Annotated in this window: 56 protein-coding genes (1 of these 56 running past the window's edge); 44 read left to right on the top strand and 12 right to left on the bottom strand. The window is 40.1% G+C overall.

The genetic code is table 11. The annotated features are described in order from the left end of the window. Together ypjB and PQ478_RS07765 are read left to right on the top strand one after the other, a co-directional pair. Window positions 1-474: the 3' portion of a sporulation protein YpjB gene (gene ypjB / locus PQ478_RS07760; RefSeq protein WP_289236373.1), read on the top strand. The gene continues 318 nt to the left of window position 1, outside the view; only the last 474 of its 792 coding nucleotides appear in the window; its start codon lies beyond the left edge, outside the window; it ends in the stop codon at window positions 472-474. Window positions 475-605: 131 nt separating this feature from the next. Beyond that, complete coding sequence (locus tag PQ478_RS07765) at window positions 606-1,283, top strand: zinc metallopeptidase (protein WP_012958521.1); 678 nt, start codon at window positions 606-608, stop codon at window positions 1,281-1,283. A 40-nt stretch (window positions 1,284-1,323) separates the two neighbouring features. On the opposite strand, the gene PQ478_RS07770 is transcribed toward PQ478_RS07765, so the two are convergent. Next, entirely contained in the window at window positions 1,324-2,196 is an 873-nt protein-coding gene (locus PQ478_RS07770) for a YitT family protein (RefSeq protein ID WP_012958522.1), read from the bottom strand. A 157-nt stretch (window positions 2,197-2,353) separates the two neighbouring features. Here PQ478_RS07770 and PQ478_RS07775 point away from each other — a divergent pair, with 157 nt between their 5' ends. From PQ478_RS07775 to PQ478_RS07840, 14 genes are all read left to right on the top strand, one after another. After that, window positions 2,354-2,725 carry a nucleotide pyrophosphohydrolase gene (locus PQ478_RS07775; RefSeq protein WP_012958523.1) on the top strand — a complete coding sequence of 124 codons (372 nt, stop codon included), beginning with the start codon at window positions 2,354-2,356 and terminating at the stop codon, window positions 2,723-2,725. A 63-nt stretch (window positions 2,726-2,788) separates the two neighbouring features. Beyond that, window positions 2,789-3,601 carry a 4-hydroxy-tetrahydrodipicolinate reductase gene (gene dapB / locus PQ478_RS07780; protein ID WP_289236374.1) on the top strand — a complete coding sequence of 271 codons (813 nt, stop codon included), beginning with the start codon at window positions 2,789-2,791 and terminating at the stop codon, window positions 3,599-3,601. A 12-nt stretch (window positions 3,602-3,613) separates the two neighbouring features. Continuing rightward, window positions 3,614-4,030: a methylglyoxal synthase gene (gene mgsA, locus PQ478_RS07785; RefSeq protein WP_012958525.1), complete on the top strand. Its 417-nt coding sequence runs from the start codon at window positions 3,614-3,616 to the stop codon at window positions 4,028-4,030. Beyond that, window positions 4,023-4,727 (top strand): bacillithiol biosynthesis deacetylase BshB1, encoded by a 705-nt coding sequence (gene bshB1 / locus PQ478_RS07790; protein ID WP_012958526.1) that lies wholly within the window; start codon window positions 4,023-4,025, stop codon window positions 4,725-4,727. Before mgsA ends, bshB1 begins: the two co-directional genes overlap by 8 nt. Window positions 4,728-4,777: 50 nt before the next feature. After that, window positions 4,778-5,923 carry an N-acetyl-alpha-D-glucosaminyl L-malate synthase BshA gene (bshA, locus tag PQ478_RS07795; protein WP_012958527.1) on the top strand — a complete coding sequence of 382 codons (1,146 nt, stop codon included), beginning with the start codon at window positions 4,778-4,780 and terminating at the stop codon, window positions 5,921-5,923. Further along, window positions 5,910-7,079: a CCA tRNA nucleotidyltransferase gene (locus PQ478_RS07800; RefSeq protein WP_289236375.1), complete on the top strand. Its 1,170-nt coding sequence runs from the start codon at window positions 5,910-5,912 to the stop codon at window positions 7,077-7,079. Before bshA ends, PQ478_RS07800 begins: the two co-directional genes overlap by 14 nt. A gap of 6 nt (window positions 7,080-7,085) precedes the next feature. Next, entirely contained in the window at window positions 7,086-8,075 is a 990-nt protein-coding gene (locus tag PQ478_RS07805; RefSeq protein ID WP_289236376.1) for a biotin--[acetyl-CoA-carboxylase] ligase, read from the top strand. 263 nt (window positions 8,076-8,338) lie between these two features. Then, the gene (gene panB, locus PQ478_RS07810; RefSeq protein ID WP_289236951.1) at window positions 8,339-9,175 is read left to right on the top strand and encodes a 3-methyl-2-oxobutanoate hydroxymethyltransferase; all 837 of its coding nucleotides are present in this window, start codon (window positions 8,339-8,341) and stop codon (window positions 9,173-9,175) included. Continuing rightward, window positions 9,172-10,023 carry a pantoate--beta-alanine ligase gene (panC, locus tag PQ478_RS07815; RefSeq protein WP_289236377.1) on the top strand — a complete coding sequence of 284 codons (852 nt, stop codon included), beginning with the start codon at window positions 9,172-9,174 and terminating at the stop codon, window positions 10,021-10,023. The genes panB and panC overlap by 4 nt, the downstream gene beginning before the upstream one ends. A 3-nt stretch (window positions 10,024-10,026) precedes the next feature. Beyond that, entirely contained in the window at window positions 10,027-10,410 is a 384-nt protein-coding gene (gene panD / locus PQ478_RS07820; protein ID WP_012958533.1) for an aspartate 1-decarboxylase, read from the top strand. Window positions 10,411-10,479: 69 nt separating this feature from the next. Next, window positions 10,480-11,478 (top strand): tetratricopeptide repeat protein, encoded by a 999-nt coding sequence (locus PQ478_RS07825; RefSeq protein WP_289236378.1) that lies wholly within the window; start codon window positions 10,480-10,482, stop codon window positions 11,476-11,478. Window positions 11,479-11,582: 104 nt separating this feature from the next. Beyond that, window positions 11,583-14,405: an ATP-dependent DNA helicase DinG gene (gene dinG / locus PQ478_RS07830; protein ID WP_289236379.1), complete on the top strand. Its 2,823-nt coding sequence runs from the start codon at window positions 11,583-11,585 to the stop codon at window positions 14,403-14,405. A 170-nt stretch (window positions 14,406-14,575) separates the two neighbouring features. After that, window positions 14,576-15,421 carry a ComEC/Rec2 family competence protein gene (locus PQ478_RS07835; RefSeq protein WP_012958536.1) on the top strand — a complete coding sequence of 282 codons (846 nt, stop codon included), beginning with the start codon at window positions 14,576-14,578 and terminating at the stop codon, window positions 15,419-15,421. 48 nt (window positions 15,422-15,469) lie between these two features. Continuing rightward, on the top strand, window positions 15,470-16,783 hold the full coding sequence (locus PQ478_RS07840) for an amidohydrolase (RefSeq protein ID WP_012958537.1): 1,314 nt from the start codon (window positions 15,470-15,472) through the stop codon (window positions 16,781-16,783). Window positions 16,784-16,859: 76 nt separating this feature from the next. Here the strand turns inward: PQ478_RS07840 and PQ478_RS07845 are convergent, their stop codons facing one another. Continuing rightward, a complete protein-coding gene (locus PQ478_RS07845; RefSeq protein ID WP_012958538.1) occupies window positions 16,860-17,024 on the bottom strand; it encodes a hypothetical protein in 165 nt (54 codons plus the stop codon). Between the two features lie 123 nt (window positions 17,025-17,147). Between PQ478_RS07845 and PQ478_RS07850 the strand changes: the two genes are divergently transcribed. From PQ478_RS07850 to PQ478_RS07885, 8 genes are all read left to right on the top strand, one after another. Beyond that, window positions 17,148-17,318, top strand: coding sequence for a YpmA family protein (locus PQ478_RS07850; RefSeq protein WP_289236380.1), 171 nt, complete (start codon window positions 17,148-17,150; stop codon window positions 17,316-17,318). Between the two features lie 28 nt (window positions 17,319-17,346). Further along, a complete protein-coding gene (locus tag PQ478_RS07855) occupies window positions 17,347-17,835 on the top strand; it encodes a cell wall elongation regulator TseB-like domain-containing protein (RefSeq protein ID WP_012958540.1) in 489 nt (162 codons plus the stop codon). Window positions 17,836-17,954: 119 nt separating this feature from the next. Continuing rightward, complete coding sequence (locus PQ478_RS07860; protein ID WP_012958541.1) at window positions 17,955-19,139, top strand: pyridoxal phosphate-dependent aminotransferase; 1,185 nt, start codon at window positions 17,955-17,957, stop codon at window positions 19,137-19,139. A 163-nt stretch (window positions 19,140-19,302) separates the two neighbouring features. Next, window positions 19,303-20,595 (top strand): asparagine--tRNA ligase, encoded by a 1,293-nt coding sequence (gene asnS / locus PQ478_RS07865; RefSeq protein ID WP_289236952.1) that lies wholly within the window; start codon window positions 19,303-19,305, stop codon window positions 20,593-20,595. A gap of 172 nt (window positions 20,596-20,767) precedes the next feature. After that, window positions 20,768-21,469, top strand: a complete 702-nt coding sequence (locus PQ478_RS07870) for a DnaD domain-containing protein (protein ID WP_289236381.1) — start codon at window positions 20,768-20,770, stop codon at window positions 21,467-21,469. Between the two features lie 32 nt (window positions 21,470-21,501). Beyond that, window positions 21,502-22,158 (top strand): endonuclease III, encoded by a 657-nt coding sequence (gene nth, locus PQ478_RS07875; protein WP_012958544.1) that lies wholly within the window; start codon window positions 21,502-21,504, stop codon window positions 22,156-22,158. After that, window positions 22,158-22,658 carry a YpoC family protein gene (locus PQ478_RS07880; RefSeq protein WP_289236382.1) on the top strand — a complete coding sequence of 167 codons (501 nt, stop codon included), beginning with the start codon at window positions 22,158-22,160 and terminating at the stop codon, window positions 22,656-22,658. The genes nth and PQ478_RS07880 overlap by 1 nt, the downstream gene beginning before the upstream one ends. Before the next feature lie 76 nt (window positions 22,659-22,734). Continuing rightward, window positions 22,735-26,301, top strand: a complete 3,567-nt coding sequence (locus PQ478_RS07885) for a dynamin family protein (protein ID WP_289236383.1) — start codon at window positions 22,735-22,737, stop codon at window positions 26,299-26,301. A 418-nt stretch (window positions 26,302-26,719) separates the two neighbouring features. Here PQ478_RS07885 and PQ478_RS07890 read toward each other — a convergent pair whose 3' ends face one another. Together PQ478_RS07890 and recU are read right to left on the bottom strand one after the other, a co-directional pair. Continuing rightward, window positions 26,720-29,386, bottom strand: a complete 2,667-nt coding sequence (locus PQ478_RS07890; protein ID WP_289236384.1) for a PBP1A family penicillin-binding protein — start codon at window positions 29,384-29,386, stop codon at window positions 26,720-26,722. Window positions 29,387-29,480: 94 nt separating this feature from the next. Then, the gene (recU, locus tag PQ478_RS07895) at window positions 29,481-30,086 is read right to left on the bottom strand and encodes a Holliday junction resolvase RecU (protein WP_289236953.1); all 606 of its coding nucleotides are present in this window, start codon (window positions 30,084-30,086) and stop codon (window positions 29,481-29,483) included. A gap of 205 nt (window positions 30,087-30,291) precedes the next feature. Between recU and PQ478_RS07900 the strand changes: the two genes are divergently transcribed. After that, window positions 30,292-31,245 (top strand): DUF2515 domain-containing protein, encoded by a 954-nt coding sequence (locus PQ478_RS07900; protein WP_289236385.1) that lies wholly within the window; start codon window positions 30,292-30,294, stop codon window positions 31,243-31,245. 38 nt (window positions 31,246-31,283) lie between these two features. Here PQ478_RS07900 and PQ478_RS07905 read toward each other — a convergent pair whose 3' ends face one another. Next, window positions 31,284-31,409, bottom strand: a complete 126-nt coding sequence (locus PQ478_RS07905) for a hypothetical protein (RefSeq protein WP_012958551.1) — start codon at window positions 31,407-31,409, stop codon at window positions 31,284-31,286. A gap of 218 nt (window positions 31,410-31,627) precedes the next feature. Between PQ478_RS07905 and racA the strand changes: the two genes are divergently transcribed. From racA to PQ478_RS07920, 3 genes are read left to right on the top strand one after another with little or no spacing between them, the layout of a single operon-like run. Next, window positions 31,628-32,188, top strand: a complete 561-nt coding sequence (gene racA / locus PQ478_RS07910) for a chromosome-anchoring protein RacA (protein ID WP_289236386.1) — start codon at window positions 31,628-31,630, stop codon at window positions 32,186-32,188. 42 nt (window positions 32,189-32,230) lie between these two features. Beyond that, a complete protein-coding gene (locus PQ478_RS07915) occupies window positions 32,231-32,623 on the top strand; it encodes a YppE family protein (RefSeq protein WP_289236387.1) in 393 nt (130 codons plus the stop codon). A 25-nt stretch (window positions 32,624-32,648) separates the two neighbouring features. After that, on the top strand, window positions 32,649-33,497 hold the full coding sequence (locus PQ478_RS07920; protein ID WP_289236388.1) for a sulfurtransferase: 849 nt from the start codon (window positions 32,649-32,651) through the stop codon (window positions 33,495-33,497). Window positions 33,498-33,512: 15 nt separating this feature from the next. Here PQ478_RS07920 and PQ478_RS07925 read toward each other — a convergent pair whose 3' ends face one another. Next, complete coding sequence (locus PQ478_RS07925; protein ID WP_012958555.1) at window positions 33,513-34,124, bottom strand: trimeric intracellular cation channel family protein; 612 nt, start codon at window positions 34,122-34,124, stop codon at window positions 33,513-33,515. 133 nt (window positions 34,125-34,257) lie between these two features. Continuing rightward, window positions 34,258-34,461 (bottom strand): hypothetical protein, encoded by a 204-nt coding sequence (locus PQ478_RS07930; protein WP_012958556.1) that lies wholly within the window; start codon window positions 34,459-34,461, stop codon window positions 34,258-34,260. A gap of 375 nt (window positions 34,462-34,836) precedes the next feature. Between PQ478_RS07930 and ilvA the strand changes: the two genes are divergently transcribed. The 8 genes from ilvA to PQ478_RS07970 all read left to right on the top strand — a co-directional run bounded on the left by ilvA (window position 34,837) and on the right by PQ478_RS07970 (window position 40,875). Further along, entirely contained in the window at window positions 34,837-36,084 is a 1,248-nt protein-coding gene (gene ilvA, locus PQ478_RS07935) for a threonine ammonia-lyase IlvA (RefSeq protein WP_022627206.1), read from the top strand. 79 nt (window positions 36,085-36,163) lie between these two features. Continuing rightward, window positions 36,164-37,072: a chemotaxis protein gene (locus tag PQ478_RS07940; RefSeq protein WP_289236389.1), complete on the top strand. Its 909-nt coding sequence runs from the start codon at window positions 36,164-36,166 to the stop codon at window positions 37,070-37,072. A 303-nt stretch (window positions 37,073-37,375) separates the two neighbouring features. Next, window positions 37,376-38,008, top strand: a complete 633-nt coding sequence (locus PQ478_RS07945; protein ID WP_175585126.1) for a YitT family protein — start codon at window positions 37,376-37,378, stop codon at window positions 38,006-38,008. Window positions 38,009-38,107: 99 nt separating this feature from the next. Further along, window positions 38,108-39,025, top strand: coding sequence for a ribonuclease Z (gene rnz / locus PQ478_RS07950; protein ID WP_289236390.1), 918 nt, complete (start codon window positions 38,108-38,110; stop codon window positions 39,023-39,025). A gap of 63 nt (window positions 39,026-39,088) precedes the next feature. Then, the gene (locus tag PQ478_RS07955) at window positions 39,089-39,352 is read left to right on the top strand and encodes a YtzC family protein (RefSeq protein WP_083633406.1); all 264 of its coding nucleotides are present in this window, start codon (window positions 39,089-39,091) and stop codon (window positions 39,350-39,352) included. Window positions 39,353-39,514: 162 nt separating this feature from the next. Then, window positions 39,515-39,874, top strand: a complete 360-nt coding sequence (locus PQ478_RS07960; RefSeq protein WP_289236391.1) for a thioredoxin family protein — start codon at window positions 39,515-39,517, stop codon at window positions 39,872-39,874. Between the two features lie 5 nt (window positions 39,875-39,879). Further along, the gene (locus tag PQ478_RS07965) at window positions 39,880-40,317 is read left to right on the top strand and encodes a BrxA/BrxB family bacilliredoxin (RefSeq protein WP_289236392.1); all 438 of its coding nucleotides are present in this window, start codon (window positions 39,880-39,882) and stop codon (window positions 40,315-40,317) included. Between the two features lie 138 nt (window positions 40,318-40,455). Beyond that, window positions 40,456-40,875, top strand: a complete 420-nt coding sequence (locus PQ478_RS07970) for a peroxiredoxin family protein (protein ID WP_289236393.1) — start codon at window positions 40,456-40,458, stop codon at window positions 40,873-40,875. 11 nt (window positions 40,876-40,886) lie between these two features. On the opposite strand, the gene PQ478_RS07975 is transcribed toward PQ478_RS07970, so the two are convergent. Continuing rightward, window positions 40,887-41,609 carry a metallophosphoesterase family protein gene (locus PQ478_RS07975; protein ID WP_289236394.1) on the bottom strand — a complete coding sequence of 241 codons (723 nt, stop codon included), beginning with the start codon at window positions 41,607-41,609 and terminating at the stop codon, window positions 40,887-40,889. A 167-nt stretch (window positions 41,610-41,776) separates the two neighbouring features. Between PQ478_RS07975 and PQ478_RS07980 the strand changes: the two genes are divergently transcribed. Genes PQ478_RS07980 through PQ478_RS07995 form a run of 4 tightly spaced genes read left to right on the top strand, consistent with a single transcriptional unit; the run spans window position 41,777 to window position 45,184 of the window. Then, window positions 41,777-42,913 carry a conserved virulence factor C family protein gene (locus tag PQ478_RS07980; protein WP_289236395.1) on the top strand — a complete coding sequence of 379 codons (1,137 nt, stop codon included), beginning with the start codon at window positions 41,777-41,779 and terminating at the stop codon, window positions 42,911-42,913. 6 nt (window positions 42,914-42,919) lie between these two features. Continuing rightward, the gene (locus tag PQ478_RS07985; RefSeq protein WP_012958567.1) at window positions 42,920-43,129 is read left to right on the top strand and encodes a hypothetical protein; all 210 of its coding nucleotides are present in this window, start codon (window positions 42,920-42,922) and stop codon (window positions 43,127-43,129) included. A 50-nt stretch (window positions 43,130-43,179) separates the two neighbouring features. Further along, complete coding sequence (locus tag PQ478_RS07990) at window positions 43,180-43,656, top strand: PH domain-containing protein (RefSeq protein ID WP_289236396.1); 477 nt, start codon at window positions 43,180-43,182, stop codon at window positions 43,654-43,656. Beyond that, window positions 43,646-45,184, top strand: a complete 1,539-nt coding sequence (locus PQ478_RS07995) for a PH domain-containing protein (protein ID WP_289236397.1) — start codon at window positions 43,646-43,648, stop codon at window positions 45,182-45,184. The genes PQ478_RS07990 and PQ478_RS07995 overlap by 11 nt, the downstream gene beginning before the upstream one ends. Before the next feature lie 4 nt (window positions 45,185-45,188). Here the strand turns inward: PQ478_RS07995 and PQ478_RS08000 are convergent, their stop codons facing one another. The 4 genes from PQ478_RS08000 to PQ478_RS08015 all read right to left on the bottom strand — a co-directional run bounded on the left by PQ478_RS08000 (window position 45,189) and on the right by PQ478_RS08015 (window position 49,260). Then, complete coding sequence (locus PQ478_RS08000; protein WP_289236398.1) at window positions 45,189-46,172, bottom strand: DUF2777 domain-containing protein; 984 nt, start codon at window positions 46,170-46,172, stop codon at window positions 45,189-45,191. A gap of 42 nt (window positions 46,173-46,214) precedes the next feature. Then, entirely contained in the window at window positions 46,215-47,153 is a 939-nt protein-coding gene (locus PQ478_RS08005; protein ID WP_289236399.1) for an MBL fold metallo-hydrolase, read from the bottom strand. A gap of 135 nt (window positions 47,154-47,288) precedes the next feature. Further along, window positions 47,289-48,200, bottom strand: a complete 912-nt coding sequence (locus PQ478_RS08010; RefSeq protein ID WP_022627219.1) for a hypothetical protein — start codon at window positions 48,198-48,200, stop codon at window positions 47,289-47,291. Between the two features lie 37 nt (window positions 48,201-48,237). Further along, window positions 48,238-49,260 carry a toxic anion resistance protein gene (locus PQ478_RS08015; RefSeq protein ID WP_012958573.1) on the bottom strand — a complete coding sequence of 341 codons (1,023 nt, stop codon included), beginning with the start codon at window positions 49,258-49,260 and terminating at the stop codon, window positions 48,238-48,240. 250 nt (window positions 49,261-49,510) lie between these two features. Here PQ478_RS08015 and PQ478_RS08020 point away from each other — a divergent pair, with 250 nt between their 5' ends. From PQ478_RS08020 to PQ478_RS08035, 4 genes are all read left to right on the top strand, one after another. After that, window positions 49,511-50,293: an NRDE family protein gene (locus PQ478_RS08020; RefSeq protein ID WP_289236400.1), complete on the top strand. Its 783-nt coding sequence runs from the start codon at window positions 49,511-49,513 to the stop codon at window positions 50,291-50,293. Window positions 50,294-50,610: 317 nt separating this feature from the next. Continuing rightward, window positions 50,611-55,203 (top strand): glutamate synthase large subunit, encoded by a 4,593-nt coding sequence (gene gltB / locus PQ478_RS08025; protein ID WP_289236401.1) that lies wholly within the window; start codon window positions 50,611-50,613, stop codon window positions 55,201-55,203. Between the two features lie 141 nt (window positions 55,204-55,344). Continuing rightward, window positions 55,345-56,832, top strand: coding sequence for a glutamate synthase subunit beta (locus PQ478_RS08030; protein WP_075682245.1), 1,488 nt, complete (start codon window positions 55,345-55,347; stop codon window positions 56,830-56,832). 164 nt (window positions 56,833-56,996) lie between these two features. Next, a complete protein-coding gene (locus tag PQ478_RS08035; protein WP_289236402.1) occupies window positions 56,997-57,647 on the top strand; it encodes a YpjP family protein in 651 nt (216 codons plus the stop codon). Window positions 57,648-57,671 lie beyond the last annotated feature (24 nt).

Consider the following 57,671-nt stretch of genomic DNA (forward strand, 5'->3'; position numbering starts at 1 on the left):
ACGGTTACGACATTCAGGCTTGCTGTAGATGCGCTCTCAAGTGAGCATCATCCATTATGGCTTCAGTCTGAAGAAACGCTTCTAAATCAGTTAGCTCTCATTAAACAAGAGCATCAAAATGGACAGCCAGAGGCGATGCAGCATCGAATGAACACGTTCTTAAGGCATTATCAAATGATTCGCCCGGCATTAATGATTGATCTTGAACCGCATTTGCTGCAGCAAGTTGAATCTCAAGTTACGTACTTAGATAACCTTCGAGTTGATGGCTTAAACAGTGATAAGTTAACGGCACATATTGAAATGATGGAAGCAGATTTTGCGAAAGTATTTGAACGGGTAAAAGAAGACAGTGCCGATCCTTCCTTGCTATGGGTTATGATCACGATCGGCGGTATGATTGTGTTGTCCCTTTCGTATGTTGGAGTAAAGAAATACCGTGCGGAGAAGGGCAAAGTTCGAATGAAAGAATAATGTGTCAAAGCTGTGAAAATAATTTAAATTCGTTTCCCGCAAGCGGTTCGGATGGGTATTTTGTTTGACTTTGTTTGATGTTTTACTTAGACTTAATGGTAACTAGACTAACGCAGAGGTGAGACATACGAATGGGTTTTCTGATTTATTTTATTTTACTTCTGATCATTCCAATTTGGGCGCAGATGAAAGTAAAGAGTGCTTACAAAAAGTACTCTAAAGTTCAATCGTCTTCCGGGATGACTGGAGCACAGGTAGCAAGAAAAATTTTAGACGATAATGGTTTGTATGATGTCCGTATCGAAGAAGTACGAGGTCAACTGACAGACCATTACGATCCTCGTTCAAAGGTCGTACGCTTATCTAGCGAGAACTATCATGGCAATTCCGTTGCAGGAGCTGCCGTTGCTGCCCATGAGGTAGGTCATGCGATGCAGGATGCAGAGGATTATGCTTTCTTGCGTTTCCGTCATGCATTAGTTCCGATTGCTGGATTTGGATCAAACATTTCATTTTTCTTAATCCTAGCAGGTATCCTAATGGGTGCATCTAACCTGTTGCTGCTCGGGATCATCTTCATGGCTGCTGCTGTTTTATTCCAAGTGGTTACATTGCCAGTTGAATTTAACGCATCAAGCCGTGCGATGGAACAAGTGGTATCAGTTGGCGTGATTCGTAATGACGAAGAGCGCGAAACACGTAAAGTGTTAAATGCTGCTGCATTAACGTATGTAGCTGGTGCACTTGTTGCCCTTCTTGAGCTTGCTCGTTTTATTTTAATGTACATTGGAATGAACAACGACGATTAATAAAGGAAACCTCCGGGATTTAAAATATCCCGGAGGTTTTTTATATGCCGATTGGTTTTTTATTCTCATCTAAGGTGAAGCCTTCACCAATCACATCCTGGACGTCATTTACCGTTACAAAGGCATGCGGGTCAATTTTCTCTACTAAGGTTTTGAGACGAATTAATTCATTTCGTCCGACAACGCAGTAGAGTACTTCGCGCTCCGTTCTAGTAAAACTTCCCTGTCCTTTTAGTAACGTCGCCCCGCGGTCCATTTCCTTCATAATGGCATCCGCAATCTCGCTTGTTGAATCAGAAATAATAAAGCATGCTTTAGCAGAATATGCTCCTTGCTGGATGAAATCGATCACTTTCGCTGCCACAAATACAGCAAGCAGTGTGTACATAGCTTCTCGGTAATTTAAATAAATGAGAGAAGAGGCAATAACGACAGCATCGAACATAAACATTGTTTTCCCCATACTCCAGCCTAAATACTTAAACCCGAGCTTTGCGATAATATCAACTCCGCCTGTAGTCCCGCCGTATCTGAACACAATTCCAAGCCCGACTCCAATAAAAACACCTGCAAATAAAGCAGCGAGTGTCATATCATCATGCAGGGGAATATAAACAACAGTATATCGTTGAAAAATCTCTAAAAAGATCGAGACTCCGACGGTTCCGATGATTGTATAAATGAACGTCGTCTTACCTAGAATCTTCCACCCGATAAAAAAGAGCGGAATATTGAGCAGCAAATTAGAGATCGCCGGATTGAAAGCAAAAATAAAGTACAAAATTAAGGTGATCCCCGTAAATCCGCCATCTGCCAAGTTATTTTCCATATTAAAATAAACAAGTCCAAAAGATAAGATCGCACTTCCAAGTAAAATAAGGAGCACATTTTTAAATTTAACACGATAAGGCAATTAAAATCCTCCCTTCAGCTTTCTTCCTATATTTTGATGAAATCAATGCATGATTATTATATAGAAGCGAACAAAGAAGAGCAATGAAGCGAATAAGATTTGTCAAATCGTTCTAGATTCGCTAACATGGATAGTGGAAGACTGTGAGGTGGGAAAAATGGACAGAGAACAACGCCTGGAGGCTGGTCAAACAGACCGTAACTCTCATAAATCGATGAAAGACATGCAAGAAGAAGTTGATCAATTTATCGGACAGTTTAAAGAAGGCTACTTCAGCCCGCTTGCCATGCTTGCACGGATGACAGAAGAAGTAGGTGAGCTCTCCCGTGAGGTCAATCATTATTACGGTGAGAAACCCAAAAAATCAGATGAAGAAGAAAAAACAATGGAACAAGAAATGGGTGACATTTTATTTGTGCTCATTTGTTTTGCAAATTCCTTACATATTGATTTAGAAGAAGCGTTTCATTTAGTGATGGATAAGTTCGAAAGCCGGGATAAAGACCGCTGGACAAAGATAGACGATTAAAGCTGAAACCAAAACCAACAAAATGACAACCTATTAAATAGAAAAAACGGAGTGGATAAAAAGATGAATAACACATACGAAAATGTAAATATTGTGATTGCAGGACCGAGAGGAAACATGGGACGTGAAGCCGTTCGCATGGTGACTGATACAGATCATTTTACGTTAAAGGCCGTTGTCGATTCTAAGCATGACGGGATGAGAGTGGCTGATCTAGATGGTATGCCGGCCTTAGATATTCCGGTTTATACAGATATGGACCGCTGTTTTAGCGAGCATGAGGTGGATGTGTTAATTGATTTAACATCACCGGCATTTGGTCGTAAGCATATGGAAATCGCTTTTAATCACGGTGTTAGACCAGTTGTTGGGACAACAGGATTTTCTGATGAGGATATTGAAACACTTAGAACCATCGCAGAGAACAAAAACTTAGGTGCGATCATTGCTCCTAACTTTGCAATTGGTGCAATTCTAATGATGAAATTTTCACAAATGGCAGCTAAATTCCTTCCCGATGTTGAAATTATCGAACGTCATCACGACCGTAAATTGGATGCGCCGTCTGGTACAGCGATTAAAACGGCACAATTGATTTCTGAGGTGCGAGAAGCAAAAGTACAAGGGCACCCTGATGAACACGAGGAACTAAAAGGCGCACGCGGGGCTGATTTTGAAGGCATGAAAATTCATAGTGTCCGCCTTCCTGGCCTAGTTGCCCACCAAGAGGTGATTTTTGGAGGAGAAGGGCAGACCTTAACCATTCGTCATGACTCTATGAACAGAGCATCCTTTATGCCAGGTGTCAGACTAGCAGTTGAAACCGTTCTATCGATTGATACGCTAGTGTATGGCCTTGAAAACATTATCGAATAAGGAGTGAGGAAGATGAGGATTGCTTTAATTGCCCATGATAAAAAGAAAGATCAAATGGTACAGTTTGCGATTGCTTTTGAACAAATTTTATCTAAGCATGAACTTTACGGGACAGGTACAACTGGCACACGAATTATGGAAGCAACAGACTTATCTGTCACTCGTTTTAAATCTGGACCGCTTGGCGGCGATCAACAGATTGGTGCTCTTGTCGCTGAGAATAAATTTGATTTAATCGTCTTCTTCCGTGATCCTTTGACTGCACAGCCTCACGAACCAGATGTTTCTGCGCTAGTGCGATTATGTGATGTACAAAATGTTCCGCTGGCAACGAATCTTGGTACGGCAGAAGTGTTGATAAAAGGGTTAGAGCGCGGGGACCTGAAGTGGAGAGAAGTGTTCCACCAAAAGGGATCAGATCATGAGTAAGTTAGATCTATTAGCATTCGGAGCGCATCCTGATGACGTTGAAATCGGGATGGCCGGCACCATCGCTCTATATGCAAAACAAGGCTTTAAAATCGGGATCTGCAATTTGACAAGAGCGGAACTATCATCAAATGGCACTCCCGCCATTAGGCAAGAGGAAGCAGAGAGAGCGGCAGCTATTCTTGGTGTTTCAGAACGGTATCAGCTTGATTTGCCAGATAGAGGGCTTTCTTTTTATACGAGCGATCAGCTTAGGGAAGTGGTATCTCTCATAAGAAGAACAAAACCAAGGCTTGTCTTTGCACCTTATCCTATCGATCGGCACCCTGATCACGGCATGGCGAAAACGCTGATTCAAGAAGCGTTATTTAACAGCGGAATCAGAAACTATAAGTGTGCAGAAGGTCACCTGGCTCATAAAGTAGAAGAGTTTCACCTCTATATGATTAATGCGTACGTGAAACCGGATTTTATCATTGATGTATCTTCTGTCATAAAAGAAAAGCAAGAAGCGTTATCAGCTTATAGAAGTCAGTTTGAAAAAGGAACTGATTCAGTAGATACTCCTTTAACAAATGGATACATAACAAGAGTAGCTGCACGTGAACAGTTATATGGCAGTGAAGCCGGTGTGGAGTATGCAGAAGGCTTTAAAACAACGAAACCTCTGCTTGTCAAACAATTACTTGACGGATAATGAGTAAACTAGATTGAGTAAACAGAGATTAAACAAACGGAGAAAAAAATATGAAACTAAAAATAGGAATCAGCTGTTACCCTACCGTAGGGGGGTCAGGCGTCATTGCGACTGAGCTTGGCAAGTTGCTTGCCGAAAGAGGACATGAAGTTCATTTTATTACGTCTAGTGTTCCTTTTCGCTTAGATCGAGTGTATCCGAATATTTACTATCATGAAGTCGAAGTGAACCAGTATTCTGTTTTTCAATACCCTCCTTACGACCTCACTCTAGCAAGTAAGATGGCTGAAGTAGCTAAACGACAAAAACTTGATTTGATTCATGTTCATTATGCGGTTCCCCACGCGATCTGCGCGATTTTAGCAAGACAAATGAGCGATCATGATTTTAAGATTGTGACGACACTTCATGGAACGGATATAACCGTCTTAGGGTACGATCCATCTTTGCGTGAATTGATTCGTTTTGGGATTGAACAATCAGATCGAGTAACAGCGGTATCAAATGATTTAGCCAAACAAACACATGAATTAGTCCATACGTCTAAACCGATTGACACCGTTTATAATTTTATTGATGAAAGAGTATACAGAAAGTCAGATGTCAGCGGGCTTCGTTCTCATTACGGAATAACGGATGAGGAGAAAGTATTAATCCACATTTCTAATTTTCGCGGAGTGAAGCGCGTTTGTGATGTGGTGAGAAGCTTTTCTCTGATTCAAAAAGAAGTACCTTCAAAGCTCATGCTGATCGGAAATGGTCCCGAACTAACGGTTGCGCGTGAACTTGTTAGAGATCTTGATTTAGAAGATCGTGTGTTGTTTTTAGGGAACCAAAAGCATATCGCCGAATTATTATCGATGAGTGATCTTAAATTATTACTAAGTGAAAAAGAAAGCTTCGGATTAGTCGCACTTGAAGCAATGGCCTGCGGGGTACCTGTCATCGGTACAAACATTGGCGGTATTCCTGAAGTTATCACAGACGGGGAGAACGGCTATCTATGTGAAGTTGGAAATGTTGAGTGCGTAGCGCAGGCAGCCATTCATCTATTAAAAGATGATAAGCTCCATGCACGTTTAGCTAGAGGTGCCGAAGAGACTGTACGTACAACGTTTCACTCGCACGGTATTGTCGAGCAGTATGAGGCGATTTATCGTGAGGTATTGGAGCAGGATATTGATGAAGACAGTTGAAGTAGAACGCCATAATCAGAAAATGATTGATGGGGCGGAGCCTGTCCTCTCTCAATTACACGAGCGGGGGTTTCTGGCTTATATAGTTGGAGGAGCCGTTCGTGATTTGTTATGCAAAAGGCCGATAACGGATATTGATATTGTCACTGAAGCTACTCCAGAAGAGATAAGTACGGTATTTTCCAAAACATTTTCAATGAACAATCAGCACCAAACCGTGATTGTTCGTCACTCAGGCTGCTTGTTTGAAGTGACTACCCAAAGAGGGAAAAGCATAGAAGAGGATCTCTTGATGAGGGATTTTACAATCAATAGCATAGCACTTGATAAGAAAGGGCAGTTATTCGATCCATTAGATGGACAATCTGATATTAAAAATCAGGTTATTCGCTCACATAATCCTGCAGCAAGAATGTCTGAGGATCCTCTTCGGATGCTAAGAGCCTATCGTTTTTCAAGTGATTTAGGGTTTAAGGTTGCAGAGAACCTTGGTGAGATCATTAGGTATCAAGCAGAAACGTTAAGCCGAGTAGCAATGGAGCGGATTTCTAAGGAATTTTATAAGCTCGTTTCTGGTCCATTTAAACATACAGCACTTAAAGAACTTGCATCATCAGGACTCTACAAACATTGCGGTCTTCCTCAATTAGATAAAAAAGCGATCAGTTTTTTAAGAGAACTTCCTGTTTTAATGAATGAAAAAGAAGAAGTAGTCTGGACCTTCATTTGCTTGAGCATGGGTCTAACGAGCGAAGGTCATTTGAAGGGGTTCTTATTTTCCAATCAATTAACAAAAGATGTACGAAACCGTCTGGCTGCTTTTTCTTATAGAAACAATCATTCATGGGAAGCTCTTTCCCTGTATCGTGCGTCGATTGAAGTTGCATTAGATGTGGAGCGTGTGAGGGAGCTTACCAATGAATCTTATATAGCTAAAGAGGAGATTTTAACTATTTGGGAGCAGCTTCCTATTAAATCGAAAAATGATTTAGCGGTTACAGGTACTGATCTGCTTCGACATTTTAAGCGTGAAGCAGGTCCATGGCTAGGCGAAGCTCTTTTGTGGGTAGAAGAACAGGTCGCAACAGGAGACCTTCCTAACGAAAAAGATACGTTGTTACAAGCAATTGTAACAAGTAATACAGGAGAGGGGTGAGCAAACATGAAAGAACAATTATTAAAAATATTTCAAGATCACCAAGGTGAATATATTTCGGGCGAGAAAATTAGTCAAGAGCTTGGTTGTTCACGTACAGCTGTTTGGAAGCATATCGAAGAACTTAGAAAAAATGGCTATCAGCTTGATTCGGCACCACGAAAAGGGTACCGGATGGTGATGAGGGCAAATGGCATTCATACTCATGAAATTAAGCAGTATTTAACGACCAAGTTTTTAGGCCGTGAGCTCACCTATTTTGATGCAACAGAGTCAACTCAGCAAATTGCACATAAATTGGCTCAAGACGGGGCCGGAGAAGGACATGTTGTTGTAGCGAATGAGCAGACAAAAGGAAAAGGTCGGTTAGGAAGGGTTTGGCATTCAAGAAGTAACACAAGCATTTCAATGAGTATGATCTTAAGGCCGCCCCTTCCGCCTCAAAAAACGCCGCAGTTAACATTGCTTGCCGCTGTCGCAGTTGTACAGGCAATCAAGAAAAATACAGGTCTGCAATGCGAAATCAAATGGCCGAATGATATTTTATTAAAGGGGAAAAAACTTGTAGGAATATTAACAGAAATGCAAGCTGATCCTGATCTTGTTCATTCAGTTATTATCGGCATTGGTCTTAATGTCAACCAAACTTCAGAAGATTTCGGGGAGGACATTGCTCATCTTGCCACTTCATTATACCTTGAAAAAGACGGTGCATCCGGTGAGCCTGTTGATCGAGCTCGTTTGATTGCAGATATCCTCTTGGAATTTGAAGAACTGTACGAAGAATATTTAGAAAATGGATTTCAATCGATTCGTCCGTTATGGGAATCTTATTCCATTAGTGTAGGCACATATATTTATGCCAGGATGATAAAAGACGTTATTTACGGCTATGCAAAAGGCATTACAGATGACGGTGTACTGCTTGTGGAGGATGAATCCGGCAAAACTCATCATATCTATTCAGCTGATATTGAAATTGATCCCTCTAAGTAACAAATTTCTGCTATACTCAACATATGGGCTGTATCTTAGGAACAGCACCTATAAAAGTGAAAGTAGAAAAAATTAGTTCTGCCTTGATCCCAAAAGGACTAGGACAGAGGGATTGATATGCAATATGTGTACATCGCTTGTTTTTCATAGCTTTGTCCGCATGTATTTCCTGTGAGCAAAATCCTTCTTCCATAAATGGGAGAAGGATTTTTTTGTGGAAATTCATTGCTTAACATCCCTCCTCTATAAAAAGGAGGAAGATGATGAAAACGACAGCAACATTTAAGAAAATGAAGCGGGAAAAAGAAAAAATAACGATGATGACGGCTTACGATGCTCCTTCTGCTAAGCATCTAGAACAAGCAGAAGTGGACATGATTTTAGTCGGAGACTCGCTTGGAATGGTGGTTTTAGGTTACGATTCAACGATTCCAGTGACTGTAGATGATATGGTTCTGCATACAAAAGCCGTAAAGCGCGGGGCAAGAAATACGTTTGTCGTCACTGATCTCCCGTATTTATCCTATCATGCAGATCTCACTGAAACGTTTGCCAATGCAAAGCGCCTAATGCAAGAAGCTGGGGCAAATGCAATTAAGCTTGAAGGGGCAGGAGAAGTGATTGAGACGATCGCTAAATTAACGACCGCTGGAGTCCCGGTTGTGGGTCATTTAGGGTTAACACCTCAATCGGTGGCTGTGATGGGTGGATACAAGGTGCAAGGAAAAGAGCTAGAAGATGCCCGTGCTCTTAGAGAGGATGCTCATGCGCTAGAAGCTGCTGGTGCGTTTGCTTTGGTCCTTGAGTGTGTACCAGATTCACTTGCAGCCCTTATTTCAGAAGAACTATCGATTCCTGTGATTGGCATAGGTGCTGGTGTTGATACAGACGGACAGGTTCTTGTGTATCATGATGTAATTGGCTATGGTTCGGCTCATGTACCGAAATTTGTGAAAACGTATGCAAATGTATCTGACGTCATCCAAGAAGCAGTGGACCGGTATGTGCATGATGTGAAGTCCAGACAGTTTCCTGAAAATAAACACCGATTTACAATGAATGAAGAAGTGCTCGCAGGATTGTATGGTGGAAGAGAATGAGAGTTGTTAAGACAATTAATGCGTTAAGAGAAGAAATAACAGCTGTCAAACGTAAGCAGCAGTCCATTGGGTTTGTTCCAACGATGGGTTATTTGCATGAAGGTCATATGAGCTTGATCGAAGAAGCTAGACGTCAACATGATATTGTCGTGCTGAGTATCTTTGTGAATCCGCTGCAGTTTGGACCGAATGAGGACTTAGAGCGTTACCCTAGAGATTTTGTCCGTGATGAAAACATAGCAAAAGAGCTCGGTGTGGATCTTTTATTTTATCCAGACACAAAGGAAATGTACCCGGCAGATCCATCAATGACCATTCACGTGACAGAAGGAGTGAATGTGTTATGCGGTAAAAGCCGTCCGGGTCATTTTGACGGGGTGACGACTGTTGTGATGAAGCTGTTCATGCTTGTTCAGCCTGATCAAGCTTATTTCGGGCAAAAGGATGCTCAGCAAGTCGCGATTATCACTAATATGGTGGATATGTTTAATATTCCGGTTGAAGTAATCCCATGCCCTACTGTCAGAGAAGAAGACGGCCTTGCTAAAAGTTCTCGAAATGTTTATTTAACAGACGAAGAGAGGCAAGAAGCCCCTCTTATCTATCAGGTGCTTACACAGGCGCGCAGTCTCATAAAAGAAGGCGAGCTGAGTCCAAGTGAGATCGTGCAATTTGTCAAAAAGGAATTAAACTCCCTACAGCATGCGAAAATGGACTATGTCGAATTGCTGACGTATCCGAAACTTATGCCTGTTACTGAAAAAGATAAGACGATCCTATTGGCCGTCGCCTATACGTTTAAACATGCACGTTTAATCGATAATATTATTGTATCAAAAGGAGAATAAACCATGTACCGTACGATGATGAAAGCAAAAATTCACCGAGCTCGTGTGACAGAATCTAATTTGAATTATGTAGGAAGCATTACCATTGATGAGGACATTATGGATGCTGTGGATATTCTTGAAAATGAAAAAGTACAAATTGTTAATAATAATAATGGAGCCAGATTTGAAACTTATGTCATTAAAGGCCCTCGCGGCAGTAAAGTCATTTGCCTGAACGGTGCCGCGGCTAGACTCGTTCAAAAAGATGATGTCGTTATTATTTTATCTTATGTGATGGTGGAAGAATCAAAAGCTGCCACACATACGCCAAGAGTGGCGATAATGGATGAGACTAATCAAATTGTTGAAATGTTAGGGACAGAACCAGCTTCTACCGTTATGTAGATCGCATATTCCCCTCCTATTCGTTGAACACTGAGCAAGAGGAGTGACAACGAGAGGAGGGGTTTTTTTATGAGTGAATTTATTCACCAGTGGGATCAGCTGTATACGGCCGCGCATAAAAACTGGCATTTATTTTCAGCTAAAGAAAAAGAAGAGCAGCTGCATTTCCTAGAAGAAGCAGCGCAGTCATTATTAGAATCATGGAGTGACATGGAGGAAAAATTAATTGACCTCAAACAAAAAAAAGAGGGTGCAGCAGAAGTTCCAAGTTATGAAAGCCGAGGAACAAGCTTTTTCACATTAGAAATGTTTGAACAAGCAAGCGCGGCATTTTTAACTGAAGAGGCAAGCGGTGAAGCGAATGATGTGAGACTGCTTTATTTAGGATACTCCTTTTTATATACAGAGGCATACACAAAGGCGATTGAAACGTTTTTGTATTTGATTCAATCAAAAGCACCTGCTGTCATTTCACATTTTGCGTATGTAGGTTTAGGGTGTCTGTACACTCAGCTTGAGGATTTTGACCAAGCTATTTACTCCTTTGAAAAAGCGAATGAACTTACAACGAGTATGGATGTTGTGTATAATTTAGGAGTATGTCATTATGTGAAGAAAGAGTATAGTCAGGCCGCTCATTATTTTAAAGAAACGATTAAAGAATTAGAAGAAGACGGTGAAGCTTATTTCTTCTTAGGGTGCTGCTTGATTGAATCGGGATATAAAAGAGAAGCTTGGAACTGTTTTTTAAGTGCCTTATGCTTACTTTACACAGATGAGGCTCTTCTTGCTTTTGCTAAAGTGAGTGAGTGGCATGGTCATCATCAAATGGCGATTCACTGTTATAAGCGTCTCGAATCGTTAGGCAGACGTACAATTGAAACAAGGCATGGGCTAGCGTGGAATTATGCTCTTATCGAGGAGTATGAACATGCGATTGAATTATTTACAGAACTTAACCAATCAGGAAATGATGATGAGTCGATCGCTCAATCAGTTCGCTGGCTGATTGCACACTGGCCGCATGCACAATCAGAGGAACTATCAACTCACTTTCAACTTAATTGAAATAATTCGATTGAATCGCCTTAATTGAAATAAAGCAAAATGAATAAACCAAAATGAAAAAACAATTAGAGATGTGAGATGTTAGGTAAGGTTAGAGGTGAAACATGAACGATCGCTTTATAGTCGTAGATGTAGAAACAACAGGTCATTCAGTAGCAAAGGGTGATCGCATCATTCAAATAGGAGCAGTGGTCATCGAAAACGGGGAAATCATAGAACGTTTTGCTTCTTTTGTTAATCCAGAAGTGGAGATTCCTCCTTTTATCGAGGAATTAACAGGTATTAATCAAGCGATGGTTGAACATGCACCAACGTTTAAGGAATTGGCTGTAGAGCTGCTTCCTTTATTTGAAAATGTTGGATTTGTGGCGCATAATGTTCCGTTTGATTTATCCTTTTTAAAAAATCAATTTGAATTAATTGGTGAGAAGTTCCCAAAAATGAAATGCTACGACACAGTGGAACTGTCTCGAATGTTGTTGCCTAAAGAAGAAAGTTATAAGCTCGGACATTTAGCGTTCAGCTTAGGGCTTTCGCATGATCGTCCTCATCAAGCCGATAGTGATGCGGAAGTAACAGCAGAAATTTTTCTATATTTATTAAATAAACTAAAAGGTCTTCCTCTCTTAACCCTTGAGCAGCTCATTCCTATTGTCAGGTATTTTAGAAGCAGCTTAGAGCCGATGATTTCAGCTTTTATTCAAGAGAAGGTCATGTTGGGCGTGAATGATGCGCAAGAGTTTGACTGCTATCGTCAGCTTGCCCTAAAAAAGCAGCCTGAGCATGATAATGAACCAGCACCTGAATCATTTAAAGGCACGTTTAGTGAATTTAGGTCTGAACTTTTTTCTGCGGATAAAGGACTTAAAGAAGCTTTTACAAAATATGAAACAAGAGAAGGTCAAGTAAGGATGATGGACAAGGTTGACCATGCGTTTCATCATAATGAGCATGTGTTAATTGAAGCAGGAACGGGAACAGGAAAATCCCTTGCTTATTTACTGCCGGCTGTATTGTATGCACATGAGACAGATCAGGCGGTCGTCATCTCGACCCAAACCATCCCGCTTCAAGATCAGCTGCTCATGCGTGATTTGCCGCTGCTTGAGCGCCTACTTCCATTTCCAGTAGACGTAGCTTTACTAAAAGGGCGCAGTCACTACCTTTGTTTACGTAAGTTTGAGCAGTCTCTTAGAACGATCTCTGATGATACGTATGATGTCAGGCTGATGAAGGCTCAAATTCTTGTTTGGCTGACTGAGACGGATTACGGGGATGTAGAGGAGCTTAACTTATCATCTGGCGGCAGAGGATTTTGGTTTGAAGTGCAAAGCGATGCGAAGTCTGACTTAGGAAAGTTCAGTCCGTGGTTTTCGCGATGCTTCTATCACCGGGCTAGAAGAAGAGCGAGAGAGGCTCACCTTGTTATTACCAATCATGCTCTGCTCTTAACTGACCTTGTTCATGACCAAGCTTTACTGCCAAGTTATTCCCATGCGGTTATAGATGAAGCCCATCATTTAGTAGAAGCTGCAAGCGAACATTTAGGGATGAAAGCAGATTATGTGACCTTTTCTTATTTACTTCAGCGAATAGGACTCGATCACGACCATGGCATTCAACCGCATCTAAGCCGAATTTTAGAGGAATACGGAATAAGCAGCAAACAAATTCATGATGAATTAATAATTTCACTTACCGCAATTAAAGATGAAATAGATGAATTGTTTCGAATGCTGAATGACTATGTAACATATAAAAGAAAGACTGGCGCCTCAGATATAGGGCGTATAAGTTACAGATATAGGAGCTTTGATGAATCTGGAAGCTCATGGAATGCCATTTTAGAATGTACGATGCGTGTTCATATGTTCGCTAAAGATATCCGAATTCGTTTTGATACATTAATAAAGCAATTTCTTGATATAAAGGATCAGATAAGCTATGTTGACCATGGGCTAGTGACCGATTCGGAACGACTAGTAGATGCATTAATGGAAGAAGAGCAGTACTTGTACGAGTTATTACTCGAAGCAGACCCGGAATTTGTTTATTGGATTGAAATAGAACCTAGAGGAGCTAGGAATGCTACATTTATTTACAGTAAACCAATCCAAGTAGCCGACAGACTGGCAGATCAGTTTTTTGCAAAGAAAAAAAGCGTTGTACTAACATCGGCTACCTTATCAATAAACGGATCGTTTGATTATCAGCTCGAACAGCTTGGATTAGAAGATTTCGGTGCGAAAGTGTATACGATTGAATCGCCTTTTTCTTATAAAGATCAAGCGAGACTGTTGATTCCAAAAGATATGCCTGCAATTAAAGAGGTAGGAGAAAAGCAATTTGCAATGGATGCAGCAATCAAAGTATGGCGGATTGCTGAGAGAAAGCGGGGTAAAATGCTTGTTTTATTTACCTCCTATGAGATGTTAAAGATGGTGTATGACTATATTAAAGATTTAAGTGAGTATGAACCGATGCCTTTAATTGGTCAGGGGATCACCAGCGGATCTCGCGCTAAACTGATTAAAAGCTTCAAACAGGCTGAGGAAGCCATTCTTTTTGGGACGAGCAGTTTCTGGGAAGGGATTGACTTACCGGGAGATGAACTAACAAGTCTTGTGATCGTTCGCCTGCCGTTCTCGCCGCCTGATCAACCTTTGCTGCAAGCACAGCTTGAACGGGCAAAAGAAGCGGGGAAAAGCCCTTTTATGGATGTATCTTTGCCGCAAGCTATTATTCGATTTAAACAAGGGTTCGGCCGTTTAATTCGTACGAAAGAAGACAAAGGAAGCGTATTTGTACTAGACCGCCGAATTTCAACGACAAGATATGGAAGTCAATTTATTAAATCACTGCCTGATGTTCCAGTAGACGAGCATAAACTCGAAGTGTTACTCGATCGTTACGAAGATTTCTTATAGCGCCTGCACACAGGTAATACATCGGCTTTTGAGCATTTTTACACAGTTTAAGTCAATTGAACAAGCAACTTATATCTTCTCCCTGACCTTCGCATACTATTCAGGCGGAGTTTAGTTACAGCCATTTAATTTTGTCGTTTTTAGTATACTGATGGTGGAGGTAGATCAAGGTGCATAAATGGAAAGTGCTTATAGCTGCAATAATCTTGGTAGTGGTTTTTGGGTCAAGTCCGTTGTTCATTAGGGCTTCTTCTGATATAGATATTCGAACCATTCTTAAAGAGGAAGAAGATGACGTGTCGATTTTATTCTTTGATCTTCCAGAAGGGGAATCGGCGCTTTTTCATACGAATGATGAATTTACTGTGTTAATAGGGACGGGCAGTGAAGCGTCATTTGATGAACTGTCCGAGAGATTAACGCGTTTAGGCATTACAGTCATTAACCAGCTTATATTGCCCAAGTTAGAGGATACATATATGGGCGGAGTGAGCAGGCTGCTTGATGAGAGGAAGGTAGAACAAATCATCGTTCCTGATCAAGGGTTAAAATGGTTCTCTGAGTCTTATCAAGAGTATAAAATTGATATCATCAGCTGGGAGGAAGAAGGACTATATCAGCCTCATCCAGCCTTACAATTTTCTGTCATGAAAAGTACGAGCTCTATGATGCCTGCTTTAAACTTAGATGTAGATATTGGCTGCGGGCACCGATTATTTTTAGCGAATGAAGCCTCCCTTGAATTAGAAAAAGAATGGATGACTAAAGACTTATCAACGGTGAATGTGTTAAAGGTAGCCGAGTATGGGACGGAGAAAGGGACGGGGGAAGATTTCCTTGTCTCATCAGATCCTGAGGTAGCGGTTATTTTTAATTTGCATGATCATACCGTTAGTGCCAGTGTTCGTGAGAGACTGCAGGAAACCTGGATCGACACATACGAGACAAAACAGCATGGCACAATTCTAATCAAAGTAAATGAAACTGATTATGAGCTGTTAACAATACGCTTTTAAAAAAATAATCGTAAGACATTTCCAGTGAAAAGGAAGGTGGGTGAGATCATGTCGATTTTAATACATACTGTTTCGATTAGAACCGACGAGAAAAGTTCTAATTGGATTGAAGATGGCTATATCATCATAAATGAGGGAGTATTTAAGAAAATTGCAGACGGTAAACCGAGTGAAAAAGAATTAACTGAGGCAGGTGAAGTGATTAACGGCCGCGGTAAGTGGGTGTGTCCGGGGTTAGTCAATACCCACGGGCATGCCGGAATGTCCCTTTTGCGGGGATATTCAGATGACCTGCCGCTTGATCAGTGGCTAAAAGAAAAAATGTGGCCTTTTGAGGGGAAGCTGGACCTGGAGGCAACAAAAGCAGCACGTGGCTTAGCAATGGTTGAGATGATTCGATCCGGAACAACGACATTTCTTGAGATGTATCACTTATTTATGCATGAATTTGCCCAAGATATAACCGATGCAGGCATGCGCGCAACATTAATGCGCTCAATGATTGGTTTGTGTTCTAAAGAGGAACAGAAAGAAAAGCTTTTAGAGGCAGTTGAATTTGCAAAGACGTGGCACAAAGGAGCAGATTCTCGCATCCAAACGATGCTTGCTCCTCATGCTCCCTACACCTGCCCGCCGGAATTTATCGAAATGATTGTTGAAGAAGCTATAAAGCTGGATCTCCCAATACATATGCATTTGGCAGAGACGAGAAAAGAGGTCCGAGAACATATTCAACAGTATCATCATCACCCGCTTGAACACTTAGAGAAGCTGGGCTTCTTAAATGAGGCTAGATGGTTATTTGCCCACGGCGTACATCTAAACGAGGAACATATCGACCTATTAGCCGAATATAAAGCCGGTATCAGCCACAACCCGATTTCTAATTTGAAGCTGGGGTCAGGTGTAGCACCTATTGCAGAAATGCTGCAAAAAGGGGTGGAAATAGGGATTGGCACCGATAGTGTTGCTTCAAATAACACACTTGATATGATCGAAGAAATGAGAATGGCTGCATTTATTCATAAAGGAATTGCCGAGGATCCAATTTTAATACCTGCTGAGGTGGCGATTAAGATGGCGACTAAAAACGGGGCACAATTATTGGAGCATGATAAGACAGGCGAAATTAAAACAGGATATAAAGCTGATTTTATGATCATCGATTCACATGGAGCCCACATGCAGCCTGCGTCTAACCGTGATTCGCATATCGTGTATGCAGCAAAAAGCTCAGATATCACGGATGTATACGTGGATGGCTTGCCTTTAATGAGAAACAAAGAGCTGCTAACGTTAGATGAAGAAAAGATTAAATTTGAAGCGAATGAGCATTATCAAAGGGTTAGATCATACATTTAAAATCCTGCACTATTTGAGCGCAGGATCGTGAGGTGTGAACTAGATAAAATTGTATTTTTGTTTTCTAGCTTTCGTGTTATTCTTTGGTTGTCTGCTTTTTTTCGAAAAAGGCAGGGAATTCAGTTTGACGAATCGAAATGGGAAACAGCTGATGCCAATCAAGTCCGCTGCGTCCAACAAAAGAAATGCTTTCCTTTTGCTTTTGAAATGAAGAGGCGGTCTTTGATGGTTGGTGCATCATCTATGCGCCCCCTTTCTTTAGCTTACTTATAGTATGGCAAAACAGAACGTGCTTATGACTAGTAAAAGTTGAGCAAAAAGGATGTCATTTGAGAAAAAGGATTTAAAAATTGGAGGAGAAAGAATGGGTAAAAAAATGGAAGTATTATCCACGGTCAGAGTGCAAAAAGCGAGTGATTTATACAAAATTGTCGATTCTCTCAATCGCACGCTGAAAGAACAGGATTTAATGTTTGGTTTATCATTAGATGATAAAAATGAAGAGCAAATGGTGTTCACAATTTATAGAACGTAGGCAAGCTTAATGAAATAGGTGAATGTTAATGAAAAAGATTATATTTACGGGACTGGTTGTAGGCTTTTTAGCTCTTGTTGGTACAAGTGCATATGCCTATCACATTATCCGCGCACCGCTCGTTGAAAGCTATAATGAAGCGAAAGATTTGGCGCTCTCTAATCAGCATCTTCAAACAGTTGAAGGAGCCCACTACTACCATGGTACAGAAGCATATTATGTTTTGACCGGTACTAATGATGACAATGACGAAATGATCGTTTTTGTTGGTGATGACCTAGAAACTGTTCATGAGCTGAAACGAGCGGATGGAATTTCTTATGATCAAGCGATGGAGATTGCCCAACGCGAATTACCAGATAGGAAAATTGAGAAAATTCGTCTCGGCTATACACGAGGGGTTCCTGTGTATGAAGTGATGTACAATGACCAAAATGCTCGAACAGGGTATTATTATCTAACGTTTGAAGACGGGTCCTTTCTAAAAAGATACAGCATTCGAAATATAAATAGATAATATATTAAAGATAAATAAATTTCTTTAATCGTTTGTCTTTTCTGAATCTACACTTGATTCAACTGAGTGTACACACTATAGTTATATATAGTCATGATAAGGGAGTTGACATTAAGAACATGAAATTAGCACAAAGAGTTTCTGCATTAACACCATCGACAACACTAGCCATTACTGCAAAAGCAAAAGAACTAAAAGAACAAGGACATGATGTCATTGGTCTAGGAGCGGGTGAGCCTGACTTTAATACGCCACAGTACATAATCGATGCAGCGGTTCGCTCCATGGAAGAAGGGCACACAAAATATACGCCATCAGGCGGTCTGCCTGCTTTAAAAAAAGCTGTTATTGAAAAGTTTAAAGAAGACCAAGGCTTAGATTATGCACCGAGTGAAATTATTGTAGGAACTGGTGCTAAACATATTCTTTACACGTTGTTCCAGGCACTTTTAGACGAAGCGGATGAAGTTATTATTCCTACACCTTATTGGGTGAGCTATCCTGAACAAGTGAAGCTTGCAGGCGGTGAACCAGTCTATGTAGAGGGACTTGAAAGTAATGATTTTAAAATAACGGCAGAGCAGTTAGAAGCAGTTATTACACCGAAAACAAAAGCGGTTATTATTAACTCTCCATCAAACCCAACAGGCTCTCTTTATTCAAAAGAGGAATTAAAGCAGCTTGGAGATGTTTGCTTAAAGCATGACATTCTAATTGTATCTGATGAAATTTATGAGAAGCTTGTTTATGGTGAAGTAACTCATACATCGATTGCTGAAGTTTCTGATGAGTTGAAGAGACAAACGGTTGTTGTAAATGGGGTTTCTAAATCACATTCTATGACAGGGTGGAGAATTGGCTATGCAGCAGGTCCTGCAGAACTTATTAAAGCGATGACGAACCTAGCAAGCCATAGCACATCAAACCCGACAACAAGTGCACAGTACGGTGCGATTGCGGCTTACACAGAAGATGATGGATCTGTAGAAGTGATGCGTTCTGCTTTTGAAGACCGTCTTAACAAAGTGTATGAAAAGCTTGTTGCCATCCCTGGAGTGTCTTGTGTTAAACCTAAAGGAGCATTTTACCTGTTTCCAAATGTAAGCGAGGCGGCTAAGTTAAATGGGTATGACGATGTCGATAAGTGGGTAGAAGCCTTATTAGCAGAAGAAAAAGTAGCATTAGTTCCTGGTTCTGGCTTTGGAGCACCACATAATGTCCGCTTATCGTATGCGACCTCACTTGAAGCTTTAGAAGAAGCATTAATTCGTATTGAGCGATTTGTTCGTGCAAAAACAAAATAAACCCAGCTCTTCATTCGGCCCTCTTGTATTCAAAGCAAGAGGGCTTAGCTTTTTTTACATGAAATGGAGCTTACGGTCGCTTAGTCGTTGACTTCAAATTTCTAAGAAGGGTATAATGAGCATTGATGTCTCAATAGCATTTGTTAGTGATGGAGGGAATAATGTGAAAACAACAATCGCCAAGGTTGGAAATTATGTCGAGCAAGAAGTAACAATCGGTGCTTGGCTTGCTAATAAACGTTCAAGCGGTAAGATAGCTTTTTTACAACTGCGTGATGGAACTGGTTTTATTCAAGGTGTTGTCGTCAAAGCGGAAGTAGGCGAAGAAGCATTTCAAGCTGCTAAGAACTTAACGCAGGAAAGCTCATTATATGTAACGGGAACGGTACGTGCTGATGATCGTGCTCCGTCTGGTTATGAATTAACAGTCACGAAAGTAGAAGTGATTCACGAAGCTACTGATTACCCAATTACGCCAAAAGAGCATGGCACAGAATTTTTAATGGACCACCGCCATCTATGGCTTCGTTCAAAGCGCCAGCATGCAGTAATGAAGGTGCGTAATGAAATTATTCGTGCTACATATGAATTCTTCAATCAAAATGATTTTGCAAAAGTCGATCCGCCGATTTTAACAGGAAGCGCTCCTGAGGGTACAACGGAATTGTTTGCAACGAAATATTTTGATGAAGATGCTTATTTATCTCAAAGCGGTCAATTATATATGGAAGCTGCCGCTATGGCACTTGGACGTGTCTTTTCATTTGGCCCGACATTCCGAGCTGAAAAATCAAAAACACGTCGTCATCTGATTGAATTTTGGATGATTGAGCCTGAGATGGCATTTGTTGAATTTGATGAAAGTCTTGAAATTCAAGAACAATATGTTTCATACTTAGCTAAGTCAGTACTGGAAAACTGCCAGCTTGAGCTTAAGACATTAGGACGAGATACAGAAAAACTTGAAAAAGTACAAGCTCCTTTCCCGCGTATCTCTTATGATGATGCGATTACGTTCTTACATGAAAAAGGATTTGATGATATTAAATGGGGAGATGACTTTGGCGCACCGCATGAAACGGCCATTGCAGAATATTATGATAAGCCAGTGTTCATCACGCATTACCCTACATCGTTGAAACCTTTCTACATGCAGCCAGATGCGAATCGCGAGGATGTCGTTTTATGTGCAGACTTGATCGCTCCTGAAGGATACGGTGAAATTATCGGAGGATCAGAGCGTATTCACTCATATGAATTACTAGAACAGCGTATTAACGAGCACAACTTGTCACTTGATACGTATCAATGGTATTTAGATTTACGTAAATACGGTTCCGTTCCACATTCAGGATTTGGTCTTGGATTAGAGCGTACAGTAGCGTGGCTCTCTGGAGTAGAACACGTTCGTGAGTCGATTCCATTCCCGCGTTTGTTAAATCGTTTGTATCCTTAATGGGCAAAACCAAAAAAAGTCTCTTTAGGTGGTTACCTAAATAGAGGCTTTTTTTGGTTTTATGCGCTTAACTATTTTCCATGGCGAGTTCTTAGCACTCTAGAAGATCAGGAATGATTAGGCAACGACGGAGCAGGTAATGCGTGTTATAATAATGGGCAGAGGTGTTTTTATGAATCAGAATTTTTTACTGCAATGGATGAAGCAAAAGCAGGTCATTATTCCTGCCTTGCTTATTGAGCATTATTCAAAGCTTGGTATAAATGAGCAAGAATTTGCTGGAATTATTCACGTACAAGCTTTTATTGAACAAGGAGAACCTTTTCCAACTCCCGATCGACTAAGCGAGCGTATGAGTCTGACAACGGCTGAATGCGCCAAGCTGATGGGCGGACTTGTTAAGAAAGGGTTTTTATCATTAGATAAGCATTGGGATAACGAAGGGATCTTATTTGAATTTTATTCATTAGAGCCTTTATACGAAAAGTTATGCACATTCCTTCAATCAAAAGAAATTGAGGGTCAAGAAAAAAGAGAAGAAGAAACAGCAGGTAACCTATATCAAGTTTTTGAAAAAGAATTCTGCCGGCCATTATCACCTATTGAAGCGGAAACGTTATCGATGTGGATTGACCAAGACCAGCATTCCTCAGAACTAATAATCGGGGCTCTCAGAGAAGCGGTCATATCAGGGAAGCTGAATTTTAGGTATATTGATCGGATTTTATTTGAATGGAAACGAAACGGAGTCAAAACGGTGGCTCAAGCAAGAGCTCACGGAGAAAAGTTCAGAGCGCACCAAAAACCGAAGAAAACGGAAAAAGAACGTGTAAGAGCAGACGCGTACCCAAGCTTTAATTGGCTAGAAAAATAGATCTAAATAACAAATAAGGTAGGAATAGAATCGTGTTATCAAAAAAGCAAACAATAGAAGTGTTAGATATTATTGCAGAAATGTATCCAGATGCAGAATGTGAATTAACCCATTCTAATCCGTTTGAATTGTTAATTGCGGTTGTACTATCAGCTCAATGTACAGATGCTCTTGTTAATAAAGTGACACCAGGTTTATTTGCTAAATATAAGCAGCCTGAAGATTATATTGCTGCTCCTCTTGAAGAACTTGAAGAAGATATTCGCAGAATCGGTTTATTTAGAAGTAAAGCAAAAAATATAAAAAAATTATCACAATCACTAGTTGAACAATATAATGGAGAAGTACCAAAAGATAGAGATGAACTAGTGAAGCTGGCAGGCGTGGGCCGTAAAACTGCGAATGTCGTTACATCTGTCGCATTTGGAGTTCCTGCTATTGCAGTAGATACTCATGTAGAAAGAGTATCAAAACGGCTAGGAATATGCAGATGGAAAGATAATGTCAATGTAGTAGAACAGACGTTAATGAAGAAAATCCCAATCGAATTATGGTCTGATTCACATCACAGACTTATTTTCTTTGGTCGTTATCATTGTAAGGCTCAATCACCTAAATGTGAAACCTGTCCGTTACTAGACAGGTGCCGAGAAGGGAAAAAGAGAATGAAAGCAAAAGGACTGCTCTAATGAAGTACTCACTTCCTGCCGATTTTAGGTGCGAGCCGTTTTATAATGGTTCTCAAAGTATAGTCATCTGTTCGGATGATAAACCATTTGAGCGAAGGCTCTTAACGAGTTATTTTTACTATGACATTACAGAAGAAGAGAGACCGTGGGAAAATCCCGCTTCCTTTTTACTCCAGATGTTTGTATTATGGAGAGAAAGAGAAGCGGAGTTACGATCTTTTTTTCAAAAGCGAGACGGAAAAAACGGCAGAACGCTAATGATCGCGATGACTGCAGTGTTTATAGATGCCTTATTTTGGCTCAACAAAAAGAAGGTTGGTCAGCTTCAAGATATTGAAGCTGCAGCAGCTCGGTTAAAGCATAAACCCGTTAATATTGAAGAAAGGCTTCGCTTTATATTAATCAAACCAGATAGTTATCACAGCTTTACTCAACTGCGAGCATTAATGAATGAGCTTGAAAAACTAACTGCACGAAGTAAAGCCATGGGGGAATGGTAACCCCGTGGCCATGTGTGCAACAAACCTTCAGAATACATAAAAAAGTAAGGGATTACATGGAGTGGGGGAGAAATGGATGAGAGTAGATGTCAGCCAACGCGTATTAACGGAGCCTGAAATTCAACGACAAGCAATGATCAAAGATAAAGAGGTTGATGAACGATTTGAGGTCGCATTTTGCGGGCATTTTTCTGCCGGAAAATCAACAATCTTAAATCAACTATTAGGTGCTGAAGTGCTGCCTACAAGTCCAATCCCAACCAGTGCTAATATTATCGGCATTAAAAACGGGGAGCTTGGACTTTTAGTTGAACGGATGGATGATACCGAAAAAGAGTGGACGGGCGAAATTCCATGGGAAAGTGTCAGAGAATGGGGGATGAATGGATCTGATATCCGCCATATGACTATTTTCGCACCGCTTCCTTTTATGCACCCTCAAAGCGTCGTTTATGATACGCCGGGGGTGGATTCTACAGATCCAACTCATCAAGCCGTTACAATGGAAGCCCTGTACACAACAGACTTGATCGTCTATGTGATGGACTATAATCATATTCAATCCGAAACCAACTTATATTTTTTAAAGCAGTTAACAGATGAAAACAAACCGCTTTACATTGTGATCAATCAAGTGGATAAACATGATGAGTCAGAGTTGTCTTTCGATTCGTTTAAGCAGTCGGTGTTAGACGGGTTTAAAGAATGGGGCATCGAGCCTCTCGATTTATATTTTACGAGCATGAAAGTACATGATCATCCATTAAATCAATTCACTGAATTTAAACAAAAAATTAAAGCGATCTTGCACTACAGTCATGAGTTAATTCCAGCTTCAAAAAAGCGATTAAACGAAAGCTTTTATTTGAGTGTAGCTTCTAGAATAGAAGATGAGAAGCAAGAAAAAATGGAAGAGGTTATTGAGGAGCTTTCTGAAAATGGCTTTGATAAAGAAGATTTAGGACGGAAGCAATCTATTCAAGAAGAATTAAAAGAAAATGTTCAGGCCGAAAAAATGATCCGTGAAACGTTTGAAGACGAGTGGGCAAAACTGACAAAAGATGTCACCTTGTTTCCTTACGAAACAACTGAGCTATGCCGTGAATGGATTGAGTCGATGCAGCCTCAATTTAAAGTTGGCTTGTTTTTCGCTAAGAAGAAAACAGAAGAAGAAAGAGAGCTTCGTTTAAAGAAATTAATCGAAAGCACGCAAGATAAGGTAAAAGGGCAGCTCGAGTTTCATGTGCATCGTCTTTTCGAAAAGTATGACCGTACTCATTTATCAAATAAAGAAGCGTTTGAAGATGCAATTCGTCAGGTGCATGTAAACGTGGAACCAGAGCACTTTGAAAAAGCACTTAAAACGGGTCCTCATGACCGTGAGTATGTGTTTACGTTTACCAAAGATCGTACCGCTTATTTTGTAAAGGAGTTAAAAAGACTTGCTGAAGCAGTGATTGAAACCTATATCTCGGGGCTAAGAAGTCATTGGGAAGGTGAAAGGCTGCAATTAGAAGCAGAATTAACTCGCTTTAAAGAAATTGAAACATTTACAACCAAACTAGACGATATTGAAGCAGAATTTAACATGGAAAAAGAAGAGTACTTTGAGCTTGCAGCCTCATACTCCGATCAAGGTCACTATGAAAGTCAGCTTGAGGCAATGAGTGAACGTGAGGTTCCGCAAGATGTAGACCAATCAGTCTTTCACCATGTCTCCTTACCTGAAGAAAGTGTCATTGAAACAAACTGGGATGAGGATGCTAGTGAGAAAAGAGCTCGTTTTGATGAGGAAGAAGCGAACAGCTGGCTAACAAAGCTTACTACGATTACACAATCGCATGAAGCACCTGAAATAGTGGATCGTGAAAAGCGAAAGCTCTTAGATCGAGTGAAAAGATATCACAACCGTTCCTTCATCATCTCATTATTTGGAGCATTTAGTGCGGGTAAATCAAGCTTTGCTAATGCTTTATTAGGCGATGCCATATTACCGGTTTCCCCGCATCCTACAACAGCTACTGTTACCACCGTTAAGCAGTCAAACAGTGAACATAAAAACTTGAGTGCAAGCGTCGAGATAAAAACGCCCGAGCAGCTGAATCAAGAGATTAAATCGGTAGCGAAGCAGTTAGATGAATCACTGACGCTTGACAGCTTAGTAAAATGGCGTCCTAAAGATACACAACAAACAACAAGCTGGCAAAGAACATATGTCTCTTATTTATTAACATTAAAAGAAAGCTTAAAAAAGACTGAGTGGACGCTAGGAGAGACGTTATCTGTTTCCCATGAGCAGCTCACGCAATACGTGGCAGATGAAAAGTATGCCTGTTTGATTCACCATGTGACAATATACTATGACTGCCCGTTGACAAAAGAGGGGATCGTTTTAGTCGATACGCCTGGAGTAAACTCCATTCACGGTCGTCATACAAATGTAGCTTTTACTCAATTAAGAGAGTCTGATGCGATTTTTTATGTTACGTATTATAATCATGCGTTCTCGAAGTCAGATCAGCATTTCCTTACACAAATGGCTAAAGTCAATGATCGCTTCAGTACGGATAAATTGTATTTTATTTTAAATGCAGCAGACCTTGCGAGCAGTCCGGCAGAGTTAAACGGAGTTAGAAAACACATTCATGATCAGCTTGTAAATATTGGCATTGATAAGCCTCGACTATATCCTTTATCAAGTAAGAAAGGGTTAGAGGCGAAACGCAGCACCTCTTCTCCTGATGAAATGTTTGAACGGTTTGAGAAGGCATTTTATACAGAGACGATTCAAGAATTAAAGCAGTTAAGCTTCTCATTAATTCAAGAAGAAACAAGGACTTATACAGAGCAGTTAAATGAAACGCTGAATTATATGAATGCGAGCAAGGAAGAGCGTCTAGCTAAACAAAATAAGAAAAAAGCGCAAGTCACTAAGTGGAAGAAGCATGTTGAGGACGTTGAACCGATCTCAGCAAAAAGAAGAACGACCCAAGAAATTAACGAGCTATTCCTATATCTGCGTGAACGCGTTCAATATGTATTAAATGATCAATACACAGATGCGGTTAATGTAGTTACTGTTACTGGAAAATCCAAAAAAGCTCAACACCAAAGCCTTGCTGCAGCCATTAAAGAGTGGAGAAACTCAGGTGAATACTTCTTAGTACAAGAATTAGGAGCAACGATATTGCGAGTAGAAACCTCTATGAAGCAGGCTCTAATTACGTGGATGAGAGAGACTGAGGAGTCCATTAGAAATGAATTTACGCATTTTATGTTAGATGCTGAAGAGTTGAATGTCCAATTTGATCATCAAAGAGAACATCATATTTTCACTATAAACCCTAATGACTATCTTTCATTTTTATCTTCGTTAAAGAGCTTTTTTGAAGAAGGGGGAAGTCGTAAGCTAAAAGACCAGCTCGTATCTGACGGTACAGAAATGGCTAAAGCGTATTTGAGTCAGCTAGAAAAAGAAGTAGACAGTGAAGCAGTAGATCTTTTTGATACTCTTGAAGCAGAGATGAAAAAACAAATTTTAGACAGTCTTGACCGTGAGTATGAACGCTTAACTGTTGATATGTCAGAGCAAGAAAAGCAAGTGATTGAGACAGAGTGGAAAGAGCTGGAGGCTATCGTTTGATTGTGAATAGCTATTCGTTACCATTATCTCAAGAGAGTAATCTTGTAAAGGTACGTTAAATCGATCGGCATAAGTAGGATGTTTGCCGCTCCTGAAAATATACTTCGCTTTCCGCAGGAAGCTGCTGAGCCTCCTCGTGCTATTGCACTGTGGGGTCTCAGCCCTGCTTTACATCCTGCAGGGGTCTACGTATATTTCATCCGCTAGTTATTGCTTTGGCTTTCTTTTTGTGGAGTGATTTAGTAATGATTCACCTCATTTAAAGAACAATAAAAATTTTACCCCTGAACAGCACCGCACACTCTTGTGTGGTGCTGTTCTTTTTATATCCGTATATCTGTAATAACTCATTAAAGAAGGGATCTAATCATAAGAAAGGACACCCAACCATTGAGTGGTGGGTGTCCTTTTCTGTTGCTTATTCGTCTTCTTCTTCTCTTGTCGAACTGCTGTTTGTTTCAACTTCTTCATCATCACCTGGTTCTTCAGGAGCAGGTGGGGTTTCTTCGTTACCGGAACCATCGTTGTTATTCCCATTTCCATTGCCGTTTCCGTTCCCATTATTGCCATTGTTTCCATTGTTATTTCCGTTATTGTTTCCTTCGTCTCCCTGATTGTTTTCTTCTTCATTTTCATCATCAGGATTTAGAGGTTCTTCAGTTTCTTCTTCTTCAATCGGTTCTTCTTCTAATTCTTCTTCCTCTTCAGCGCCAGTAATTGTCACTTCAGCACTTGCAGGATCACTGCGTAAGCTTGAATTATCGTTAGATACAGCAGTTACTGTGAATCGGTACGTAGCACCTGGTTCTACATCTGATAAAATAAATTGCATATCAGATCCTTGTGCGACCGTTTGCGGGCTTGAACCGTTCACACTGAGCTGCAGATCAAATGTAACTGCATCACGTTGATTGCTCGGATAATCCCAGCTGACAATGACTTGATTTGAGCCTTCATCATAGCCTGCAGTCATATTTGTTGGTGCTTGCAAGCGAATGAACTCCTCTGATACACGAGTCGGCTCATTTCCTCGAACAAATAGTTCTTCTACAATTTCACTCCGTGGAGTAAATTCACTAGGTAGAAGTCCTGTTGAACGCTCAACTCCAATCCGCACCACTGAGTTTGGTTGAGTGAAGTCTGGTGTTTCTATGTTACTAGAAACCTCTTCCATTACCGCTTTAAAAATACGCTGAGCTAAGCGGCGGTCTTCTTGGGATTGAAGATAATTTCCTTCATCATATTTTGTAAAACCAGCCCATACGGCTGCGGTATAGTTCGTTGTGTAGCCTGAGAACCATACATCAGGTACCCCGTCACGAGGGATGTTGAACTTAGTACGAGTGTCTTGTGCAAAGTTTGTTGTTCCAGTTTTACCTGCCATTGGAAGGCCAGGGATATTTGCTGTTGTACCTGTCCCATCAGTTACGGCCGTTTTCAACATATCTGTAACCATATATGCTGTGTAATCACTCATCGCTGAAGTCGGCTCAGGAGATGTATTGATCTCTCGTCCGTCAGGGAAGACAATTTTACGCACTGTATGCGGCTTATTGTATGTCCCATTATTACCGAACGCTGCATAAGCTCCTGCAAGATCCATCGTAGAAAACCCAGTATTAAAACCGCCAAGTCCATATGATTCAGGCATTGGCTCTTGATCAATTGGAATTCCTAGGCCTTGAGCAAAATTAGCTGCACGATCCACTCCAACTTCCTGCAACGCTTTAACTGCTGGAACGTTTCGTGAGCGAGCCAGCGCACGGCGCATAGACATGGCACCTTCGTATGTACCGCCAAAGTTACCGAATTCTGTTCCATTACTGTACGTGTGCGCCTCATCTACTAGAACTTTTGCAGTAGACCATTGCAGGTATTCAATAGCCGGGCCGTAATCTAGGATCGGTTTAATTGTAGAACCGGGCTGTCTCTCAATTTCAGTAGCATAGTTTAAGCCGCGCTGAATGCCTGTATCTTCCAATCCGCTTCCTATAGCTCGAATTTCACCAGTTTTTGTATCAAGCAGCGTAATCCCTGCTTGGAAAAAATCATTATCAGGATAATTTGCAATAAAGTCGTTTGTTTGAAGTACCCGTTCTACATGCTCTTGTGCTTCAACATCTAAGGTTGTGTAAACTCGTAATCCTGAATGGTATAAATCGTGAATAGAAATCCCATCCATAGCTTCAATTTCAGAAACGATCTGATTGTAGAAGGCTTCATATGGATAGGCTTCACGCTTTCCCGAAGGATTTAATTGGTCTTCAATTGGAATAGCTTTAGCTTGAGCTGCTTCTTCACTTGTTACTTTGCCGTGCTGCTCCATTAAAGAAATTACTAAGTTTCTGCGGCTTTCTGCAGCTTCAGGGTTTTGAGTGGGATCATAGAAGCTTGGACGTCTTGGGATCCCTGCTAATAATGCAGCATCTGCTAAAGTTAAATCTTGAATCGATTTATTGAAGTAGCTTTGAGATGCAGCTTCAACACCCCAGCCTCCAGAGCCGAGATAGATTTGGTTCATGTACATTTCAAGAATTTGATCTTTTGAATATTTTTGTTCAAGTTTAACAGCTAAATACTGTTCTTGGACTTTTCGTGTTAATTGCTTCTGCTCATTTAAGAATAAATTCTTAACAAGCTGCTGGGTAATGGTACTAGCTCCCTCAGCTCCGAAACCATCTGTTACGTTGGCGGCTAAGGCTCCAAACATACGTCTGACATCGATACCAAAATGATCATAGAAGCGAATATCTTCAACGGCAATAAAGGCATCTTCTAGTACTTGCGGTGCATCTTGAATACTAATATTGATTCTTCGTTCTGAGGAATCAAGCTGGGAAACAAATTCATCATTTTTATCATGGATGATTAATGCTTGAGATAACTGCAAACGTTCTTCATCAAGCGGCGGGGCCCCTTGAATCATCACAAAGGCGGTTATTCCTCCGCCAAGAATCGCTAGAATCCCTAGCGTCATAATCGCAATTACAATTTTTTTAAACAAACCTTTTCTAGGCTTTTTATCTTTTTTCTTTGTTTGACGTGCTTGACGACGGCCAGCTCGTGTGTTTTGTTCTTCTGACATCGCAATCTTCCTTTCTATGCATGTTAACCTTCTGCATGTTAACCTTATGCAACTTAACTCTTTTCACTTAAACCAGTTTTGCACTTGCTGCTTTTTACGAGAAGTAAACTTCATCAACGATTGGCAGGTAATCAATTCGTGGATGATATCCTATTTTAATCAAATGTCCATATCTTTCAACATCGGACTTTCGTATTGATTTTCTTGAATCAGCCATTTGTTCATAAAATTTAATTAAATGCGTGGCATCTAATAAATACACTTCGTCTGTAGTTGAAAAGCGTAATAGTATAAAACAGATGCCTTGTTGTGTTAATACTTCTTTCATATGTTTCACTTGGTGATCGTGAAAATTTTTCAAAGGAAATGACGTTTTGTTTTTTGTTTCCTTTGCTTCAAAATCAATATATCTACCTTTGTATACGCCGTTATAGTCAGTAGTAGAGGCTTGCTTAAAATATGCTTCCTTTATGACAGCAGCACTTCTTTTTGGATAATCTACCTTTACGATCTGAACGGGAGTAGGTTTCTTATGAATGACAGCTTTACCTGTCTCTAGATACCATTCATTTGTTGTATTTATATCCTCCTCTAAAGTCATCCCGCGATTACTATAGGTTATTTCGTTCGTTTTCTTTGGCAGCTTCCTGCTCTTTGGCGAAGTCTCAAATCGTTTTCCATTTGGATACCTGATTGTCATCTTCATCACAACCTTTGTTCATCATCATGTAAGAACATGCATGGAATCAAAAATATGGTAAAAGCTAGTAGGGAGATTCCATCACACAATCTTACCATATCTTATAATGAACTGGGTAGATAGTAATTTTGGATGTTATGTGACAAATAAAATGTACGATATCAAGATGATAAGATCCTATGAAATCGAAAGCAGGATAAAATATATGACTATATCTACGAATGAACTTCAATTAATAAAGAAGTCTGTTGAAAAACATAACAGAGATAATATTAGCCGAACAAAAGCATATGAACGCTTTTATGAGAGAAACCCAGAGATCAGATGGGCAATGCTTGCGGGAATTGTTTCTAGAAACGCCGGCTGGAATATGACGGATTTATCGAGTAAATGGTTTCAAGGTATTCTTGACAAAAACTCTCGTGCTACTATTTTTGCCATGTACGAGCGAGCAAATTGGATCATTTTCCAAGACGCTTACCCACAACTTCTACTATATGAATGGGCGAAGAAAAAACAACTACCCGTTTTTGAACAATTAAAGACATTTCACGTATCCGAATTTATGAGACAGGAATGGGAAATATTTTGGGAAGCAAGGGATGAAGTGAGGTTATGTACTTCCTTAATTATTAATGAACAACAATTGTTAGAGTTAGAAGTAATGAGCAGCGGGCTTTTTCAAAAAAATGTGTTCCATACATTGCGCTATCAACTGGAGGAACATGCGCATTTCAGCTATGTTCTTCTGCCCACGATGAACGGATCCATTTATGGTCAGTATGTCCGGAATTTTACTCATGTTAATCAACGAATTGAACTGGGAAAAAGGTTGGCGATGATTTTATTTCACCCTGTAGTTCATAAAGATATCTTACAATTTACGCGAAAAGTTGAACATACTGGTTTAAGAAGAGACTATGAGCGAATATGTGAGATCACATCCCCTAATACAAGCCCTATGCTGCGCGTTTTACATCCGGTCTATCATCATAAGCCTCCTAAAGGACTGGATTGGTTTTCCTCCCGGAAGCCGCTTTCTCCTTTATTTAAGCGGGTAAAAGAAACAAGGCCTGAGGAAATCAGGGAATGGGTCCATACGAAGAGGGTAGAACTTTATTGGATTTATAAGTGGGGGCAACTATTTATGCATAAATAAAAACCGAGTTCGCTTATAGGAACTCGGCTTTTTCTTGCTTACTCGGCAGGACGATTAGGTCCTCCTAATTTTTTATCTCCAGTATAACCAGAATCTTTTTGGTGTTCTCTTTTTGGTGCTTGGTCTTTTTGGTTCAGTTTTTTATTCGTGTTATTTTGCTGCATGCTAATCCCTCCTTAAAAATAGTATGCCTATGATAAATAATTAGATGTACACCCCGTATAAAGTTTTACACGTATCGTCAAAATTAGACGTTTCTAAACTCGATGTGTATTTTTTTAACCTTCTTTGCCGAATGGATTCTAGTTTTGTCATCATGCAGGTTTAGAGAAGATAAAGAACGAATTTTCAACTTAGAACTTTAAACGGGAGGGGACGTCTTATGGAAATGACGATGAAAACAAAAGAGGTTTCAGAGCAGTTAGGGGTAAATCCGACAACCATTCAACGCTGGATGAAGTTCTTTAATATTCACTGTGAGACAAATGAACATGGTCACTACTTTTTTACTGATGAACAGCTTGTTGTATTAAAAACAATCCAAGCACAGCTTCAAGAAGGCAAAAAAATGAAAGAAGTGGACTTAAGTGAATACTCATCGATCATTTCTAAGAGTCCATCAACGGATACAAAGATCCAAAAGCAAACTAAAGCAGTAAACGTCCATGCTGGGGTATATGAAGAAAAGCTTGAAAATGTGCTGAAACGAGTAGAGGACCTTGAAGCTGAACTTTCTAAAAAAGCAGATGAAGTGGTAAGTTATCAATTATTAAAGCACCGTTCGGAAATTGAAAATATGATGAAAATGCTTCAAAAGCTGGAGGCTAGGATTGATAAAATGGAGGAAAAAGTAACACCAGACGAGGAAGTGGAATTACCGGTTGCAGCTGGGGCAGAACCGAAAAGAAAGTGGAGGTCGTTTAAGCAGATGTTTTCCTTTTAACCCTTATCGTCATTTGCTATGATAAGGGAGAGGTGAGGAAGAATGCTTTCCAAAGAAGAATTAGATTTAAAAACATACAACGAAGAACTTCTTCGTCTAAATGAAGAAGCAGAATCTTATTATATAAATCAGGTTCGAAAAGAAGGATATGAACCTGATTTTTTTGGTGTGGTAAAACCATTTGCTGATCGCGTTAAAGAAACAAGCGAAAATTGGAAGCCGCTTGCAGAAGCGTTTGTGTTGAAAACAAAGCCTAAGCATTTATATCCGATCCAAATCACTCACACGTTTGATAATTTAGAAGTGGTGGCGATTAAATCCTTTTATCCAAAAACAGGGTTGAAAAAGCAAATTGAAACCTTTAAATCGGTTGCGTTTGTCCTCAATCAGTTAAATCAATTGCTCGATGAAGAACAGGATACAACCCATCATTAAAAAGACGGTAAGGAGCTGGATACAGATGAATCAAAACCTGCCATTTATTAAAACAGCTAAAGAGGTCAAAAGCTTAATAGAGGATGGGGCTTCGCTCCGTTTAATTGATTGCAGAACAAAGCTTGGTGACCCAAGTGATGGCCGCCGAAGGTATGAAGAAAGTCATCTTCCTAATGCGGCTTACGTGGATCTTGAAGGGGATCTGACTGGCGAGAAAGGAGAGCATGGCGGCAGACATCCATTGCCAACGCCTGAAGCACTAGGGGAGATGTTCAGCCACTTAGGAATTGACAAAGAAACAATGGTCGTTGCGTATGATGATGAGGGCGGTGCATTTGCTTCTAGACTGTGGTGGATGTTATCTTATGTCGGCCATGAAAACGTCTATATATTAAATGGCGGATTTAAAGAGTGGACGGAGCACGGCTTTCCTGTTACAAAAGAAAAACCTGTTTTCACAAAGAAGGACTTTTCTGTAAATGTACAGCCGCATATGACGATTTCAAAAGAAGAAGTAGCCGCATCGCTTAATGAGGCTATTCTGATTGACTCTAGGGAGCTTGCAAGGTATCAAGGGATTTCAGAGCCTGTTGATAAGAAAGCGGGCCGGATTCCAGGAGCGGTTCATGGCTTCTGGAAGGAAAACTTAGATGAATCTGGAATGTGGAAAGATGAACATCGTTTAAGAGAACGTTTTGCTGATCTGCATTTTGATGAAGAAATTATCGTCTACTGTGGTTCTGGCGTCACGGCTTGCCCGAATATTCTAGCTCTAAAGGGCTTAGGTTATCAAAATGTAAAACTGTACCCAGGCAGCTGGAGTGATTGGATTACCTATCCGGATGCCCCGATAGAAAAAGAACCGCAATCATAAATTGCGGTTCTTTTTTTAGTTTGCTGGCTGTTCAATTTTGCGGTGTGGAAGCTGCCACTGATAATGGACGGACAACATTCTAAGTACAACCATTACAATAAATACCAGCCACAGCCCGATTGTTCCTGTTACTAAATTAAGACCGATCGCGAGACCCGCAATCAATGTCCAGCCAATATAAATTTCTTTTCGCAAGAATAATGGTTTTCTGCCTGCTAATACATCTCTAATCATGCCGCCCCCTGTTCCTGTGAGCGCTGCAGCAACAAGAACGGCACTTAGCGGATGTCCCATTTCTGTGGCATACATGGCCCCTTGAATGGCAAAAGCAGCAAGACCCATCGCATCAAACAGGATACCGAATTTCAGCCATCTGTTAATCCAAAGGGAAGGGAAAATAAAGGCAACAGTCATAACAATAATAGCAATTGTGAATAAAGTTCCTTGATCCCAAAGTGCTGACACAGGCACCCCGATAAGCAGGTTTCGAATTGCACCGCCGCCAAAAGCGGTGACAAGGCCGAGGATATATACACCCATTAAGTCGTAATCTTCCTCCATTGCGACAATGACGCCACTCAGTGCAAAGGCGACGGTCCCAATAACATTTAACACATCAAACGTCATAGTAATGCCCCCATAATAAAGCTCCTTTGTGTGAATTCTCGGTGTAGTATGCATGTCTTTATTGCATCACATAAATCAAGGGTTTGGTTCATTACCGAACCAAACCCTTAAATCAAACTTTCGTGCGTTCTTATTAGCCGTTATCACGGAATGATAGAAAGATCATGAAAGCAAGAGTTACAATTGAAAGTGCAGTTAGCGCCCCAGTGATTAAACCAGATGGTTCAGCATGTGCAGCATCTTCTGCAGCACCGCCGCCTGCTGCTAAAATAGCTTGCGCTCCCATGAATAATGATGTTAATAAGATCGTTGTCATTAGTGCTAGTTTTTTAAACATATTCGACCCTCCTCTAATAGATAAACCATAGTAGAAACACATATATCGATCTATGTATGACAAATAGGTCATACTCGTTCGTCCACTTTATTATAGTGGCGCTCTAAAAAATAATCAACAAGCAATCGCTTACCAAAGCTGTATGCAAAGGATGAATGTTACTGAGGGTGCTGAAAGAAATAGAAAGATGATTGTTCGCTGCATATAGGGGTTCGCAAAAATAAGAGCATATGGTAAGATGATGAAGATATTAATGTATGTATGTGCGTTTTAAAGAGTTATTTAAATGTTATAGAATGTATTATATAAACACAATCTTTTAGAGGAATTAAGCTATACCTTAGCAAAACGAAAGCAAACGAGGGGATTACACACATGGGAACCTTACACATTGAAGATATCATCATTGCCAATCAACGATTAAAGGATGTCGTTACACACACGCCGCTTCAAAAAAATCAAGTGTTATCTGAACGTTATCAATGTAATGTCTATTTGAAACGTGAAGACTTGCAAGTTGTTCGTTCATTTAAAATCCGAGGTGCTTTCCACCAAATATCAAGCTTGCCAGTAGAAGAATTAAACAATGGGGTCGTATGTGCGAGTGCTGGTAATCATGCTCAAGGTGTTGCTTATTCTTGCCATACCCTAAAGATCACTGGCAAGATCTTTATGCCTTCAACTACACCTAGGCAGAAAGTAGATCAAGTGAAATTCTTTGGTAAGGAATATGTGGAAGTCATTTTAATTGGTGATACATTTGACGATTCTTTTAATGAAGCAATGAAATATTGCGAAGAGCATCAAATGGCATTTATTCACCCCTTTGACCAAGAAAAAATTGTAGCCGGTCAAGGAACAGTGGGTATGGAAATTATGAATGATATTGAAGAAAATATAGACTACTTATTTTCATCTATTGGCGGCGGCGGATTAATCAGCGGAACTGGAACATATATTAAGAGTATTTCACCACGCACAAAGATCATCGGATGTGAGCCTTCAGGCGCACCGGCGATGAAAGAATCGATCGAACAAGGAAAAGTTATTGAACTTGAAAAGATTGATAAATTTGTGGACGGTGCCGCTGTAAAAAAAGTAGGTGATCTTCCATTTGAGATTTGTCAAAAGATCCTTGATGATATCGTGTTAGTACCTGAAGGGAAAATTTGTACAACCATCCTGGAGTTGTACAACCAGAATGCGATTGTCGCAGAACCTGCAGGGGCTATGCCGATCTCTGCCCTCGACTTCTATAAAGATGAAATTAAAGGAAAAACGGTTGTTTGTGTAGTTAGTGGAGGTAACAACGATATTGGACGTATGCAGGAAATGAGGGAACGTTCGTTGATCTATGAAGGGCTGCAACATTATTTTATTGTTCAATTCCCGCAGCGTGCCGGGGCATTAAGAGAATTTATCTCAGATGTGCTTGGGCCGGATGATGATATTACACGTTTTGAGTATACAAAGAAAAATAATAAGGCAAATGGACCTGTCCTGATTGGAATCGAACTTAAATGTGATGAAGATTACGATCACTTAATAGATCGATTGGAGAAAAAAGGATTCGGTTATCATGAAATCAACAAAAATGAAAGTTTATTCAACTTATTAATTTGATGTCCTTTTATAAATAGCTCGTTCTCATTGCGAACGAGCTTTCTTTTAATCTAAAACTAGTTCAAAAGGTGTGAGTATAATGGCGTTAAATCAAGAGGGGATTTTGCTTGATTCGGGAACAAATGAGCTTGAAGTCATAGTGTTTAATGTTGGAAATGGTACGTATGGGATAAATGTGATGAAAGTTCGTGAGATTGTTCAGACGCAAACCGTAACCCATATTCCTAATAGTCATCCGCATATTGAAGGAATGATTCGTCTGCGTGATGAGGTGTTAACAGTTGTTAACTTAAAAGAAGTATTAGGGTGTGTGAGCGAGGGAGACGACAGTCAAGATAAGTTTATCGTTTCTGAGTTAAATAAAATGAAAGTTGCTTTCCGTGTCAGCGGCGTTTCGAGAATTCATCGTATTTCTTGGGAACAAATTGAAAAGCCGACTGAATTATCTCAAGGGCTCCAAAGTGCAACAACAGGGGTCATTAAACTTGACGGACAAATGATTCTGCTTCTTGACTTTGAGAAAATTGTAGTAGATATTAATCCATCAAAAGGAATCAATGTGGAACAAGTTAGAAAGCTCGGGAGAAGAGAGCGCAGTCATAAAAAAATTGTCGTAGCGGAAGATTCAGCTATGTTGCGTAAGCTGCTTCATCAGACCTTAGCTGAGGCGGGGTATGAACAAGTAACTTTCTTTGAAAATGGGAAAGAGGCGCTTGATTACCTTGAATATCTTCAAACGTCAGATGAGCATACGGTTGAAGAAGAGGTACAGCTTGTTATAACAGATCTTGAGATGCCGAAAATGGATGGACTCCATTTAACAAGACGGATAAAAGAAGATGATGATTTTAAACGAATCCCCGTTATTATCTTTTCCTCTTTAATTACTGATGACTTATATCATAAGGGGATTGCAGTTGGTGCAGACAGACAGGTTAGTAAACCTGAAATCGTAAAATTAATAGAAGAGATTGATCTTTTAGTATAGAACAAAACCTCCCCTAATGTAGTGGGAGGTTTCTTCGTGTAGTTATAAAAATGTATAAAAAATGTATAGAGAAAAAGACAAAGACGTATGTACAACTAATAAATAAGGATATCTGATAATTCTGATGAATAAAAATTCAATGAGATACATTGACGGTTTCCTCAAATTGGATTAAGGTTAAATAAGATAATAGAGATGATTACAACATTATACATAGAGATGGATTTGATGATAAGAATAAATAGAGAGAAATAAAATTCATTCTAGAAAAGAGAGAAAGTGTGGATAGGAGAGTGTTTGGTAGTGGAGAGGTATAAAGGCATAGGCCTTGTTTTGGCAGGGCTGTTATTGACTTCTTTTGGGCTGCGTTTTTTAGCTATGCATGATTTGACGTTTGGCGGTACGGCAGGACTTGCTACAGTGTTAACATATATGAGCCCGTGGAGCTGGGGTTTATTATTTTTCTTAGTGAATTTGCCTTTCTTTATCATTTCGTGGACGAAGCTAGGTAAATGGTTTACTTTATCAAGTTTACTTTCCATTACTGCTATTTCAGTGATCAGAGATTTCCTTGATGTGATGCCTTTTTTCAATGTTCCTTTATGGCTTGCAACTGCATTAGCTGGGATTTTCATTGGGATAGGTGTAACACTTGTCTTGAATAATGGGTCATCTCTTGGGGGTATTCATATTTTAGCTCTGTATATGGATCAAAAATGGGGAATTAATCGAGGGGTTACAATTTTTGTTAGTGATTTCTTAATTATTTTATTTGCTGCCTTGTTAGTAGGCTTCCAACAAGCCTTGTTATCTGTTCTTGTGATTTTTGTGGCAAGTACCATTATCGGGCGTTACAAGAAGTCCCCGATTCCAAAAGAAGCAGAAAATGGCGAAGACGCTTATGTATCTATGCCTGCTAAAAGCATTCATGAATAATTAGGTAACGAACAATCCTTCAGGGTTGTTCGTTTTTTAGTGAATTAGTTAAAGAGAAAATGCTATACTTCAACTAATACATACTGGCGGAGGGGTACCATGGAATTTCATTTTTTAGGAACTGGTTCAGGAGTTCCAGCTATTGAGAGAAATGTAAGTGCGATGGCGATACGTTTTTTGCAGCAAAAAGGCACTCAATGGTTGTTTGACTGCGGAGAAGCGACTCAGCATCAATTATTGCATTCACCCATCACTTTAACAAAAATTGACCGGATTTTTATCACACATCTACACGGCGATCATATTTTTGGACTGCCTGGATTGATGGGTTCAAGGTCTTTTCAGGGAGCGCTGAGTCCTCTTGTCATTTATGGACCCAGAGGCTTAGCTGAGTTTATTGAGGCGTCTCTAGCTGTATCAAAAACTCATCTTCGGTATCCATATGAAGTGATTGAACTTGAAGAAGGCTTCATGTTTGAAACAGAACATCTTTCAGTGGAAGCATTGGCACTAAATCATGTGATGCCTAGCTTTGCGTTTAAGGTGACTGAAAAAGATAAACCAGGTACATTGGATATTAAGAAAATAGAAGCGTACAATATCCCAAAAGGTCCACATTATCAAACGTTAAAAGAGGGAAAAACGATTACTTTAGAAGATGGTCGCACGATCAATGGACAGGAATTTGTCGGCCCCCAAAAAAATGGCCGGGTTGTGGTGATTGCAGGAGATACAAGGCCTACTAAAGAAATGATTAAATTCAGCAGGGAAGCAGATATTTTGATTCATGAGGCAACATTTAGAGCGGATAAAGCGGATCATGCTGTTCAATTTGGTCACAGCACAACACTAGAAGCGGCCTCTCTTGCAAAAGAAGCAAAAGTTAAGACTCTGCTGCTCACTCATATCAGCTCAAGGTATACAGGTGAGGAAGAGGCGTTTCTCAAAGAGGCTAAAACGATTTTTGAAAACACGCATCTTGCTCATGATTTGATGGTGTATACGCTTAGTTCATGAATAAATTTGTAAACAAAAAGGCATAGTAACATCATTCGCTAAACCAATTTACAGGGGGAGTTAATGATGGCTAACCGTGACCAAATGGAATCATGTATGGAGAAAGCAGAATCAGTTATTGAACAAGTTCAAAAAGTGTATGATGACGCTAGACGCGTTCAACCCGGAACAGAAGAAGAGTATACAAATGCTCAAATGATGTTAGAGGAAATGAGCGGGGAGCTTGATGATGTGCTAAGAGCGGCGACTCCAGAACAGCGTGAGGCACTTAATCGTAAACAGCAGCAGATCAGACAGCTGCAAAATAATATGATCCTAAAACGCTAAAAGCTCACATACTTTCTTGGTGCCTGCTGACTATAAGCAAGAAAGGGCTGTCTTTGAAGATTCATAAAGATCTTCAAGGGCAGCTTTTTGCTTTTTGAAGCGCTTCTCTTTTTCGTGCGTAAGCTAACATTATTTGCTACAATAGAAGTGTCAGGAGTGAGCATGATGGAGAGTATTACGGAACAAGAATTAAATGAACGTCTCAAAAGTAAGGAAGAATTACAATTTGTGTTTGTGACAACCCCTCTTTGCGGAACGTGTAAATTGGCTAGGAGAATGCTTATGATCCTTGAGGAGTCTGCACCTGAATTTAAACCGCTAGAATTGAATGTCAATACCGCGGCAGGCTTTGCAAACAGGTGGAAAATTAAAAGTGTTCCCGTATTGCTCGTTTTTAAAAAAGGCTTAGGTGTAGAAAGAATCTATGCTTTTCACTCCATCGCTCATTTGTATGAAATGTTAAAACCATATGTAGGCAAAGAAAGCATACATAATCTAGGTGAAGATAAAAAGGGGAGATAGTAGTTATGTCAATGCATTATGAAGAATATATGAAGCAGGTAGTACTGCCAATGAGAAAAGAACTGACGGATGCCGGCTTTCGTGAATTAACAACAGCTGAGGAAGTAGATCAATATATGAAGGATGCTGAGGGTACAACGCTTGTTGTTATTAACTCTGTGTGCGGGTGTGCAGCAGGGCTTGCAAGACCTGCTGCGATAACATCGTTATCACACGATCACACGCCAGATCATTTGGTGACAGTATTTGCTGGGCAAGATAAAGAAGCAACTGCTACGATGCGTTCTTATTTCAGTGATATTCCGCCATCTTCTCCATCAATGGCAATTTTGAAAGGATCTGAGGTCGTTCACTTTATCCCTCGTGAGCAAATTGAAGGAGCAGCCCCTGAATCGATTATTCGAAATTTAGCTCTTGCATACAACGAACATTGCCAGTCATAAATGACAATTGTTTGTTTAGGTCAACCTAGATGTAGGTTATCCAAATAAAAAGAAGCCTCCTCACCTTAGTATAAGGCGAAGAGGCTTTCCTCGTTTTAGTAACAATCAATTTTGTACAAGTCGAAAGGAGCATCTATTATGAACTCAACAGCCCCTGATTTTACACTGCCAGCATTAAACGGTACAGACTCTGTTACATTAAGTGCATTAAAGGGGAAAGTTGTCCTACTAACTTTCTTTACAACTTGGTGCCCTGATTCGAAAAGAGACATTTTAGAAAAACAGGCGCTTTTTCAATCGATGAATCGAGACGATGTCAAAATGATTTTTGTTCATGTAACAGGACGAGATTCATCTGTTGATCTAAGTAAGTGGCAAGAAGAGATGCAGCTTACTCTGCCTGTTTATATGGATCTTGGTACAAAAACGTATGATGCTTACCGTTGTATGGGGGTTCCAACGACGGTGTTGATCGATAAAGACCAGTCCATTAAAGGCCTCTACAATGATAAAGCTCGTATGATAGACATTATAAAAGGCCTAGGCGGCCTTTTATAATGTGGGGCTAATTATGGTTTTACCCCGTAAAAGACTACCCGGCCCATCGTTTCAATATTAGGATAACCGCCTTGATGATAAAGCTCTACGACATGCTCTCTGTTATAAGGAACTCTGTGAATCTGCATCGTGTGACGTCCTTCTTCAAGGTCAGCAATGATATAAGATGCGAGAGGATGGCCGTCAAATGGTAATCCGACGCTCCCTGAGTTAATAACATTTTTGCCGTGGAAAGAACGAACAAACGGTAAATGGATATGGCCATATGCATAGACGTCTGCTTCATCCTTTTGCATTAATTGGTGCTCAATTTTAGTTGTTTCATCTGGATATACATTTTCAAATAAGCTAGTAGGTGTAGCATGAAACGCATGAATTAATTGATCTTGACCGCGGTCTACAATCATTTCACTAGGAAGTTCGCTTAGATACGTTAGGTCCTCATCATTTAATCGTTTCAATGTCCAGTCGCGTTCTTTATTTAGGCCATCAAGTGCTTCTTTTGGCACTTCACCTTCATTAAAGCCGCGCACAAGCCACTCATCTGCATTTCCCTTTACAACGGATGCATCAAGTGAACGAATTAAATTAAGGCATCTTTTAGGTTCAGGTCCTCTAAAAGAGAGGTCTCCTAAAACAACAATGTGATCGACATCTTTTTTGTTTAAATCGGTAATAACTGCTTCTAGTGCTGTTGCATTGCCATGAATATCTGAAAGAAAAGCAAATCGCATGATGAAACCTCCTTTTTATAGTAGTATAACAGAGGTTTGTTCCTATTTAACATAACAATTTGGTAAATCTGAAGATTCATTCACTAAATTGAGACAAAGGGTCTATCGGTGGAATCCCTTATCAAGCTGTGATAAGATCAAAAAAAAGGTACACAGGAGGTATGAGCATGCATATTTTATCAATTGAACCAACTCCAAGTCCTAATACGATGAAATTAACATTAAGCGAAAGCTTAGGACAAGGGTCACGTAATAGTTATAACGAAAAAAACAAGGGCGAGGCACCTGAATACATACAAGAATTATTTAACATAGAAGGAGTTAAAAGTGTGTATCATGTAGCTGATTTCCTAGCCATTGACCGCCATCCTAAGGTGGATTGGAAAGTCATTCTTCCAAAGGTTCGCGAAGTGTTTGGGGAAGATGCAGATGAGACACGTCAACAGGAAAACAAAGCGCAAGATACATTTGGTGAAGTGTATGTAAGTCTTCAAGTATTCAAAGGCATTCCGATGCAGGTGAAACTGTCTAACGGAGAAGAAGAAAAGCGGGCAGGACTGCCTGATCGTTTTAATGAAGCAATCAGCAAAGCTCAAAAACCTGAGGACAATGTAGTGATGGAGCGAAAATGGGTGGATCAAGGTATCCGCTACGGTGAACTTGATGATGTAGCTAAAGAAGTAGTAGATGAGGTTTCAGCGGCTTATTCAGACTCTCGCTTAAATGGGCTGGTTCTTATTGCAAATGGTGAGGCAGGAAAGAATACAGAGCAGGCAGAAAGCAGATTTATTAAAGTGACAAAAGAAATGCTTGAAGCTTCAGATTGGCGAGAGCGTTATGCGGCTCTTGAGAGAATGGATCCAAAAGAAGAGGATCTTCCTGTGTTAGAGCTTGCCTTACGTGATGAGAAAGCATCGATCAGACGATTGGCTACTGTTTATTTAGGAATGATTGAAAAGCCGGTTGTCCTTCCATTATTGTATCAAGCTTTAGAGGATTCTTCAGTCACTGTTCGTCGTACAGCTGGTGATTGTTTGAGTGATATTGGTGATGCTGATGCAGCTGGGGCGATGGAGAAGGCCTTAAAAGATAAAAATAAGTTAGTCCGCTGGCGTGCTGCAATGTTTTTATATGAAGTGGGTGACGAGTCCAGCCTTCCTGCATTAAAGGAAGCTGCTGATGATCCTGAATTTGAAGTGGCGATGCAGGTGAAAATGGCAATTGAACGAATTGAAGGCGGAGAAGAAGCAAAAGGTTCTGTATGGAAGCAGATGACTGATTCAATTTCTAGTGAAAGGGAGTAGCGGCTGATGAATAAAGAAGAGATCATACAGGAACTTGAAAAAAGAGAAATGGAAGATATTCTTGAACTGATTGAAGATGCGGAAAAGGGTTATTTAGAGGAGCTTGAAATTGTTCCTTCTGTTGGACTTCTTTATGATAGAGAGTTAAACGAGGCCATTATCTCTTTATTGAAAGAGCAAGGGGTAGAGATTATTTACGTCACTGAAGAAGAGTAAGCATAAAGAGTTGAAAGTTACGAGGAGTAACCTTTTAAGGAGGAGTGAACGTGCGCGCTGCACCATCAACCTTTTTACCTGAAAAAGCACGTTCTGTATGGAGGCTGCAAGCATTCTTTGAAAGTCTGCTTGTAGCTTTATTTCCGATTGCATATGGTGTGCTGATTTATTTTTTTGATTTTCCACTATGGATTTTATTCAGCTTAATCGGGTTTTATCTTATCTTTGTCCTAATAACTGTATTTATTTTACCTCCTATTCGCTGGAGGCGCTTTACGTATGATGTATTAGAGGGTGAGGTAGATATACAATTTGGAGTATTGATTGTTAGGAGACAGTTAATCCCAATGACACGGGTTCAGCATGTTGATACCGAGCAAGGTCCTCTGCTTAGAAGATATAAAATGGCGGATGTTACGATTACAACTGCAGCAACAAGTCATCGAATTCCTACTCTGTCAGTTGAAGTGGCAGATGAATTAAGAGACAGAATCGCTAGACTTGCGGCGGTGGCTTATGATGAGTGAATTTAAACGGCTTCATCCAGCGAGTATCATTTTGATGTTCTTACAAGGGTTAAAGGGCATTATTTTACCAGTCATTATTACGTTATTCTTTAGCAGCTCACAAGGGGAGTCTTTTATACGGTTTGAATATATCTGGCTTGTTTTCATTGTCATTTTATTCATATCGAGCATCCTCTCTTATATCAGCTTTAGATATAAGCTTGAAGATGGAGAGTTATTTGTACAAAAAGGCATCTTTATTAAGAAAAAGAGATACATACAACAAAAAAGAGTTCAAAGTATCGATATCACAGCGGGACTGCTTCAGCGGATATTTGGACTGGTCAAAGTAAATGTAGAAACAGCAGGGAGCGGCGGTGAACCTGAAGTTCAATTAAATGCCATTAAAAAACAGGAAGCATCGCTAATTAGTGAAGCATTAAAAGCTGGTAAGCAGAACTTGAAACCATCTGATGCAGGTATAGCAGATCATGATTCAAACGATCGTCATGAGCCCGATGCATTAAATGGCAGTGAGTTTAATCCAGACAGTAATGAGCGGTTAGATGAATCATCGCAAGAGCTAAAACCTTCTGTTAAATGGAATTTATCAACTCAGCACCTGCTTATTGCAGCTCTTACTTCTAGCGGGATCGGTTTAACGATCTCAGCTGTAGGGGCGTTATTCAGTCAGGTAGAGCAGGTTATCCCTTCAACCCTCTATGAACGGACATTTGGATTTTTAGTTGGGTCTGGTATATGGTTTATCGCCGCCATTATCTTTTTCATTGTGTTTATTTCATGGATTATATCTTTTATCAATACTGTTTTAAAGTACGGTAATTTTTCGGTTGTCAAACAAAACGATGACTTAATCATCAAACGCGGCCTGATTGAAACACGGCAATTAACGATTAACACAGATCGTGTAACTGCTGTAAGGTATGTGGCAAATATCTTCCGACAGCCGTTTGGCTATACAGCCGTTTATGTTGAAAGTGCAGGTGGAGGGACAGGAGAGGAGCAAGGCTCAACGGTTCTTTTGCCCCTACTCAAGAAAAAAGACGCACAGCAAGTTTTAGAAGAACTGCTGCCTGAATATGCAGCAGAGCCAGTCTTTAAGCGGGTGCCGCAAAGAGCCTTAATTAGATATTTAGTGCAGAACACGTTTATTCCGATTGCAGCGACAGCGGCACTTTTTTACTTCTATCCCGAATTTGCCTACTACGGCCTGATAGCTGTAGCGCTCATGAGTGTGATAGGGTATGCCCAGTATCGTGATGCAGCGGCTGGTTCACTTTGTGGACAATTATATGTTCGCTATAGAAAACTAAGTCAAGTGATTGTGATATCGAAACATAGGAAAATTCAATCATTAGAGCGGCATGTGTCATTGCTTCAAGGAAGAAGAGATTTAGCTACAATAAAGTTAGCAGTGCAGTCTAGCTTTAGCTGGAAGTTATTTCGTGTGGAACATGTAGATGTCAATGATGCGGATCAACTGCTTTATTGGTATTCAAATAAAAACCAACGTGGGCGCTCTGACTGAGCGCTTACGTTGGTTTATTTGATATATTTGATACATACGTCACAACGGAGCGTTTTCCGTTATCAGAAGTAAATTCATACCGGTCAAACACATGGTCACTCGCATCTTCATTAAGTGTACGTTCGTAATGATGCTGGACAATAATTTGCCCTGTGTGTGTTCGGTAGGTTAAAAAGTTTACACCCTTAAATGATTTTTGACCGTTAGATTGCAGCAGCTGAAGCAATAAGCTGTTATGGCAATCGATTAGATCTTTATGATCTATATGATAATCTTTTAATGTCGCTTCAAATAGGTCAAGTGATGAAGGATCTAATTCGTTCTGTAAAATAAAATAAGGATCAAATTGCTTTTTGTCGATATAAATTGTTTCCCCTTCTGATGGACGATATTCCTCACCGTCATGACTCCTGAATATCCCTTCACCTACGTAATAGCCGAGCATATCTTTTTTCTTCCCTCTCCATTTAAATTCAAATGGACAGTCGGCTAAATCAAGTGTTGTCTCGTGCTCATCAATTAACAAGTACCTTGATCCGCTCTCATAGAAAACATAGGGGATGTGCTCGTGATTCTCATTGGCTGCAGAGTGTAGCAGCCTGTCGAGATTCTCATTTTTTAAGTAAACTAAAAGTTGATTTTCTTCTACCTGCAGCTCTTTTTGTTCTTTGAAAATGGCAGCTAGACGATCGGCTATGACATTTGCATGAGAATGATCATATGACTCCGGAAGTTTAGCTAAAGAGAGAGGAGCTAATTTATTCCCTGCAAATTCTACGATTTCATTTTCTTTATAAACAGGTGTAGAAATAACCTCAGAAACTGATGGTTCTCCTAGCTTAACGATATACTTTATTTTCAGTTTCCCCCGCCAAGGCTTTTTCGGCTCTGTTATTATTTCAAGTAATTCACCAATAAAGTGACCGTGCGGGTCGTCTTTTATGAGCAGGAGTTGATTCATATAACCTTTGGCTTGTATTCTATCCATGGTAAAAACCTCGCTTTGCAATAAACCTCATCGTATGTGGAATCAGGTTTGCTTTGATAAATAATCGATGATCCCCATTGAACATACTTTCAGGTCTAGGCGAATGTGTTCATAAGCTGGGTGGTCACGTTCTACGCCTTTTTTGTCTAATTCATTTTGAACGGCTTCTAAAATGGATGCAGCTAATTCATTTACACCTAAGCCATCTTTAACAGCTTCTTTTCCTTTTTGTACAAAGAGCGGCAGCCATTTTTCAATGTGTGAGTAAACCACCTCAGGGTGTGGAGCCAGACTGTAATGACCAAAATAAATTTGTTCAACACCGAACGTTTGAATTTTCTTCATTGATTGAATCGTCGCTTCTGGGTCAAATTGATTAGGGGATGTAGAAGGAAGAATCAGTTCCACACCATCCTTTGATAAAGGCTCATATCTTACACCGAGCGTATCACCTGTAAATATTCCTTTTGATTTTGACTCATAGATACTAATATGATGAGCTGCATGTCCTGGGGTATGTAAAAAAGTTAATGTACACGTATCACTTAATGGGAGAGTATCACCATCTTCAACCGTGAGCAGCTTCTCCTCTGCAATAGGAAGAATCGGATCAAATAATCGGTCAAAATCTTCTTTATACACAGCTTTAGCGCCCATGATTAAGCGAGAAGGATCATGAAGATGTCTTTTTCCTTTTGGATGCACAATCACTTTCGCATTAGGACAATGTTGAATGAGCAGGCCAGCTCCACCTGCGTGATCAAGGTGAATATGTGAAAGGATAATATATTCAACATCTTCTAGTTTTAAATCTAGCGCCCTAAATCCATCAATAATATGTTTAACTGATGGGCTTGGACCTGTTTCAATAATAGTCAGCTTATCCTCATTAAGTATGTAGCTTCCAGTCCTTTCTGGCATACTCATATCAAAGCCGTCAATAATTGAAATAGAAGGTGTTAAGGATACTGGTGCATTCATTTCATTTCCCCCTTTTTATTGAAATTAACTATTGAATTTAGCTTTACATTACATATAAGACCCTTACTAGTAGTGTAAGGGTCTTATATCGATTTAACAAGTATTAAAGCAAGGTGATACGAAGGTCTGCTTGTTCTAAGATTTACGATCTTGCTCATAGCGGAGCTTTTGAAGTCTTAGCAGGTGGTTCATATGTTCCCTTCGTTTTTCTTCCAGCTGCTCATAAAAAGTAATAAGAGTTAATTCCATTTGTGATAAAGAAACAAAGACATCTTCTTTATGGTCTAGCTGATTTTTCATTGATAGAGACAAAAAGGTATTCAAGAGGTTGGGGATATCTTCCTTAAGCATTCTTCGTACTGTATGCTTTTCTTCATAATCCAAGAGATCAAAATCTTCCTGTAATTTTTCAACTTGCTTAATAATGCGGGTTAATCGGTTTTCAATTAACGGGTCTACAGAAAATTTTTTTACTGTATCTAAATATCGAATGGCTTCTTGTCTTATAAGGCCGATATCCTGCTGTTTATTTAATGCAGGAGCTTTTAACGAATTCACTTCAGCTAATGTTAAAGCAGATGACGTCCCATTTGTATAAGCCTCGTCTAATCGGTGAATCCGATAGAATAACCCATTAAATAGAGTGGATTCCGCAACTTGTCTGACATGTGCCCGTCCATTTTTTAAATAATGAATACTCGCTTCTCGAATGACACCTACTCCATTTTTAGCCTTCATATATTTTCGGTAGCATGTGATTGTGATCCGTTTATGAATTGCAGAATTGGTGTATTTAGTATCGTTCATTTTCAAAGTGATCTGCTTGTGAGTCAATTTGATTTTAATGACAAACTCTTTATGCTTACGTTTAATGACGCGCTGCTTATTTTGACCATCTGCTTTCTCAATCATTCTCTCAATGAGTGATTCAGCTTCATGAATCAGCTTTTGACTGGCTGCATCTTTTAGCAGATGTTCCTCAACAGGACGTTTATGAGCGGGAGTCAAAAAACGAAAGAAAGGGGATTGCAGCAATGTACGACTCAATACGATCACCTCCAGATAAAAAATATCTTTTTATTCACTATTTATCTAATAATTTTGTCTGCATCTCTTTATTAAGAGTATCCATTTCTTCAATAAATTGTTTGCCGCTCGTAACAATTCGTTCATTGGACTGTTCCGTTAATTCAATCGCTTCAAACACATTGTTATATGCTTTTTTAAACGCTTCGATCGCAATAGCAGGTTCCTCTAGTGTCTTCAATGTAGCTTCTGTATTCTGTTTTAACATTTCTGCATTAGATAAAAGCATTGATTCAGTTGCTTCATTAACGTTACGAACAGCACTAATGACTTTTTGTTGATTATTTAAGGCAAGCTGAATGGAAGCCGTGACGGTAATAATATTTTTTGTCATGGTAATGGCATTGAAAATAGCTTCTTCAAGCTTATCATTATTTTCAATAATCAAATCGACTGAGGCAAGTGATTGCTGTAATACCATAACGGCTTGGGACATGTTTTTTACTCGAGAGACCACTTTTAGCTGTCCTTTTTTCAATGCATTTGGATTATCTTTCCACTTCTCAGAAGTCATTTCTTCTTCAAGCATGGCGTGCAGCCTGTTACCCGCATCAATTTGTTGATTTAAGTTTGTAATTCGCTGTTTGGCTACATCTTTTAATTGCTGCAGCATTAATGTATCTTCTTGCAGTTTGTCCTTCCCGCTAAGCAGCCCTTCAATGACTTGTTCGACTTGAGCTTCAACCGTTTGATATTTTCTAGCATATTGTTCGATCGGGCTTCTTCTTAACAGTTTATTCGTCCACTTTTTTAGCGGACTGTCTTTTAAGTAATCAGGCTCAAGCTGGCTGACCATTTCTTTTAATTGATGCAGTTGATTAGGCAGCTGATTTGATTGGTCGTTCATCATTTCTTTAACAGGACGCTTCAGTGCTTCAAGTGATTCTCCTGCCTCTTTTTGTTCTTCCTCACCTAAAGTATTTAATGAAGCAAGCAGTGAATCGATATCTTCTGATTGTCTATATTTATTAATCAGTTCCACTTCTTTATTTTGTTGTTCCTGTCTATTATCTTGAGTCATCATTGATCTCCTCCGTCGTGTGAAAAATAGAGTTTATTTATAGTACATACGATTATCCGCATCGTTAGGTTTCGGTTGATTATCCTTCTATTATGTATCAAATAATTTTGAAAGACAATGAATGTGATATGGATTATAATAAGTGCTTTAGGAAGTTAAAGGAATTAAGATTACGGCGCGTTGTCAGTTTCTAGTAGCAATTTGTCTGGTTCAAGATATACTTGAACATTTCGAAAGGTGGACTATATTAATGTGTTTAGTAGCGATCTCATATAAGCAAAATAAAGAGTTTCCATTGATAATGCTGGCAAACCGTGATGAATTTTATGACCGGCCGAGCAAACGCGTACATTTTTGGGAAGATCATCCTGACATTTATGCAGGGAGAGATGTAGAGCGCGGGGGGACTTGGCTTGGCGTAACAAAGAGTGGACGATTTGCCTGCGTAACAAATATTAGAGAACCTCTAAATGAAACGGAGGACCATGAATTTATTTCTAGGGGAGAACTAGTAAGGGGATTTCTATCATCAACGACACCCGCTAAAGAATATGTTGAAAGCATTCGACAACAAAAAGATGATTTTCAAGGCTTTAATTTGATTGCAGGTACAATTGATGAAGTATATTACTACTCAAATCGCTTACATGCCCTACAAAAGCTTACTCCAGGAAACTATTATGTAAGCAACAGCACATTAAATGTCACCTGGCCAAAAATAGATACATTAAAAACAGCCGTTGAAACTGAAATTATGAATGAAACCGCTTATCCCGCTTTAATAGATAAGGGTCTTCACATTTTGCAATCAACAATGACCTACCCTGATCATGTGCTGCCTGACACAGGAGTAGGTCTAGAGTTAGAGCGATTACTCTCGCCTGTATTTATACAAAGCGAAACGTACGGGACAAGAGTATCGACCATCGTTCTATTTGATAAAGACGGCAAACGCTTTATAGCTGAACAAGGTTATGGGGAGAATGGGGTTCAAGAAGAAAGAATTGAAAAAATTATACACAGAAACGCTTGAAAACACGTCACGACGTGTTTTCTTTTTTTGTAGAACGGGAAAAGGATTTTATACTTTTATAGTAAAGTGATAAGTAGTAAAGAACAATTGTATATTTATTCATTAAATGCACTTTATATTCATTATAATCGGAAAAATATTTGAACATTTTTTGAAAAAGAATGAAAAAAACCTTTAAAGTAAGCGTTTTCATCAAAAGATCTACCTATTTAAAATTTGCCGAAATGTCAGAAAAATGATATGATCCTGTATATTAGCTCGAATGGTTTATGGGGAGAGTTGATTGAATTTACTTTTTGGAGAAAGGTTGGGTGCTAATGCAGAACGCTAGATATCCTAAAAAACAAGGCCTATATGATCCTCAATTTGAACGTGATAATTGCGGGATCGGCTTCTTAGCACATATGAAAGGTCAAAAATCTCATCAAGTTGTAGAAGATGCCCTTCATATTCTCAGAAATTTAGAGCATCGCGGTGGTCAAGGCGATGAGGTCAATACTGGAGACGGTGCAGGAATATTGCTTCAAATTCCACATCGCTTCTTTCAAAAAGTGTGTTTAGCTGAAGGGATGACTCTTCCTAATGAAGGGTACTACGGAGTTGGGATGTTGTTTTTGCCACAAGATGAACAATTACGTGAGCAGTGTGAAAGAAACGTTGAAGAAAAGGTTCAAGAAGAGGGATTAACGTTTCTAGGCTGGCGTACAGTTCCTGTTGATGACACCATGCTTGGCAATGCGGCAAAAACAGCCATGCCATATATTCGTCAATTATTTATAAAAAGAGAAGAAAATTGTACGGATAACCTTCAATTTGAACGTAAACTATATGTAGTTAGAAAGCGCGCTGAAAAAGAACTTGCCAAGCAAATCCCAATTGATCAATCGTTCTATTTTGCAAGCCTTTCAAGTCGTACCATCGTTTATAAAGGAATGCTTACAACAGAGCAGGTAAATCAATTTTATTTAGATCTTTGTGATCATGATTTTGAAACCGCCATTGCTCTTGTTCATTCTCGTTTCTCAACAAATACATTCCCAAGCTGGGAGCGTGCTCATCCTAACCGTTATATGATTCATAATGGGGAAATCAATACTTTAAAGGGTAATGTAAACTGGATGCATGCTAGAGAGGCTATGTTTGAGTCGGATGTATTTGGAGCGGACATTAATAAGATCCGTCCGATTGTCGACCAAAGCGGAAGTGATTCTTCCATGTTCGATAATACATTGGAGTTTTTATCGCTATCTGGAAGAAGAATGTCTCATGCTGCGATGATGATGATTCCTGAACCATGGCAGAATGATCCCCATATGTCTCCTGAGAAGAAGGCGTTTTATCAATTCCACAGCACATTAATGGAGCCATGGGATGGACCTACTGCGATCTCGTTTACAGACGGTACGCAGATTGGCGCATGTCTTGATCGTAACGGGCTTCGTCCTGCTCGTTATTATGTAACCAAAGATGATTATGTGTTAATGTCCTCTGAGGTCGGGGTGTTAGATATTGATCCAGAGAATGTATTGTACAAAGAGCGTCTTCACCCAGGTCAAATGCTCTTAGTCGATACAAAAGAAGGGCGCATTATTCCTGATGAAGAAATTAAACATGAAATTGCTGCTGAATTCCCATACAGCGATTGGGTGAGTGAAAATTACATCCAACTAGAGGATGTGTTGGAAACTTCTCATGTACAAGGTTCGCAATTTTCCAATTTATTAGAGCGTCAGCTTGCTTTTGGCTACACGTATGAAGAATTATCTAAAGTGATTTCTCCTATGGTAACAGAGGGTGTTGATCCAGTTGGTTCTATGGGATACGATTCGCCTCTCGCTGTATTATCGAAGAAATCACAGCTTTTATATAACTATTTTAAGCAGCTGTTCGCACAAGTTACGAATCCAGCTATTGATGCAATCCGTGAAGAAATTGTGACTTCTTATGGTACGACCATAGGTGCAGAGCGTAACTTATTAAATCCAGAGCCAAAAAGCAGCAGACATATTCATCTGCCGTATCCAATTTTAAATAATGAAGAACTTGCTAAGCTGCGTCATAACAAATTAGAAGGGTTCAAAGCTTGTACGCTGCCGATATTATTTAAAGCAGATCATGCGCCAAATCGCTTAGAAGAAGCGCTTAATGATTTATTTGCCCAAGCTGACCAAGCAATTGAAGATGGACACACCCTTCTTATATTAAGTGACCGCAATATGGACACCGAACATGCAGCTATACCAGCATTACTTGCTGTGTCTGGTTTGCATCATCATTTAATCCGTCAAGGAACTCGTACAAAGGTGAGTATCTTGCTTGAATCTGGTGAACCACGTGAAGTTCATCATCATGCAGTGTTGCTTGGGTACGGGGCAGAAGCAATCAACCCATATCTTGTATTCGATTCGATTGATGAGCGTATTCAAGAAGGTCTGCTTGAAGGATATTCATATATTGAAGCTGTAAACCGTTATGTCTTGGCAGCAACTAAAGGGATCATGAAGGTCCTCTCAAAAATGGGGATTTCTACGATCCAAAGTTACCGAGGGGCGCAAATCTTTGAAGCTGTTGGGATTGATTCAAGCGTTATTGACCGCTATTTTACTTGGACAACATCAAGAATTGGCGGGATTACACTTGAAGTGATCGCAAAAGAAGTTTTAATGAGACATGACCGTGCGTATTCCACTCAAGAAGGCGTCGATCGTACGCTGGATGCGGGTGATGATTTGCAATGGAGAAGAAATGGGGAGCCTCATCAATACAATCCTCATACAATTCATATGCTCCAGCATGCATGCCGTAACGGTAACTATGATTTATTTAAAAAGTATTCTGCGGCCATTAATGAGCAGACAAAAGAGCAAACAACACTCCGTGGATTGCTTAAACTTAAAGCTGCGACTCCTATTCCACTTGATGAAGTGGAGCCGGCAGAAGAGATTGTTAAACGTTTCAGAACGGGTGCTATGTCATTTGGATCGATCTCTAAAGAGGCACATGAAACACTTGCTATAGCGATGAACCGCATTGGTGCAAAAAGTAATACAGGTGAAGGCGGAGAAGATCCGAAGAGATTTACAGAAGATGAAAATGGCGATCTGAAAAGAAGTGCTATTAAGCAGGTGGCATCAGGCCGTTTTGGTGTAACGAGCCACTATTTAGTAAATGCTGATGAGATTCAAATCAAAGTTGCACAAGGAGCGAAACCTGGTGAAGGCGGCCAGCTTCCAGGAAACAAAGTGTACCCTTGGGTGGCAGAAGTACGTGGTTCAACTCCTGGGGTTGGATTAATTTCACCGCCGCCGCATCATGATATTTATTCAATTGAAGATTTGGCTGAGTTAATTCATGATTTGAAAAATGCGAATCCTCAGGCAAAAATTAGTGTTAAGCTTGTAGCAGGTACTGGTGTTGGTACGATTGCTGCCGGTGTTGCTAAAGGGCGTGCTGATGGTATTGTCATCAGCGGGTATGACGGCGGTACGGGTGCTGCTGCAAGAACAAGTATTAAACATACGGGTCTTCCTTGGGAGATTGGCTTGGCTGAAACTCATCAAACACTCGTATTAAATAATTTACGTGACCGTGTAACGCTTGAGACAGATGGGAAATTAATGACTGGTAAAGACGTCGTCGTTGCAGCACTTCTTGGTGCAGAGGAGTTTGCATTCTCTACGGCTCCGCTTGTTGTATTAGGCTGTATCGTCATGCGCGTCTGCCACCTTGATACATGTCCAGTCGGAATTGCCACGCAAAATCCTGAGCTTAGAAAGAAATACATGGGAGAGCCGGAACACGTCGTTCACTTTATGAAATTTATCGCAGAAGAAATCCGTGAACTAATGGCAGAGCTTGGAGTTAAGAGGATTGATGAGCTGATCGGCCGTACGGATTTACTTGAAATGAATGAAGAAGTGGATAACTGGAAAGCAAAACATATCGATCTAACTGGGCTGTTGTTCCAGCCTCGTTCAGGTGATCCATCACGTCATTATTGTACGAAAGCTCAAGATCATCAGTTAGAACTTTCGCTTGATGCTCGTGAATTGCTTAAAGCAAGTGAGCCTGCTTTATACGAGGGCAAGCCAGTACGCGGGTCTTACCCAATTAAAAATGTGGATCGTGTTGTTGGTACGATTGTTGGTAGTGAGATCAGCAAACGTTACGGAGCTGAAGGCTTGCCGGAAGATACGATTCAATTTGACTTTACTGGTTCAGCGGGTCAAAGTTTTGGAGCTTTTGTACCAAAAGGCATGACCTTGACGCTTGAAGGAGATGCCAATGATTATATTGGGAAAGGACTCTCAGGCGGAAAACTTGTTGTGTATCCTCCAAAGGTAGCTTCTTATAAAGCAGAAGAAAATATAATTGTTGGTAATACGGCCTTTTACGGAGCGACATCTGGTGAGGCGTTCATTCGTGGAATTGCGGGAGAACGATTTGCTGTACGTAACTCTGGTGTAAATGTAGTTGTTGAAGGTGTAGGTGACCATGGACTTGAATATATGACCGGCGGTATGGTCATCAACCTAGGTACAGTTGGTAAAAACTTTGCTGCTGGTATGTCTGGAGGAGTCGCTTTTGTTCTTGATGAAGAAGGTACGTTCCCAACAAACTGCAACCTAGAAATGGTCCATCTTGAGACTCTTGCTTCTGTAGAAGATGTGGTACTCGTTAAATCGATGCTTGAGAAACATCTAGCTTATACAGGCAGTACACAAGCTGAGAAAGTTTTAGCCAATTGGGATCAATATGCGGCAAACTTTGTAAAAGTTATACCAAAAGATTATAAACGAATGCTTGAAGCAATAGAGCGGGTGAAGCAAGAAGGATTGTCACACCGCGATGCGATTATGGTTGCATTCGATGAGAACAAACGTGATAAATCAAGAGTAAGTGGAAAATAAGCAATTCCAAAATTGAAAGGTAGCGAAAGAATAGAGCGTTAGACAACGCTCTATTTCCTCCTATCCTTTCATTAAACTGAAATGTAATAGATGGTGAGATGATTTATAAATAGACATTGAGCGTAGTTTGGAGTGATTTTTATGGGGAAGCCAACAGGTTTTATTGAGTATAAGAGAGAGAATCCAGTAAAAAAAGATCCTTTTGAACGAACAAAGAACTGGCAGGAATTTCAACTGCTTATGCCCGAAGCTAAATTAAGACAGCAAGGTGCACGCTGTATGGACTGTGGAGTGCCTTTTTGTCAGGCTGGCACCTCTGTTCCTGGTTCAGCTGATATCGGCTGTCCGGTTTATAATTTAATTCCTGAATGGAATGACTTAGTTTATCGCGGTAAATGGCGTGAAGCGCTGGATCGCCTGCATAAAACGAATAACTTTCCTGAGTTCACTGGACGAGTGTGTCCTGCTCCGTGTGAAGGCTCTTGTACAGTAGCAATCTCTGATGACCCTGTAACAATTAAGAGCATAGAATACCATATTGTTGAACGAGGCTTCCAAGAAGGCTGGATCACAGCGAACCCTCCAAAAACAAGAACAGGTAAAAAAGTGGCTGTTGTAGGTTCTGGGCCTGCTGGTTTAGCGGCTGCTGCTCAGTTAAATAAAGCAGGGCACTTGGTTACAGTATTTGAGAGAGAAGACCGCATTGGCGGACTTTTGACATATGGAATTCCAGATGTGAAACTTGCATACCAAATTGTAGACCGACGCGTGAGAATTCTTGAAGAAGAAGGAATTGAGTTTAAGCCTAACACAACGGTTGGTCAAGATATCACATCAGAACAGCTTGAGAGTGAGTTTGACGCGGTAATTTTATGTACTGGAGCTACGAAACCGCGTGAGGTAGAAGTAGAAGGCCGTGATCTAAAAGGTATTCATTATGCTATGGACTTTTTAACGGCTAATACAAAAAGCTTATTAAACTCTGATCATAAAGACGGAGAATTTATTTCTGCAAAAGATCAGCATGTGATTGTTATTGGCGGCGGTGATACGGGCGCAGACTGTATTACAACATCAGTCAGACATGGTGCAGCATCCATTACACAGTTTGATATTAACCGTCAAAAGGGTGCAGATCGTACAGCTGATAATCCTTGGCCGCTGTTTCCATATGTGCATCAAATTGAGGACGGGCATAAGGAAGCATTTGCCGTTTACGGGGAAGACCCGCGTGCTTATCAGCTTATGACCACAAAATTTGTTGGTGATGAAGAAGGAAATGTACGTGAACTTCATACGATTGCCGTGGAAACGACGATTGGTGAAGACGGGGTGAAAGTGCGTACACCGATTGAAGGTTCTGAGAAGGTTTGGAAGGCAGATTTAGTTTTATTAGCTGTCGGATTTACAGGACCTGAACAAGAGCTCATTGATCAAATGAAACTTGAAACAACTAAAAGGCAGACTTTAAAAGCTGATTACGGAAAATACGCGACGAATAAAGAGGGCGTATTTGCAGCTGGAGATAATCGCCGAGGTCAAAGTCTTGTTGTATGGGCGATTCATGAAGGCCGTGAAGCTGCAAGAGAGTGTGATCGTTTCTTAATGGGAAGCTCGAACTTGCCATAAGAGTGAATCGTTAAGGATATGTGTCAGGGCGGCCTTTAAGGTCTCCCATAATGACACATATTTTTTATGGAAAATATCGTAGCGTTTTCATAGGTTTCATGAGAAAATAAAGTAGAGTGAAAATTATAATTATAAAATGAAAACTATGAAAGGGCGTGTGTACGATGATGCCATGGATGAAAAGGGGTCTCGTTATCTCATCTGCCCTCCTGACCTTAGGTATATTTGTTCCACCAAATGAATATATCAAAGAAGTGCAAGCACAAGCACCCGCAAAGTCTATAGGAGAGAGTAGTGAGAAACCACTCGTTTATAAAGTTAATGAGACAAGCTATGAGCTGTATCATGACGTCTTACCTTTAAGTACCGATCATTATATTCACAGAGATTCCTCCTCACAAGAAGTATTTACTGAATATGTTATGAATTATATGTACGATCAAAGCATGATGAAGTTTGGTTCTGCGATAGCAGGTAAGATCGAAGAACCATTTAAGCAAGAAATCCTTCCAAAATTAAAAGATATTCTGATTGATACAACAAGCGATTTAACAAAAGAAGAGTGGGAACAAGTCACTCTCTCTAAACATCCTGCAGCAGGGCTCGGAGAGAAAATTGTCCATTTGTATAATCAAGAGAGCGGAGAAGATCTGCTTCGTTTTCATGTAAGACGAGATCACCCGCCTAAACAAGGTTACTTATTTAATTTTCATTACCATACCTACCTAGATCAATTTGAGAAACACCATGACCTAGGTAGCATTTATTGGGGAAAGGACAGTCCGCCTCAATGGATGTCTGTAAACCGTGTCTAATTAGATGCGGTTTTTTTGTATTTT

The organism is Alkalihalophilus pseudofirmus, assembly GCF_029094545.1.
Lineage (GTDB): Bacteria > Bacillota > Bacilli > Bacillales > Bacillaceae_D > Alkalihalophilus > Alkalihalophilus pseudofirmus.

Excerpts from the sequence above, each read along its gene's own strand:
- dapB (WP_289236374.1), top strand. The coding sequence starts at position 2,789 with ATGAATAACACATACGAAAATGTAAATATTGTGATTGCAGGACCGAGA.
- PQ478_RS08035 (WP_289236402.1), top strand. The coding sequence starts at position 56,997 with ATGATGCCATGGATGAAAAGGGGTCTCGTTATCTCATCTGCCCTCCTG.
- PQ478_RS07930 (WP_012958556.1), bottom strand. The coding sequence starts at position 34,461 with ATGTTTAAAAAACTAGCACTAATGACAACGATCTTATTAACATCATTA.
- PQ478_RS08030 (WP_075682245.1), top strand. The coding sequence starts at position 55,345 with ATGGGGAAGCCAACAGGTTTTATTGAGTATAAGAGAGAGAATCCAGTA.
- PQ478_RS08005 (WP_289236399.1), bottom strand. The coding sequence starts at position 47,153 with ATGAATGCACCAGTATCCTTAACACCTTCTATTTCAATTATTGACGGC.
- PQ478_RS07840 (WP_012958537.1), top strand. The coding sequence starts at position 15,470 with ATGTCGATTTTAATACATACTGTTTCGATTAGAACCGACGAGAAAAGT.
- racA (WP_289236386.1), top strand. The coding sequence starts at position 31,628 with ATGGAAATGACGATGAAAACAAAAGAGGTTTCAGAGCAGTTAGGGGTA.
- recU (WP_289236953.1), bottom strand. The coding sequence starts at position 30,086 with ATGACAATCAGGTATCCAAATGGAAAACGATTTGAGACTTCGCCAAAG.
- rnz (WP_289236390.1), top strand. The coding sequence starts at position 38,108 with ATGGAATTTCATTTTTTAGGAACTGGTTCAGGAGTTCCAGCTATTGAG.
- PQ478_RS07870 (WP_289236381.1), top strand. The coding sequence starts at position 20,768 with ATGAATCAGAATTTTTTACTGCAATGGATGAAGCAAAAGCAGGTCATT.
- PQ478_RS07855 (WP_012958540.1), top strand. The coding sequence starts at position 17,347 with ATGAAAAAGATTATATTTACGGGACTGGTTGTAGGCTTTTTAGCTCTT.
- panD (WP_012958533.1), top strand. The coding sequence starts at position 10,027 with ATGTACCGTACGATGATGAAAGCAAAAATTCACCGAGCTCGTGTGACA.
- PQ478_RS07995 (WP_289236397.1), top strand. The coding sequence starts at position 43,646 with ATGATGAGTGAATTTAAACGGCTTCATCCAGCGAGTATCATTTTGATG.
- bshA (WP_012958527.1), top strand. The coding sequence starts at position 4,778 with ATGAAACTAAAAATAGGAATCAGCTGTTACCCTACCGTAGGGGGGTCA.
- PQ478_RS08015 (WP_012958573.1), bottom strand. The coding sequence starts at position 49,260 with ATGACTCAAGATAATAGACAGGAACAACAAAATAAAGAAGTGGAACTG.
- bshB1 (WP_012958526.1), top strand. The coding sequence starts at position 4,023 with ATGAGTAAGTTAGATCTATTAGCATTCGGAGCGCATCCTGATGACGTT.
- PQ478_RS07940 (WP_289236389.1), top strand. The coding sequence starts at position 36,164 with ATGGCGTTAAATCAAGAGGGGATTTTGCTTGATTCGGGAACAAATGAG.
- PQ478_RS07985 (WP_012958567.1), top strand. The coding sequence starts at position 42,920 with ATGAATAAAGAAGAGATCATACAGGAACTTGAAAAAAGAGAAATGGAA.
- PQ478_RS07775 (WP_012958523.1), top strand. The coding sequence starts at position 2,354 with ATGGACAGAGAACAACGCCTGGAGGCTGGTCAAACAGACCGTAACTCT.
- PQ478_RS07765 (WP_012958521.1), top strand. The coding sequence starts at position 606 with ATGGGTTTTCTGATTTATTTTATTTTACTTCTGATCATTCCAATTTGG.
- PQ478_RS07890 (WP_289236384.1), bottom strand. The coding sequence starts at position 29,386 with ATGTCAGAAGAACAAAACACACGAGCTGGCCGTCGTCAAGCACGTCAA.
- PQ478_RS07915 (WP_289236387.1), top strand. The coding sequence starts at position 32,231 with ATGCTTTCCAAAGAAGAATTAGATTTAAAAACATACAACGAAGAACTT.
- PQ478_RS07905 (WP_012958551.1), bottom strand. The coding sequence starts at position 31,409 with ATGCAGCAAAATAACACGAATAAAAAACTGAACCAAAAAGACCAAGCA.
- ilvA (WP_022627206.1), top strand. The coding sequence starts at position 34,837 with ATGGGAACCTTACACATTGAAGATATCATCATTGCCAATCAACGATTA.
- PQ478_RS07925 (WP_012958555.1), bottom strand. The coding sequence starts at position 34,124 with ATGACGTTTGATGTGTTAAATGTTATTGGGACCGTCGCCTTTGCACTG.
- PQ478_RS07850 (WP_289236380.1), top strand. The coding sequence starts at position 17,148 with ATGGGTAAAAAAATGGAAGTATTATCCACGGTCAGAGTGCAAAAAGCG.
- panB (WP_289236951.1), top strand. The coding sequence starts at position 8,339 with ATGAAAACGACAGCAACATTTAAGAAAATGAAGCGGGAAAAAGAAAAA.
- PQ478_RS07900 (WP_289236385.1), top strand. The coding sequence starts at position 30,292 with ATGACTATATCTACGAATGAACTTCAATTAATAAAGAAGTCTGTTGAA.
- PQ478_RS07980 (WP_289236395.1), top strand. The coding sequence starts at position 41,777 with ATGCATATTTTATCAATTGAACCAACTCCAAGTCCTAATACGATGAAA.
- PQ478_RS07920 (WP_289236388.1), top strand. The coding sequence starts at position 32,649 with ATGAATCAAAACCTGCCATTTATTAAAACAGCTAAAGAGGTCAAAAGC.
- PQ478_RS07955 (WP_083633406.1), top strand. The coding sequence starts at position 39,089 with ATGATGGCTAACCGTGACCAAATGGAATCATGTATGGAGAAAGCAGAA.
- PQ478_RS07825 (WP_289236378.1), top strand. The coding sequence starts at position 10,480 with ATGAGTGAATTTATTCACCAGTGGGATCAGCTGTATACGGCCGCGCAT.
- PQ478_RS08000 (WP_289236398.1), bottom strand. The coding sequence starts at position 46,172 with ATGGATAGAATACAAGCCAAAGGTTATATGAATCAACTCCTGCTCATA.
- dinG (WP_289236379.1), top strand. The coding sequence starts at position 11,583 with ATGAACGATCGCTTTATAGTCGTAGATGTAGAAACAACAGGTCATTCA.
- PQ478_RS07975 (WP_289236394.1), bottom strand. The coding sequence starts at position 41,609 with ATGCGATTTGCTTTTCTTTCAGATATTCATGGCAATGCAACAGCACTA.
- gltB (WP_289236401.1), top strand. The coding sequence starts at position 50,611 with ATGCAGAACGCTAGATATCCTAAAAAACAAGGCCTATATGATCCTCAA.
- PQ478_RS07970 (WP_289236393.1), top strand. The coding sequence starts at position 40,456 with ATGAACTCAACAGCCCCTGATTTTACACTGCCAGCATTAAACGGTACA.
- PQ478_RS07965 (WP_289236392.1), top strand. The coding sequence starts at position 39,880 with ATGTCAATGCATTATGAAGAATATATGAAGCAGGTAGTACTGCCAATG.
- PQ478_RS07880 (WP_289236382.1), top strand. The coding sequence starts at position 22,158 with ATGAAGTACTCACTTCCTGCCGATTTTAGGTGCGAGCCGTTTTATAAT.
- PQ478_RS08020 (WP_289236400.1), top strand. The coding sequence starts at position 49,511 with ATGTGTTTAGTAGCGATCTCATATAAGCAAAATAAAGAGTTTCCATTG.
- panC (WP_289236377.1), top strand. The coding sequence starts at position 9,172 with ATGAGAGTTGTTAAGACAATTAATGCGTTAAGAGAAGAAATAACAGCT.
- PQ478_RS07885 (WP_289236383.1), top strand. The coding sequence starts at position 22,735 with ATGAGAGTAGATGTCAGCCAACGCGTATTAACGGAGCCTGAAATTCAA.
- PQ478_RS07805 (WP_289236376.1), top strand. The coding sequence starts at position 7,086 with ATGAAAGAACAATTATTAAAAATATTTCAAGATCACCAAGGTGAATAT.
- PQ478_RS07800 (WP_289236375.1), top strand. The coding sequence starts at position 5,910 with ATGAAGACAGTTGAAGTAGAACGCCATAATCAGAAAATGATTGATGGG.
- PQ478_RS07960 (WP_289236391.1), top strand. The coding sequence starts at position 39,515 with ATGATGGAGAGTATTACGGAACAAGAATTAAATGAACGTCTCAAAAGT.
- PQ478_RS07860 (WP_012958541.1), top strand. The coding sequence starts at position 17,955 with ATGAAATTAGCACAAAGAGTTTCTGCATTAACACCATCGACAACACTA.
- PQ478_RS07845 (WP_012958538.1), bottom strand. The coding sequence starts at position 17,024 with ATGATGCACCAACCATCAAAGACCGCCTCTTCATTTCAAAAGCAAAAG.
- mgsA (WP_012958525.1), top strand. The coding sequence starts at position 3,614 with ATGAGGATTGCTTTAATTGCCCATGATAAAAAGAAAGATCAAATGGTA.